The 53,743-nt window shown below is 60.7% G+C and carries 67 protein-coding genes (1 of these 67 cut by a window edge); 53 read left to right on the top strand and 14 right to left on the bottom strand.

Annotated elements, in window-relative coordinates:
- From Q7C33_RS16065 to rpoS, 8 genes are all read left to right on the top strand, one after another.
- A protein-coding gene (locus Q7C33_RS16065; protein ID WP_030139471.1) for an S-(hydroxymethyl)glutathione dehydrogenase/class III alcohol dehydrogenase crosses the window boundary here: on the top strand, nt 1-1,088 show its 3' portion. 25 nt of this gene lie to the left of the window's left edge; the window shows 1,088 of its 1,113 coding nt (coding positions 26-1,113); its start codon lies beyond the left edge, outside the window; its stop codon occupies nt 1,086-1,088.
- Nucleotides 1,089-1,174: 86 nt separating this feature from the next.
- The gene (gene fghA / locus Q7C33_RS16060) at nt 1,175-2,026 is read left to right on the top strand and encodes an S-formylglutathione hydrolase (RefSeq protein WP_407683814.1); all 852 of its coding nucleotides are present in this window, start codon (nt 1,175-1,177) and stop codon (nt 2,024-2,026) included.
- A gap of 43 nt (nt 2,027-2,069) precedes the next feature.
- Nucleotides 2,070-2,543 (top strand): 2-C-methyl-D-erythritol 2,4-cyclodiphosphate synthase, encoded by a 474-nt coding sequence (ispF, locus tag Q7C33_RS16055; protein ID WP_003184863.1) that lies wholly within the window; start codon nt 2,070-2,072, stop codon nt 2,541-2,543.
- Nucleotides 2,540-3,598, top strand: coding sequence for a tRNA pseudouridine(13) synthase TruD (truD, locus tag Q7C33_RS16050; protein ID WP_030139468.1), 1,059 nt, complete (start codon nt 2,540-2,542; stop codon nt 3,596-3,598). Before ispF ends, truD begins: the two co-directional genes overlap by 4 nt.
- Nucleotides 3,586-4,335: a 5'/3'-nucleotidase SurE gene (gene surE / locus Q7C33_RS16045; RefSeq protein ID WP_030139467.1), complete on the top strand. Its 750-nt coding sequence runs from the start codon at nt 3,586-3,588 to the stop codon at nt 4,333-4,335. The genes truD and surE overlap by 13 nt, the downstream gene beginning before the upstream one ends.
- A 41-nt stretch (nt 4,336-4,376) precedes the next feature.
- Complete coding sequence (locus tag Q7C33_RS16040) at nt 4,377-5,012, top strand: protein-L-isoaspartate(D-aspartate) O-methyltransferase (RefSeq protein WP_175361775.1); 636 nt, start codon at nt 4,377-4,379, stop codon at nt 5,010-5,012.
- Between the two features lie 226 nt (nt 5,013-5,238).
- The gene (locus Q7C33_RS16035; protein WP_407683767.1) at nt 5,239-6,084 is read left to right on the top strand and encodes a peptidoglycan DD-metalloendopeptidase family protein; all 846 of its coding nucleotides are present in this window, start codon (nt 5,239-5,241) and stop codon (nt 6,082-6,084) included.
- A 106-nt stretch (nt 6,085-6,190) separates the two neighbouring features.
- Nucleotides 6,191-7,198: an RNA polymerase sigma factor RpoS gene (gene rpoS / locus Q7C33_RS16030; RefSeq protein ID WP_003198289.1), complete on the top strand. Its 1,008-nt coding sequence runs from the start codon at nt 6,191-6,193 to the stop codon at nt 7,196-7,198.
- A gap of 488 nt (nt 7,199-7,686) precedes the next feature.
- On the opposite strand, the gene fdxA is transcribed toward rpoS, so the two are convergent.
- From fdxA to Q7C33_RS16005, 5 genes are all read right to left on the bottom strand, one after another.
- Nucleotides 7,687-8,010: a ferredoxin FdxA gene (gene fdxA / locus Q7C33_RS16025; protein WP_407683766.1), complete on the bottom strand. Its 324-nt coding sequence runs from the start codon at nt 8,008-8,010 to the stop codon at nt 7,687-7,689.
- Nucleotides 8,011-8,152: 142 nt separating this feature from the next.
- Nucleotides 8,153-10,720: a DNA mismatch repair protein MutS gene (gene mutS, locus Q7C33_RS16020; protein WP_407683765.1), complete on the bottom strand. Its 2,568-nt coding sequence runs from the start codon at nt 10,718-10,720 to the stop codon at nt 8,153-8,155.
- A 258-nt stretch (nt 10,721-10,978) separates the two neighbouring features.
- A complete protein-coding gene (locus Q7C33_RS16015) occupies nt 10,979-11,146 on the bottom strand; it encodes a hypothetical protein (RefSeq protein ID WP_186611217.1) in 168 nt (55 codons plus the stop codon).
- On the bottom strand, nt 11,143-11,397 hold the full coding sequence (locus Q7C33_RS16010) for a hypothetical protein (RefSeq protein WP_407683764.1): 255 nt from the start codon (nt 11,395-11,397) through the stop codon (nt 11,143-11,145). Before Q7C33_RS16010 ends, Q7C33_RS16015 begins: the two co-directional genes overlap by 4 nt.
- Nucleotides 11,398-11,649: 252 nt before the next feature.
- Nucleotides 11,650-12,003, bottom strand: coding sequence for a DUF6124 family protein (locus Q7C33_RS16005; protein WP_407683763.1), 354 nt, complete (start codon nt 12,001-12,003; stop codon nt 11,650-11,652).
- A gap of 550 nt (nt 12,004-12,553) precedes the next feature.
- Between Q7C33_RS16005 and Q7C33_RS16000 the strand changes: the two genes are divergently transcribed.
- The 16 genes from Q7C33_RS16000 (at nt 12,554) to Q7C33_RS15925 (ending at nt 22,236) form a co-directional block, all read left to right on the top strand.
- Nucleotides 12,554-13,288 carry a LexA family transcriptional regulator gene (locus tag Q7C33_RS16000; RefSeq protein ID WP_217862091.1) on the top strand — a complete coding sequence of 245 codons (735 nt, stop codon included), beginning with the start codon at nt 12,554-12,556 and terminating at the stop codon, nt 13,286-13,288.
- A gap of 459 nt (nt 13,289-13,747) precedes the next feature.
- The gene (locus Q7C33_RS15995; protein WP_217862089.1) at nt 13,748-13,906 is read left to right on the top strand and encodes a Com family DNA-binding transcriptional regulator; all 159 of its coding nucleotides are present in this window, start codon (nt 13,748-13,750) and stop codon (nt 13,904-13,906) included.
- A 38-nt stretch (nt 13,907-13,944) separates the two neighbouring features.
- Entirely contained in the window at nt 13,945-14,526 is a 582-nt protein-coding gene (locus tag Q7C33_RS15990; protein WP_217860230.1) for a DUF642 domain-containing protein, read from the top strand.
- A gap of 64 nt (nt 14,527-14,590) precedes the next feature.
- Nucleotides 14,591-14,941 carry a phage holin family protein gene (locus tag Q7C33_RS15985; RefSeq protein ID WP_030139459.1) on the top strand — a complete coding sequence of 117 codons (351 nt, stop codon included), beginning with the start codon at nt 14,591-14,593 and terminating at the stop codon, nt 14,939-14,941.
- A gap of 46 nt (nt 14,942-14,987) precedes the next feature.
- Nucleotides 14,988-15,500 carry a hypothetical protein gene (locus Q7C33_RS15980; protein ID WP_030139458.1) on the top strand — a complete coding sequence of 171 codons (513 nt, stop codon included), beginning with the start codon at nt 14,988-14,990 and terminating at the stop codon, nt 15,498-15,500.
- A 3-nt stretch (nt 15,501-15,503) separates the two neighbouring features.
- Nucleotides 15,504-16,115: a phage baseplate assembly protein V gene (locus Q7C33_RS15975; protein WP_030139457.1), complete on the top strand. Its 612-nt coding sequence runs from the start codon at nt 15,504-15,506 to the stop codon at nt 16,113-16,115.
- A gap of 10 nt (nt 16,116-16,125) precedes the next feature.
- A complete protein-coding gene (locus Q7C33_RS15970; RefSeq protein ID WP_030139456.1) occupies nt 16,126-16,458 on the top strand; it encodes a phage baseplate protein in 333 nt (110 codons plus the stop codon).
- Nucleotides 16,455-17,450 (top strand): baseplate J/gp47 family protein, encoded by a 996-nt coding sequence (locus tag Q7C33_RS15965; RefSeq protein ID WP_030139455.1) that lies wholly within the window; start codon nt 16,455-16,457, stop codon nt 17,448-17,450. Before Q7C33_RS15970 ends, Q7C33_RS15965 begins: the two co-directional genes overlap by 4 nt.
- Complete coding sequence (locus tag Q7C33_RS15960) at nt 17,447-18,091, top strand: phage tail protein I (protein WP_407683762.1); 645 nt, start codon at nt 17,447-17,449, stop codon at nt 18,089-18,091. Before Q7C33_RS15965 ends, Q7C33_RS15960 begins: the two co-directional genes overlap by 4 nt.
- Nucleotides 18,088-18,618: a hypothetical protein gene (locus tag Q7C33_RS15955; RefSeq protein ID WP_198796358.1), complete on the top strand. Its 531-nt coding sequence runs from the start codon at nt 18,088-18,090 to the stop codon at nt 18,616-18,618. The genes Q7C33_RS15960 and Q7C33_RS15955 overlap by 4 nt, the downstream gene beginning before the upstream one ends.
- A gap of 24 nt (nt 18,619-18,642) precedes the next feature.
- Entirely contained in the window at nt 18,643-19,263 is a 621-nt protein-coding gene (locus Q7C33_RS15950) for a hypothetical protein (protein ID WP_198796359.1), read from the top strand.
- A gap of 9 nt (nt 19,264-19,272) precedes the next feature.
- Nucleotides 19,273-19,530, top strand: a complete 258-nt coding sequence (locus tag Q7C33_RS15945; RefSeq protein WP_198796360.1) for a tail fiber assembly protein — start codon at nt 19,273-19,275, stop codon at nt 19,528-19,530.
- A gap of 85 nt (nt 19,531-19,615) precedes the next feature.
- A complete protein-coding gene (locus Q7C33_RS15940) occupies nt 19,616-19,843 on the top strand; it encodes a hypothetical protein (RefSeq protein ID WP_198796361.1) in 228 nt (75 codons plus the stop codon).
- Nucleotides 19,844-19,845: 2 nt separating this feature from the next.
- Nucleotides 19,846-21,012, top strand: a complete 1,167-nt coding sequence (locus Q7C33_RS15935) for a tail protein (RefSeq protein ID WP_039594427.1) — start codon at nt 19,846-19,848, stop codon at nt 21,010-21,012.
- On the top strand, nt 21,012-21,518 hold the full coding sequence (locus tag Q7C33_RS15930; RefSeq protein ID WP_030139449.1) for a phage major tail tube protein: 507 nt from the start codon (nt 21,012-21,014) through the stop codon (nt 21,516-21,518). The genes Q7C33_RS15935 and Q7C33_RS15930 overlap by 1 nt, the downstream gene beginning before the upstream one ends.
- 151 nt (nt 21,519-21,669) lie before the next feature.
- A complete protein-coding gene (locus tag Q7C33_RS15925; RefSeq protein WP_217860224.1) occupies nt 21,670-22,236 on the top strand; it encodes a phage tail assembly protein in 567 nt (188 codons plus the stop codon).
- Between the two features lie 22 nt (nt 22,237-22,258).
- Here Q7C33_RS15925 and Q7C33_RS15920 read toward each other — a convergent pair whose 3' ends face one another.
- The gene (locus Q7C33_RS15920; RefSeq protein WP_334598833.1) at nt 22,259-22,450 is read right to left on the bottom strand and encodes a hypothetical protein; all 192 of its coding nucleotides are present in this window, start codon (nt 22,448-22,450) and stop codon (nt 22,259-22,261) included.
- Between Q7C33_RS15920 and Q7C33_RS15915 the strand changes: the two genes are divergently transcribed.
- From Q7C33_RS15915 to recX, 23 genes are all read left to right on the top strand, one after another.
- On the top strand, nt 22,443-24,416 hold the full coding sequence (locus tag Q7C33_RS15915) for a phage tail tape measure protein (protein WP_407683761.1): 1,974 nt from the start codon (nt 22,443-22,445) through the stop codon (nt 24,414-24,416). The two genes, Q7C33_RS15920 and Q7C33_RS15915, sit on opposite strands and share 8 nt — an antisense overlap.
- The gene (locus tag Q7C33_RS15910) at nt 24,416-24,799 is read left to right on the top strand and encodes a phage tail protein (protein ID WP_030139446.1); all 384 of its coding nucleotides are present in this window, start codon (nt 24,416-24,418) and stop codon (nt 24,797-24,799) included. Before Q7C33_RS15915 ends, Q7C33_RS15910 begins: the two co-directional genes overlap by 1 nt.
- Nucleotides 24,792-25,004 (top strand): tail protein X, encoded by a 213-nt coding sequence (locus Q7C33_RS15905; protein WP_198796364.1) that lies wholly within the window; start codon nt 24,792-24,794, stop codon nt 25,002-25,004. The genes Q7C33_RS15910 and Q7C33_RS15905 overlap by 8 nt, the downstream gene beginning before the upstream one ends.
- A gap of 9 nt (nt 25,005-25,013) precedes the next feature.
- The gene (locus Q7C33_RS15900) at nt 25,014-26,030 is read left to right on the top strand and encodes a phage late control D family protein (protein WP_407683760.1); all 1,017 of its coding nucleotides are present in this window, start codon (nt 25,014-25,016) and stop codon (nt 26,028-26,030) included.
- 282 nt (nt 26,031-26,312) lie between these two features.
- Nucleotides 26,313-26,897: a phage tail terminator protein gene (locus tag Q7C33_RS15895; RefSeq protein ID WP_407683759.1), complete on the top strand. Its 585-nt coding sequence runs from the start codon at nt 26,313-26,315 to the stop codon at nt 26,895-26,897.
- Entirely contained in the window at nt 26,894-27,076 is a 183-nt protein-coding gene (locus Q7C33_RS15890; protein WP_003198311.1) for a DUF2635 domain-containing protein, read from the top strand. Before Q7C33_RS15895 ends, Q7C33_RS15890 begins: the two co-directional genes overlap by 4 nt.
- Nucleotides 27,076-28,572 carry a phage tail sheath subtilisin-like domain-containing protein gene (locus tag Q7C33_RS15885; RefSeq protein WP_407683758.1) on the top strand — a complete coding sequence of 499 codons (1,497 nt, stop codon included), beginning with the start codon at nt 27,076-27,078 and terminating at the stop codon, nt 28,570-28,572. The genes Q7C33_RS15890 and Q7C33_RS15885 overlap by 1 nt, the downstream gene beginning before the upstream one ends.
- 66 nt (nt 28,573-28,638) lie before the next feature.
- Entirely contained in the window at nt 28,639-28,986 is a 348-nt protein-coding gene (locus Q7C33_RS15880) for a phage tail tube protein (RefSeq protein ID WP_003198314.1), read from the top strand.
- Nucleotides 28,983-29,279 (top strand): phage tail assembly protein, encoded by a 297-nt coding sequence (locus tag Q7C33_RS15875; protein WP_045155211.1) that lies wholly within the window; start codon nt 28,983-28,985, stop codon nt 29,277-29,279. The genes Q7C33_RS15880 and Q7C33_RS15875 overlap by 4 nt, the downstream gene beginning before the upstream one ends.
- 130 nt (nt 29,280-29,409) lie before the next feature.
- Nucleotides 29,410-30,888, top strand: a complete 1,479-nt coding sequence (locus Q7C33_RS15870; RefSeq protein ID WP_407683757.1) for a phage tail protein — start codon at nt 29,410-29,412, stop codon at nt 30,886-30,888.
- Nucleotides 30,875-32,113: a DNA circularization protein gene (locus Q7C33_RS15865; RefSeq protein WP_217860218.1), complete on the top strand. Its 1,239-nt coding sequence runs from the start codon at nt 30,875-30,877 to the stop codon at nt 32,111-32,113. The genes Q7C33_RS15870 and Q7C33_RS15865 overlap by 14 nt, the downstream gene beginning before the upstream one ends.
- Before the next feature lie 3 nt (nt 32,114-32,116).
- Complete coding sequence (locus Q7C33_RS15860; protein ID WP_407683756.1) at nt 32,117-33,157, top strand: phage baseplate assembly protein; 1,041 nt, start codon at nt 32,117-32,119, stop codon at nt 33,155-33,157.
- A 312-nt stretch (nt 33,158-33,469) separates the two neighbouring features.
- The gene (locus tag Q7C33_RS15855; RefSeq protein ID WP_198796371.1) at nt 33,470-33,979 is read left to right on the top strand and encodes a phage baseplate assembly protein V; all 510 of its coding nucleotides are present in this window, start codon (nt 33,470-33,472) and stop codon (nt 33,977-33,979) included.
- Nucleotides 33,979-34,377, top strand: coding sequence for a phage GP46 family protein (locus Q7C33_RS15850; protein ID WP_198796372.1), 399 nt, complete (start codon nt 33,979-33,981; stop codon nt 34,375-34,377). The genes Q7C33_RS15855 and Q7C33_RS15850 overlap by 1 nt, the downstream gene beginning before the upstream one ends.
- Nucleotides 34,367-35,407, top strand: coding sequence for a baseplate J/gp47 family protein (locus tag Q7C33_RS15845; RefSeq protein ID WP_407683755.1), 1,041 nt, complete (start codon nt 34,367-34,369; stop codon nt 35,405-35,407). The genes Q7C33_RS15850 and Q7C33_RS15845 overlap by 11 nt, the downstream gene beginning before the upstream one ends.
- Nucleotides 35,395-35,994, top strand: a complete 600-nt coding sequence (locus Q7C33_RS15840; protein WP_407683754.1) for a YmfQ family protein — start codon at nt 35,395-35,397, stop codon at nt 35,992-35,994. Before Q7C33_RS15845 ends, Q7C33_RS15840 begins: the two co-directional genes overlap by 13 nt.
- A gap of 11 nt (nt 35,995-36,005) precedes the next feature.
- A complete protein-coding gene (locus tag Q7C33_RS15835; protein ID WP_236010292.1) occupies nt 36,006-37,088 on the top strand; it encodes a hypothetical protein in 1,083 nt (360 codons plus the stop codon).
- Nucleotides 37,089-37,102: 14 nt separating this feature from the next.
- Nucleotides 37,103-37,285 (top strand): hypothetical protein, encoded by a 183-nt coding sequence (locus Q7C33_RS15830; RefSeq protein ID WP_198796375.1) that lies wholly within the window; start codon nt 37,103-37,105, stop codon nt 37,283-37,285.
- A gap of 46 nt (nt 37,286-37,331) precedes the next feature.
- Nucleotides 37,332-37,895 (top strand): glycoside hydrolase family 19 protein, encoded by a 564-nt coding sequence (locus tag Q7C33_RS15825; protein WP_198796376.1) that lies wholly within the window; start codon nt 37,332-37,334, stop codon nt 37,893-37,895.
- Nucleotides 37,877-38,413, top strand: coding sequence for a lysis system i-spanin subunit Rz (locus Q7C33_RS15820; RefSeq protein WP_198796377.1), 537 nt, complete (start codon nt 37,877-37,879; stop codon nt 38,411-38,413). Before Q7C33_RS15825 ends, Q7C33_RS15820 begins: the two co-directional genes overlap by 19 nt.
- A 71-nt stretch (nt 38,414-38,484) precedes the next feature.
- Nucleotides 38,485-38,985 carry a CinA family protein gene (locus tag Q7C33_RS15815; protein ID WP_407683753.1) on the top strand — a complete coding sequence of 167 codons (501 nt, stop codon included), beginning with the start codon at nt 38,485-38,487 and terminating at the stop codon, nt 38,983-38,985.
- Nucleotides 38,986-39,068: 83 nt separating this feature from the next.
- The gene (gene recA / locus Q7C33_RS15810) at nt 39,069-40,121 is read left to right on the top strand and encodes a recombinase RecA (protein WP_003198351.1); all 1,053 of its coding nucleotides are present in this window, start codon (nt 39,069-39,071) and stop codon (nt 40,119-40,121) included.
- Nucleotides 40,122-40,129: 8 nt separating this feature from the next.
- The gene (recX, locus tag Q7C33_RS15805) at nt 40,130-40,597 is read left to right on the top strand and encodes a recombination regulator RecX (RefSeq protein WP_030139440.1); all 468 of its coding nucleotides are present in this window, start codon (nt 40,130-40,132) and stop codon (nt 40,595-40,597) included.
- A 48-nt stretch (nt 40,598-40,645) separates the two neighbouring features.
- Here recX and Q7C33_RS15800 read toward each other — a convergent pair whose 3' ends face one another.
- The gene (locus Q7C33_RS15800; RefSeq protein WP_030139439.1) at nt 40,646-41,764 is read right to left on the bottom strand and encodes a TIGR00730 family Rossman fold protein; all 1,119 of its coding nucleotides are present in this window, start codon (nt 41,762-41,764) and stop codon (nt 40,646-40,648) included.
- A gap of 468 nt (nt 41,765-42,232) precedes the next feature.
- Between Q7C33_RS15800 and Q7C33_RS15795 the strand changes: the two genes are divergently transcribed.
- Nucleotides 42,233-42,427 carry a hypothetical protein gene (locus Q7C33_RS15795; protein ID WP_030139438.1) on the top strand — a complete coding sequence of 65 codons (195 nt, stop codon included), beginning with the start codon at nt 42,233-42,235 and terminating at the stop codon, nt 42,425-42,427.
- Here the strand turns inward: Q7C33_RS15795 and Q7C33_RS15790 are convergent, their stop codons facing one another.
- Nucleotides 42,428-42,850 (bottom strand): quorum-sensing-regulated virulence factor family protein, encoded by a 423-nt coding sequence (locus tag Q7C33_RS15790; protein ID WP_030139437.1) that lies wholly within the window; start codon nt 42,848-42,850, stop codon nt 42,428-42,430. It abuts the gene before it with no gap.
- Between the two features lie 183 nt (nt 42,851-43,033).
- Here Q7C33_RS15790 and Q7C33_RS15785 point away from each other — a divergent pair, with 183 nt between their 5' ends.
- From Q7C33_RS15785 to Q7C33_RS15775, 3 genes are all read left to right on the top strand, one after another.
- Nucleotides 43,034-43,777: a tRNA-uridine aminocarboxypropyltransferase gene (locus Q7C33_RS15785; protein WP_030139436.1), complete on the top strand. Its 744-nt coding sequence runs from the start codon at nt 43,034-43,036 to the stop codon at nt 43,775-43,777.
- A gap of 214 nt (nt 43,778-43,991) precedes the next feature.
- The gene (gene erdR / locus Q7C33_RS15780) at nt 43,992-44,645 is read left to right on the top strand and encodes a response regulator transcription factor ErdR (RefSeq protein ID WP_030139435.1); all 654 of its coding nucleotides are present in this window, start codon (nt 43,992-43,994) and stop codon (nt 44,643-44,645) included.
- A gap of 71 nt (nt 44,646-44,716) precedes the next feature.
- A complete protein-coding gene (locus tag Q7C33_RS15775; RefSeq protein WP_030139434.1) occupies nt 44,717-45,079 on the top strand; it encodes a diacylglycerol kinase in 363 nt (120 codons plus the stop codon).
- A gap of 4 nt (nt 45,080-45,083) precedes the next feature.
- Here Q7C33_RS15775 and Q7C33_RS15770 read toward each other — a convergent pair whose 3' ends face one another.
- Nucleotides 45,084-46,010: a LysR family transcriptional regulator gene (locus tag Q7C33_RS15770; RefSeq protein ID WP_039594356.1), complete on the bottom strand. Its 927-nt coding sequence runs from the start codon at nt 46,008-46,010 to the stop codon at nt 45,084-45,086.
- 122 nt (nt 46,011-46,132) lie between these two features.
- On the opposite strand from Q7C33_RS15770, the gene fpr reads away from it, so the two are divergent.
- Nucleotides 46,133-46,912 carry a ferredoxin-NADP reductase gene (gene fpr, locus Q7C33_RS15765; protein WP_003184787.1) on the top strand — a complete coding sequence of 260 codons (780 nt, stop codon included), beginning with the start codon at nt 46,133-46,135 and terminating at the stop codon, nt 46,910-46,912.
- Nucleotides 46,913-47,097: 185 nt separating this feature from the next.
- Here the strand turns inward: fpr and tsaA are convergent, their stop codons facing one another.
- The 5 genes from tsaA to rimO form a co-directional block, all read right to left on the bottom strand.
- Nucleotides 47,098-47,796: a tRNA (N6-threonylcarbamoyladenosine(37)-N6)-methyltransferase TrmO gene (gene tsaA, locus Q7C33_RS15760; protein ID WP_407683752.1), complete on the bottom strand. Its 699-nt coding sequence runs from the start codon at nt 47,794-47,796 to the stop codon at nt 47,098-47,100.
- A 234-nt stretch (nt 47,797-48,030) separates the two neighbouring features.
- Nucleotides 48,031-48,492, bottom strand: a complete 462-nt coding sequence (locus Q7C33_RS15755; protein WP_030139431.1) for a DUF1456 family protein — start codon at nt 48,490-48,492, stop codon at nt 48,031-48,033.
- Nucleotides 48,493-48,549: 57 nt separating this feature from the next.
- Nucleotides 48,550-49,260 (bottom strand): rRNA pseudouridine synthase, encoded by a 711-nt coding sequence (locus tag Q7C33_RS15750; protein ID WP_030139430.1) that lies wholly within the window; start codon nt 49,258-49,260, stop codon nt 48,550-48,552.
- Between the two features lie 82 nt (nt 49,261-49,342).
- Entirely contained in the window at nt 49,343-49,816 is a 474-nt protein-coding gene (locus Q7C33_RS15745) for a GNAT family N-acetyltransferase (protein WP_030139429.1), read from the bottom strand.
- 251 nt (nt 49,817-50,067) lie between these two features.
- A complete protein-coding gene (gene rimO, locus Q7C33_RS15740; protein WP_407683751.1) occupies nt 50,068-51,408 on the bottom strand; it encodes a 30S ribosomal protein S12 methylthiotransferase RimO in 1,341 nt (446 codons plus the stop codon).
- Between the two features lie 334 nt (nt 51,409-51,742).
- On the opposite strand from rimO, the gene Q7C33_RS15735 reads away from it, so the two are divergent.
- On the top strand, nt 51,743-53,584 hold the full coding sequence (locus Q7C33_RS15735) for a potassium transporter Kup (protein WP_407683813.1): 1,842 nt from the start codon (nt 51,743-51,745) through the stop codon (nt 53,582-53,584).
- Nucleotides 53,585-53,743: the final 159 nt, after the last annotated feature.

The following is a 53,743-nucleotide window of genomic DNA, read 5'->3' as shown; positions in this document are numbered from 1 at the left end:
CCTTCGAGGCCAAGAAACCCCTGGAAATCGTCGAGGTCGACGTGGCCATGCCCAAGGCGGGCGAAGTGCTGTTGCGCGTGGTGGCTTCCGGTGTCTGCCACACCGATGCCTACACCCTGTCGGGCGCCGACCCGGAAGGGATTTTTCCGTCGATCCTCGGCCACGAAGGCGGCGCCATTGTCGAGGCCATCGGCGAAGGCGTGACGTCGGTGGCGGTGGGCGACCATGTGATTCCGCTGTACACGCCGGAGTGCGGCCAGTGCAAATTCTGCAAGTCGGGCAAGACCAACCTCTGCCAGGCTATTCGCGCCACCCAGGGCAAAGGCTTGATGCCGGACGGTACGTCGCGCTTTTCCTACAAGGGCGAGACGATTTTCCACTACATGGGCACCTCGACGTTCTCTGAGTACACCGTGCTGCCGGAAATCTCCGTTGCGAAGATTCCAAAAGAAGCGCCGCTGGAAAAGGTCTGCCTGCTGGGTTGTGGCGTCACCACGGGTATCGGCGCTGTGCTGAACACCGCCAAGGTCAAGCCGGGTGACACTGTGGCGATCTTCGGCCTGGGCGGCATCGGCCTTTCGGCCGTGATTGGCGCCGTGAAGGCCAAGGCCGCGCGCATCATCGCCATCGACATCAACCCGGCCAAATTCGAAATCGCCAAACAACTGGGCGCCACTGATTGCGTCAACCCGAAAGACTTCGACCGTCCGATCCAGGAAGTCATCGTCGACATGACGGACGGCGGCGTGGATTTTTCCTTCGAATGCATCGGCAATGTCCAGTTGATGCGTGCCGCGCTGGAGTGCTGCCACAAGGGCTGGGGCGAGTCGGTGATCATCGGCGTGGCCGGGGCCGGCCAGGAGATTGCCACCCGTCCATTCCAACTGGTGACCGGGCGCGTCTGGCGTGGTTCGGCGTTTGGCGGCGTGCGCGGTCGCACTGAGTTGCCGAGCTATGTGGACATGGCCGAAAAGGGCGAGATTCCGCTGGACACTTTCATCACCCACACCATGGGCCTGGAAGACATCAACAAGGCGTTCGACCTGATGCACGAAGGCAAGAGCATCCGTACCGTCATTCATTTTTAAGGAGCAGCCGCAAGCTTCAAGCCATAAGCCGCAAGTCGGTTCACCTCCCTCTTGCAGCTTAAAGCTTGCCGCTTGCAACTGATGTATTGCCCATGAGTCTGGAAAACATCTCTTGCCAGAAAAGCTTCGGCGGCTGGCATAAGCGTTACCGGCACCGTTCCGAAGTGCTCGGTTGTGACATGGTGTTTGCCGTGTACCTGCCGCCGCAAGCCGAGCAGGGCGGCAAGCTTCCGGTGCTGTATTGGCTGTCCGGGCTGACCTGCACCGACGAGAACTTCATGCAAAAGGCCGGTGCCCAGCGCATGGCCGCCGAGCTGGGGCTGATCATCGTCGCGCCCGACACCAGCCCCCGTGGCGCCGACGTGCCGGGCGATCCGGACGGTGCGTGGGACTTCGGCCTGGGGGCGGGGTTCTATCTGAACGCCACGCAGGATCCTTGGGCGCGGCACTATCGGATGCATGACTACGTCGTGCAGGAATTGCCGACACTGGTCGAAGCGCATTTCCCGGCTTCGGATAAACGTGGCATCAGCGGTCATTCCATGGGCGGTCATGGCGCACTTGTGTGCGCCTTGCGCAACCCTGGGCGTTACCGTTCGGTGTCGGCCTTTTCGCCGATCAACAATCCGATGGACTGCCCATGGGGGCAGAAAGCGTTTTCTCGCTACCTTGGGGAAGATCGCTCGAAATGGCGCGAGTGGGATGCGTGCGCGTTGATCGCCGAGGCGGGCGAAAAGCTGCCGCTGCTGGTGGACCAGGGGGATCGCGATGACTTCCTCGCCAGCCAACTCAAGCCCGAGGCCTTGCAGCAAGCGGCGAAAGCGGCCGGCCATCCATTGGAACTGCGCCTGCAACCGGGCTATGACCACAGCTATTTCTTCATCGCCAGTTTCATCGGTGAACACTTGCAACATCATGCACGCGCTCTAAACGCCTAATGCAGGTAGAATCACGCCCTGACAAAAATCGGGGCGTTTTTTTATGCGTATTGGCCACGGCTACGATGTTCACCGTTTCGCTGAAGGCGACTTCATTACTCTGGGCGGCGTGCGGATCGCACACGGCTTCGGGCTGCTCGCGCATTCTGACGGTGATGTCCTGCTGCACGCCTTGAGCGACGCACTGCTCGGCGCGGCTGCCTTGGGCGATATCGGCAAGCACTTCCCCGACACCGACCCGCAATTCAAGGGTGCCGACAGCCGCGTGCTGCTGCGCCATGTGGTTTCGTTGATCCACGCCAAGGGCTGGAAAGTCGGCAACGTCGATAACACCATTGTTGCCCAAGCCCCCAAAATGGCTCCGCACATCGAAGCGATGCGCCAGTTGATTGCCGAGGATCTCCAAGTTGAGCTGGACCAAGTGAACGTGAAAGCCACCACTACCGAGAAGCTTGGCTTTGTCGGTCGCGAAGAAGGTATTGCCGTCCATTCCGTTGCCTTGTTGCTGCGCCCATGACCGAATTGGAACTGTTGGGGCCACGGGCCCATGGTGAGTCGTTGGGCAGCGCGGTACTCAAGGCCAGCGCTGAGGATTTCCAGGTCGATGAAGTGCTCGACATCCCGTTGACCGGCGATGGCGAGCATCTTTGGATCTGGGTGGAAAAACGTGGCTTGAACACCGAAGAGGCTGCCCGGCGTATCGCCAAGGCCGCCGGCGTGCCACTGCGTACCGTCAGCTACGCCGGGCTCAAGGATCGTCAGGCCCTGACCCGTCAGTGGTTCAGCGTGCAATTGCCCGGCAAGGCTGATCCGGATTTGTCGGCGGCAGAGAACGACACCTTGAAAATCCTCAAGACCGCTCGCCACCGGCGCAAGCTGCAGCGCGGCGCGCACTCGGCCAACGGCTTTACCTTGCGCCTGACCCAGTTCAAGGGCGACAAGGACGCCATCGACGCGCGTCTGCAGCAGATTGTGCAAGAGGGGATCCCCAATTATTTCGGCGCCCAGCGCTTTGGCCACGATGGCGGAAACGTGGTCGATGCCCGCGCCTGGGCTGCACGCAAGGCTTTGCCGGAACAGCGCAACGTACGTTCGCGGCTGTTGTCGACGGCGCGCAGTTTCCTGTTCAACAAAGTGCTGGCGGCCCGGGTGGCCGACGGTACCTGGCAACAAGCCCGGGTAGGCGACTTGCTGGCATTCACCGACAGCCGTAGCTTCTTTCCGGCCGGGGAGGCCGAATGCAGCGATCCGCGCCTGGCGATTCTCGACCTGCATCCCACTGGACCGCAGTGGGGCGAGGGACCTTCGCCCGCCGCCGGAGATATTTTCGAGCTGGAACAGGCGATTGCCCAAGGCGAGGCTGACCTTCGAGATTGGTTGATAAACGCGGGAATGAGTCACGAACGTCGCATCCTGCGACTGCCCATTGGCGGGCTGTCGTGGCATTATCCCGAGCCTGACATTCTGCAACTGGAATTCGTCCTGCCGGCCGGATGCTTCGCCACTGTCTTGGTGCGCGAACTCGTCGATCTGGTGCCGGTGGGGCAGACGGACAGCCCATGCGTATTCTGATTTCTAACGACGACGGGGTGACAGCGCCCGGTCTTGCCGCGCTTTATGCTGCGCTGGCGGATTTTGCCGAGTGCGTGGTGATCGCCCCGGACCAGGACAAAAGCGGCGCCAGCAGCTCGCTGACGCTCGACCGTCCGCTGCACCCGTGCTATCTGGACAACGGCTTCATCAGTCTCAACGGTACGCCAACCGATTGCGTACACCTTGGCCTGAACGGCCTGTTGGAGCGCGAGCCGGACATGGTGGTCTCAGGTATAAACCTGGGGGCCAACCTGGGCGACGATGTGCTGTATTCAGGCACGGTCGCCGCAGCCTTGGAAGGTCGTTTCCTGAACCAGACGTCCTTTGCCTTTTCGTTTGTTTCACGGCAGGTCGACAACTTGCCCACCGCCGCCTACTTTGCCCGCAAACTGGTAGAGGCCCACGGTGAACTGGACCTGCCGCCGCGCACGGTACTGAACGTGAACATTCCGAACTTGCCGCTCGATCACATTCGTGGCATCCAGCTCACTCGCCTGGGCCACCGTGCCCGCGCCGCCAAGCCGATGCATGTCGTCGACCCGCGCGGCAAGGCTGGCTACTGGATCGCCGCGGCCGGCGACGCCGAAGATGGCGGGCCCGGCACGGACTTCCATGCCGTGATGCAAGGCTATGTCTCGATCACGCCCTTGCAGCTCGATCGAACCTTCAACGAAGCCTTCAGGCATCTTGATGGCTGGCTGGAGGGGCTGCACTGATGGCGCGTGAACAAGACGATATGCTGCGCCGAGGCATCGGCATGACCTCCCAGCGCACGCGGGAGCGATTGATCCAGCGGCTTTACGAAGAAGGCCTGTCCAACGCCCAGGTCCTGGAAGTCATCCGACGCACGCCACGGCATTTGTTCGTCGATGAGGCCCTGGCCCATCGCGCTTACGAAGACACCGCATTGCCGATTGGCCACAACCAGACCATTTCCCAGCCTTATATGGTCGCTCGCATGAGCGAGTTGCTGCTGGAGGCGGGGCCGCTGGACAAAGTGCTGGAGATCGGCACGGGCTCGGGCTACCAGACCGCAGTGTTGTCGCAGTTGGTCGAGCGGGTGTTCTCCGTGGAGCGGATCAAGGTGCTGCAGGATCGCGCCAAGGAACGCCTGGTGGAATTGAACCTGCGCAACGTGGTATTTCGCTGGGGCGATGGGTGGGAAGGTTGGCCGGCCCTGGCGCCTTATAACGGCATCATCGTGACGGCCGTCGCTACCGACGTTCCCCAGGCCTTGCTGGATCAGCTCGCTCCCGGTGGGCGACTGGTCATTCCGGTGGGCTCGGGCGAAGTCCAGCAATTGATGTTGATCGTGCGCGAAGAACACGGCTTCTCGCGACACGTCCTTGGGGCGGTGCGTTTCGTGCCGCTGCTCAATGGGCCGTTGGCCTGAGCATTTATAACCGGGCGCTGAATTCCACGGCCCGTGCTGTGTCTTACAGCTGCACGGATCAGTCCAGCGCCGAATTGCCAAACGGCGTTCAACAGCGTCGAGCAAACGTGTGCGGCGGTGCCTCGAGCTTCCTTTATAGAAGCACGGTATCGGCCAGCCACGGGGCAACATGTCTGCCTGGACAGGCAGTTTTCAATATCTTCAGCCACCACAAAGGGAGCGGCGGGTGAGTCTCACAGTCATTGCGCAGCGTATGGGTATCACGAGCTTTAAGCGCCTGGTGACTGGCCTTTTCTTGAGTACCTTGCTGGTCGGTTGTTCCAGTACGCCTTCGGGTAACGTCCGGGTGGTCGATCGCAACAACGCGACACCGCAACGGCCTACAGTCACGACCGGCCAGTATGTAGTCCGTCGCGGCGATACGTTGTTTTCCATCGCTTTTCGCTACGGCTGGGACTACAAAGCCCTCGCGGCTCGGAACAACATTCCTGCGCCTTATACGATTCACCCAGGTCAGACAATTCGCTTTGACGGTCGCAGCGGTTCAACGCCAACGGCGGTCGTCACGCAGTCGGGTTCGACCCCTTCGTCCTCGAGCAAAACCACCGTTATTCGTCGTCCGGCCACTGCTGGAACGGCGACTGTACCGTCCGTCGCGAACAAACCGGCACCCGCTCCGATGCCTCCGGCAGGCCCCGCCCCGACTGGCTGGGGATGGCCTTCTAGTGGCGTTCTCATTGGAAAATTCTCTTCAAACGGTAGTTTGAATAAAGGAATTGATATCGCCGGGGATTTGGGACAGCCTGTTTTTGCCGCGTCTGATGGCACGGTTGTGTACGCCGGGAGTGGTTTGAGGGGCTACGGCGAACTCGTGATCATCAAACACAGCGATACCTACGTCAGTGCCTACGGTCACAACCGCAGGCTGTTGGTTCGGGAGGGGCAGCAGGTCAAGGTCGGGCAGACAATTGCCGAAATGGGATCGACGGGTACAGACCGGGTGAAACTGCATTTTGAGATTCGCCGACAAGGTAAGCCTGTAGATCCGCTGCAATTCCTGCCACGTCGTTGATTTGCATGTCAGCCTGTTCCGTCACGTAGAGGGAACAGGCTCCAGCGTTGCCAAGGATAAAGGCGTCGCTCGAGCTTGAGGTCGAACTCACCAAAGGACTATAACAATGGCTCTCAGTAAAGAAGTGCCGGAGTTTGACATCGACGATGAGGTTCTCCTGATGGAGACCGGCATCGCTATGGATTCGATGTCGAATGATGAAGGGGCGACTCCACCTTCCGTTCGTGCCAAATCCAAACACTCCGCTTCACTTAAACAACATAAGTACATCGATTACACCCGGGCGCTGGACGCCACTCAGCTGTACCTCAACGAAATCGGTTTCTCGCCGCTGCTCTCCCCCGAGGAAGAAGTTCATTTTGCGCGGTTGTCGCAAAGTGGCGACCCGGCCGGTCGAAAACGCATGATTGAAAGCAACCTGCGCCTGGTGGTGAAAATCGCCCGACGCTACGTCAACCGTGGGCTTTCGCTGCTGGACCTGATCGAAGAGGGCAACCTGGGACTGATTCGCGCGGTCGAGAAATTCGACCCCGAGCGCGGCTTCCGTTTCTCGACCTATGCGACCTGGTGGATCCGCCAGACCATCGAACGGGCGATCATGAACCAGACCCGAACCATCCGGCTGCCGATCCATGTGGTCAAGGAGCTGAATGTCTACCTGCGGGCTGCCCGTGAACTGACCCAGAAGCTCGACCACGAACCTTCGCCCGAAGAGATCGCCAACCTGTTGGAAAAACCGGTGGGCGAGGTCAAGCGCATGCTGGGGCTGAACGAGCGAGTTTCCTCGGTGGACGTTTCCCTGGGGCCGGACTCGGATAAGACCTTGCTGGATACCCTTACCGACGATCGCCCGACTGACCCGTGCGAGTTGCTCCAGGATGACGATCTGTCCCAGAGCATCGACCAGTGGCTTTCGGAGCTGACCGACAAGCAACGGGAAGTGGTGATTCGCCGCTTCGGCTTGCGCGGGCATGAAAGCAGCACGCTGGAGGATGTCGGGCTGGAGATTGGGTTGACCCGTGAGCGGGTCAGGCAGATCCAGGTTGAAGGCCTCAAGCGTCTTCGGGAGATTCTGGAGAAGAATGGCCTGTCGAGCGAGTCGTTGTTTCAGTAACACTCAGCAAGCGCAGGAGAGAAAGCCCCGACCGGTTCGGGGCTTTTGCGTTTCTGGGCAAGTGTGATCTTTCGGTCGTACCCATTTTGTAGTTTCAGTTTGTAAGCCTTTGCCTAGTGTTGCGTAAGCGATCGGTTTCCCGTCGCCGGGATAGACCGCTATAAACGCTGTGATATTTTTATATCTAACTGATTTATAAAGAAAATTATCATATGAAGTTAGTGTGACAAAGTCAGCCACCTGTATCAGCCGCGTTGCACTCGCCTCGGAAAACACTAATATCAGTCCTGTGTCGACGGACAGACACACCCGTCAAGGACGATGGGAACGGAAGGACATCGCAGGACGCGATTCATCAGGACGATGAAAAGGATTAAAGGGATTAGGGAAAAAATGTGGGCGGGTCAAACCGCCCCTTTTTTATGCCTGCGATTTGGATCCAGGCAGCAAAAAGGCCCGCGAGGGGCCTTTTGGTGACGCCGGAAAGATTAGCGCTCGAGGTCCGCGATCTTGCCAGTCTTGCCATCCCACTCTTCGGCGTCCGGCAGGGCGTCTTTCTTCTCGGTGATGTTCGGCCAGATCTCCGCCAGTTCAGCGTTTAGCTCGATGAAGATCTCCATGCCGGCCGGCACTTCGTCTTCCGAGAAAATGGCAGTCGCCGGGCATTCCGGTTCACACAGCGCGCAGTCGATGCACTCGTCCGGGTGAATGACCAGGAAATTCGGCCCTTCGTAAAAGCAGTCCACCGGACACACTTCTACGCAGTCGGTGTACTTGCACTTGATGCAGTTGTCGGTGACGACGAAGGTCATTTCTAATTTCTCCTCAGGCGGCTGCGGCGAAGCCCCTTCACGGTGGGGTCGCGGGGTTTGGGAGCGATAGTCTGCAAACCCAGGCTAATAGGCAGCAGCATCCCAAACCGCGCGCGATTCTAACAGCTTGAAAGCCTGTGTGTTAGATCCGTGTCTTCAATGTATAAAGCAATTCGAGTGCACGGCGTGGTGTCAGGTCATCCAGATCGAGCTTGGCCAGTTCATCGAGCACCGGATGCGGCAGGCTGGCGAACAGGTCGCTTTGCTGCGGCGCGGCCGGTTTGCCTTTGGTCGGGCGCGGTGCTTCGTGGGGCAGGCTGGTGGTTTCCAGGCGGCTCAGGTGCTCGCGGGCACGGGTGATGACGTCGCTTGGCACACCGGCCAGCTGCGCCACCGCCAGTCCGTAGCTCTGGCTCGCCGGGCCGGGCAGCACGTGGTGCAGGAACACAATGCGTTCGTTGTGCTCGGTGGCGTTGAGGTGAACGTTGGCCACCAGCGGTTGGCTCTCCGGCAGCACCGTCAATTCGAAGTAGTGCGTGGCGAACAGCGTGTAGGCCCGCAACTGGGCGAGACGTTCTGCCGCAGCCCAAGCCAGGGACAAGCCGTCGAAGGTGCTGGTGCCGCGACCGACTTCGTCCATCAGCACCAGGCTGCGCTCGGTGGCGTTGTGCAGGATGTTCGCGGTTTCACTCATTTCCACCATGAACGTCGAACGACCACCGGCCAAGTCATCACTGGAGCCGATCCGGGTGAAGATGCGGTCTACCAACGACAATTCGCAGCTGGCCGCGGGCACAAAGCTGCCGATGTGGGCCAGCAGCACGATCAACGCGGTCTGGCGCATGTAGGTGGATTTACCGCCCATGTTCGGACCGGTGATCACCAGCATGCGCGTATTGTCGTCCAGGCTCAGGTCGTTGGCCACGAACGGCGTTGTCAAGACTTGCTCGACCACCGGGTGACGACCCTGGCTGATGCGCATGCACGGCTCGCTGACGAAGCGCGGGCAATTGAGGTCCAGGTTGAGCGCGCGTTCGGCCAGGTTGCTCAGCACGTCCAGTTCCGCCAGGGCGGCGGCGGTGTCCTGCAACGGCGGCAGTTGGCTGATCAGGTCTTCAAGTAGTGCTTCGTAGAGCATCTTTTCCCGGGCCAGGGCGCGGCTCTTGGCCGACAGCGCCTTGTCTTCGAACGCCTTGAGCTCCGGCGTGATGAAACGCTCGGCACCCTTGAGGGTCTGGCGGCGAATGTAGTCGGCTGGGGCCTGTTCGGCCTGCTTGCTCGGCAGTTCGATGAAGTAACCGTGGATGCGGTTGTAGCCGACCTTGAGGTTGGCCAGGCCGGTACGGGCTTTTTCCCGGGCTTCGAGGTCGATCAGGAACTGGCCGGCGTTCTCGCTCAGCGATTGCAACTCGTCGAGCTCGGCGTCGTAGCCGGTTTTCAGCACGCCACCGTCACGGATCACCGCGGGCGGGTTGTCGATAATGGCTTTTTCCAGCAGCGCGGCCAGCTCCGGGTAGGTGCTGGTGGTGCGCGCCAGTTGTTGCAGGTGCGGCGCTTCGAGCTCGGTCATTGCGACTTGCAGTTCGGGCAACGCACCGAGGGCATCGCGCAGGCGCGCCAGGTCACGAGGACGGGCGTTGCGCAGGCCGATGCGCGCCAAGATTCGCTCGATGTCGCCGATTTCCTTGAGCTGCGGTTGCAATTGTTCGAAGCGATAACGGTCCAGCAGGCAGGTAATGGAGGACTGGCGCGCTGTCAGTACTGTCAGGTCCCGCAGCGGACGGTTCAACCAGCGGGTCAGCAGGCGGCTGCCCATGGCGGTCTGGCAGCGATCGACCACTGATTGCAAGGTGTTGTCGCGGCCGCCGGCCAGGTTGGTGTCCAGCTCCAGGTTGCGTCGGCTTGCGCCGTCCAGCACCACCGTGTCATCCAGGCGTTCGTGACGCAGGCTGCGCAAGTGGGGCAGGGCGGTGCGCTGGGTTTCCTTGGCGTAGGCCAGCAGGCAACCGGCCGCGCCGATGGCCAGGGTCAGGTTCTCGCAACCAAAACCCTTCAGATCCTGGGTGGAAAACTGCTGGCAAAGACTTTTCAGCGCCGAGTCGCGCTCGAAATCCCACGGCGCCCGACGACGTACGCCACGGCGTTTTTCCGCCGGCAGGTCCTTGGGCCAATCATCAGGAATCAACAGCTCCACCGGGTTGACCCGCTCCAGCTCCGCCAGCAGGTTTTCCCAGCCCTTGATTTCCAGCACCGAGAAATTGCCGCTGGTGATGTCCAGCACGGCCAGGCCAAACAGCCGCTCGTCGCCCAAGACCGCGGCAATGAGGTTGTCCCGGCGCTCGTCCAGCAAGGCTTCGTCACTGACCGTACCCGGGGTGATGATCCGCACGACTTGGCGTTCCACTGGGCCTTTGCTGGTGGCCGGGTCGCCGACTTGTTCGCAGATCACCACGGACTCGCCAAGCTTGACCAGTTTCGCCAGGTAACCTTCCGCTGCGTGGTAAGGAATCCCACACATCGGAATCGCCATGCCCGCCGACTGCCCACGCGCCGTCAGGGTGATGTCCAACAGCTTGGCGGCCTTCTTTGCATCCTCGTAGAAGATTTCGTAGAAGTCGCCCATGCGGTAGAACATCAGCTGATCGGGGTGCTGGTTCTTCAACCGCCAATACTGTTGCATCATGGGGGTGTGGGAGGACAGGTCGTTCACGGCTGTATTCATGGGTGTCAGGCAAAGCTCGTTGAAGGGTGTAGGCAAAAGGAGGGGCATTGGCCCGGCTTTTCCGCGATGGGCGCAAGGTTAACATGGGCGGTCTGGTGCTACCCAGGGATGAGTGCTTCGATGTTGGTGAAGCTGGGCTTCTGCCTTCCGATATCGCTTCTACATGCGGCGCAGAAATATGCTTGAGGTATGAAACCAGGCAACAAAAAGCCCGACACATGGTCGGGCTTCGTTTCAGTCTTGGCATCAGGCTCGTTTCGCCTCGGCCTGCATCATGACTAGGTTTTGCTGCTTGGTAGCCTCCGTCAAAACCTCGCTATAGACACGCTTCTTTTGGTCCGATTTCGCGTTACGAATAAAATCGGCGAAGGTGCTCTTGGTTCCTTTGGACAAGCCAAGCTTGATCGAAATCATACGTGCCCTCCTGATGGTGCTCCGAGCATGGCCTCTAGGTCCGCCCGCGTGTGTTGCTCAGGGATATGGTAGTCAATCTTATCGACACCAGCCTTGTAAAGTCGTCCCGAATTGTCGATATGTTTGAGCAACAGATCTACATGGACATCACCTTGATACTCTAGCTTAAGCGCGAAGTGCAATGCGTCTTCATAAACGGTTCGATCTGCTAAAGCCACGTCCTGATTGCGAGTGTTGGCATCCTCCGTCATTAATCAAATCCTTTTTAATATTCCTGTGTTTGACCCGGACTCAAGCGACCTATTAGTGTCCAGAGCTGTCCATGATGGAAGTCGGTGAAGCGGTGGCGAGGGAGCCTGCTTCTGCTTGAGTGCGGAGTGCACACAAAAAAGGAGGGCTCCCAAGCCCAGCGGAGCGAACTCCCCCAACAAGCTCTTCGTTTTCTTAAGTGAACACTATGGCTATACATACGGCCATTTTTGTTTCTGCTTAACGGGACCTGTTTACCTCACCTCAACGACATCCAACGCCCGATTCGCCAATAACTGGCTCAGCTCGATCATCTGTTGAACCCCCAGCAAGATATTCCGTCGCGAGCCCTTCAGGTCGAATGCCAGGTCACTGACCATGGCGTTGGCCGAGGCTAGGGTTTCGCTGAGGTTGGCGAGCAGGCATTCGGCGTCGATGTTGGGAGCGATGACATAGAGTGTATCGAGTGATTCTGAGGTTTCTTTGTCGGTTTTCGGCTTGAGGTAGTAGTCCAGGGCGCGGGTGGCCGCGTCGTCGAGTTTCTTGGCGTTGGCCGATTGGGTGCGGGAGACGTGTTCGTTAGGGGGATTCGGTGTGTGCTTCGGCATTCTATGGATCCTTGAGGTTGAGCCACCACTCACTCGCGACTAAACGAGGGGGCGGCAGCTGTACGCAGGTTAGTCGACCGGGGATCCAAGGAACCGGCGCGCCCGAGGGCGCCCTGCGCACAGCTACCATCAAATGCAGGAGTAGGGATACCTGACTGAAGGGAGCAATGAGCACCTTGGAATACCGAGCGACTAAACCCGATCACTGATAGGCAGTGACGAGATCAAAAGTACCGATGGGATCCAAGGCGCACAAGCCGGCGGATTCTGGCGTAGTTGTAGGCAGAGGCGCAAGTTGACGTAGCCTTGTGTTGCGCATCTGAAGGACGGCTATGAAGCTTTTCCCAAAGGTTTGTAGGACGAATTCCGTGGCGAGGGAGCTTGCTCCCGCTTGAGTGCGAAGCGCTCATAAAAAAAGGGTCTGCTGCGCAGCCCAGCGGGAGCAAGCTCCCTCGCCACAAATGCATCTAACCAAGCTTCGTGAGGTGTATTAACGATTTATGCAAATCAGCATTTGTCTTCCGCGAAAAGAACAAGCATTATGCGCGTTATGCAAAAACGCAACGTTTCTACCGTATTAAGAGCATTGCTCGATCAGCACGGGATCTCCCCCACGGAGCTTCACCGGCGTACCGGCGTGCCTCAGTCCACCCTCTCGCGGATCCTCAGCGGCAAGATCGTCGACCCTTCGGATAAACACATCTCGAAGATCGCCGAATATTTCGCAGTGAGCACCGACCAGTTGCGCGGGCGCGCCGATGTTGCGCCCGCCGGCAACAGCCGCCGCGACGAGCCGCATTCTGAACTCAAGGACATAAGCCTTTGGGACGACGACACGCCCGTCGAGGAAGACGAGGTGTCCGTTCCTTTTCTGCGTGAGGTTGAATTGGCTGCTGGATCAGGAAGATTCGTCATCGAGGAAAGCGAGCGCTCCAGCCTGCGTTTCGGCAAGCGCAGCCTGCGCCACAACGGCGTGCAGTTCGACCAGGCCAAATGCGTGACGGTGCGCGGCAACAGCATGTTGCCAGTGCTGCGCGACGGCGCCACGGTTGGGGTGAATGCCGGTAAATGCGGGATCGGCGACATCGTCGACGGTGACCTCTACGCCATCAATCACAACGGCCAACTGCGGGTGAAGCAGCTTTACCGCCTGCCCACCGGCATTCGCCTGCGCAGCTTCAACCGCGATGAGCATCCGGACGAGGACTACACCTTCCAGGAAATGCAGGACGAGCAGATCGTCATCCTCGGTCACGTCTTCTGGTGGGGCATGTACGCCCGCTAACCTTCCGCTGTCAGATAAAACCCGCCGTCGTGCGGGTTTTTTTTCGCCTCCTGAAAACCCGAAACCACCGTGCCCACAAGGCTTTCATGCATTTTCGCATTTGTTGCGCACAAATAAATGCATTTGCGCATTGACTGTATATGCATCCATGCATACTCTGTGTCCAAGCCGCTCGACAAAGCGGCTGGCAACAAAGCTCTTTAGTTCCACCAACAGGCAGCGATGAACCGGCCTTAACGGTTCAGAGGGTTGGCAACTGACCCGGGTGTGCAGCGTAAAGCACCAGAAGCAGTTATCCGGCGGGCAGGGACCGCGGCCGGAGGAACAATTTGAATGGATCCGTACCGCGCCAGTCGCGCCGAAAGATCAAGCGCATTACTGAAAAGCCTGGGCGACCGGGCTTTTTGGAATGCCTGTGCCGCGAGGTGCTTCAAACCGCCGCCAATGGGAGGGCTTTCGATGCTGAAGGATTTCAGATGCGGTCACTGCAAAAGACTTCTGGCCCGCGTGGGCGAGAACACCGAACTCCAGATCAAGTGTTCCCGGTGCGGGACGTTGAATCATGTGAAGGCCGTTGAGCCTCGAGTGAACGCCGTCGAGCGAGATGAGCGCTGTTGATCAACCGCGCGATCAATCGATAACTCAAGAGGTGAATCATGAATCGTTTCAAGAAATATACCGCGCCGCTGTTGCTGTCCATTGCGCTGCTCGGTGTCGGGAGCAACGCCAGCGCCGCCAACCTTCTGGTCAACGGTAGCTTCGAACAGCCGGGCTGCAGCGCAAGTTGCATATTGAATACTCCGGCGAAAGCCAACTTCATTACGGGTTGGACGACGTTTCTGTCTGGAGCCGAGTACTTCAATATGCCGGCCTCGATCGGCGGTTCTGTGGCGGCGGATGGTGTCGTAATTGTCGACTTGGCTAACTATGTCTATAGCAACGGCGGTGGCATTCAGCAGAACTTCGCCACCGCAGTCGGCGCCAAGTACCGCTTGACCTTCAGCGCGGGTAATTCGCGCTACGCCAGCCGCTCCGGCGACGGCACCATCCAGGTCAAGGTGGCGGGGCAGAGTGTCACCTTCAACACGCCATCAGCGAAAGGTACCGCCGTGGAGTGGAGCACCATCACGTATGACTTCACGGCCACTTCGGCTCAAACGACTTTGGCCTTCTCCAACGAACAGAATCCTTACGTCAACTTCGCTTTCATCGACAACGTCATCGTTGAGCGACTGTAGAGCGTCGCCCGTCTCCAATGCCCCCCGCCCCAAACGCTCATCACTCACCCCCAGGAAGCCTGACATGACAAACGAGCAACAAGCGTTGCTGGACATGCCGATCTGGCTGGTCATCGTGCTCGCCCTGGTGGGCGGGGTGACTGGCGAGATGTGGCGTGCCGATAAAGAGGGCGCCCGTGGTTGGTCGCTGCTGCGTCGCCTGGCGCTGCGTTCCGGTGCCTGCATGATCTGTGGCGTCTCGGCGATCATGCTGTTGTACGCCATGGGCCTGTCGATCTGGGCTGCGGGCGCCTTCGGTTGCCTGACGGCCATGGCCGGCGCGGATGTGGCCATCGGGCTTTACGAACGCTGGGCCGCCAAGCGGATGGGCGTGAGTGAACTGCCGCCGCGCGATTCCCGTTCCGACCCACATTGATCCCTTGCTGGTGATCTTCGTGCCGCCATGAATAAAGGAGGCCTTGATGCCTGCCGTCCTCGAAAAACCATCGCAACTGTTCTTCGCCATTGCCCAGACGCTGCGCGCCATTTATCCCGCCTTGAAAGTCGGCAGTCCCCAGGAGTTCGACGGCACCGACGATCAACCCTGGGTGCTGATCGCCATTGAGCGCGATGCCCCCGGCCAGCGTGCCAACGACGGGCGTATCGCCCATGTCCTGACGGTTTCCCTGCAAGTGGTCATGGCCGTTCCAGGATGGGACGCCTGCGACTTGGCCGCAGAGCTGAAGCATCTGGTCATGGATAACCGCTGGGGGCTGTCCGGCGATCAATGCGATCTGCCGACGGAGCTCGATAGCCTCCCGTCCACGTTCATCCACCCGGCGCGGCAATACACCGCCTGGACCCTTTCCTTCAGCCAGACCCTGTACCTCGGGCCGACGCTGTTGGATGACCCGCTCGGTATTGCGAAGTTTGCCCGCACCTGGGAAGTTTCGAACATCGACGACCCGGACCAATACACCGCACTCGAGGGATGAGCCATGTTTGATGCGCTGTTACGGATGCATCTGGGGCCGATCATCGAACGTCTGGCGCAGATGGAAACCGAATTGGAAGACTTGCATCGACGTGCGGAGAGTTTCTGCCGCATCGGCATTTGCCAGGAAGTCGACGCGGCCAGCAATACCTGCAAAGTCAGCCATGGCGGGCTGCTGACGCCGGCGATCCGCTTCTTCAACCCGAGCGCCGGCGCCCAGAGCGAGTCGCGGATTCCGTCCGTGGGCGAGCAATGCCTGTTGCTGAACCATGGCGGCGGCGACGGCGGTGGCCAAGCGGTCGCCTTGTTCGGCCTTAACGGCGGTCAGTTTCCGCCCGTCTCGACCCAGGCTTCGCTGACGCGTCGCCTCTATCAGGACGGCACGGAAAACGGCTACGACCACGCCAGCCATGTCCTGCACTGGCAGAACGGCCCGGCGGCGTTCAGCGGTTCCCGCGAATCCCTCCGGTTGAGCATTGGCCCATCAAGCCTGGTGATGACGCCGCAAACCATCGAACTAAAACTGGGCGCCGTCGGCATTCGCCTCGATGCCGCCGGTGTGCACCTGAGCGGCCCGGTGGTGGATCACCAGGGGCGCGTCATCAGTACCGCATAAAGGATTTCCCATGATTGGAATCGATCGCAACACCGGCGCGACGGTCGACGACTGGCTGCAATTTGTGCAGCGCGCCACCCGCGCACTTACGACGCCGTTAGGCACTCGCCAGAAGCGTCCGTTGTATGGCTGCGCATTGACCGAGTTGCTCGGGCAGAACCTCGGCGACGACCTGCTGATCCTCGCCCAGAGCCACGCGGCCCAAGCGTTCTACAACCCCCATAACGGCATCGATGATTTCGAGCCGCAGGTCATCGTCGCCAATCGACAAGGCGCCGGCTTGCTGTTGCGTTTCGCCGGCACCTGGAAAAACCGCAAGCAGACGTTCGAGGTGGTGACATGAGCATGCTGATTCCTGGCCAGAACCAACTGGCCGAACCGGCCATCGTCACCGTCGACGCGTTCGAGGATTTGCTCGCCGAGTTCAAGACCTTCGTGGTCGAGTACGTCGCCGCACGCTCTCCCGCCAGCGCCGCCAAGCTGGTGGACAGCCTCGAGAACGAAAGCGAACTGCTGACCCTGGCCCTCGAGGCGTTCTGCGTCCGGCTGCAAACCCACGAACGCAAATACAACGCCCGCATCAAGCAGATGTTGGCGTGGTGGGCCACCGGCACCAACCTCGACGCTCGCCTCGCGGACATGGGGCTCGAACGCCAGTTGCTCGACCCGGGCGACCCGGCCGCGTTCCCGCCCATCGCCCCGGTCTACGAGAGCGATGACGATGCGCGGCTGCGCTATTACCTGGCGCCCCACGCTCCGGCGGCGGGTTCGCGCATGCAATATCGGCGGGAGATTTTCACCCTGGGGCAACGTCCCGTGGTGAAAGTCGAGAACGCCTCGGCGGGTGTGGTGACGGTCACGTACACCTTCGACCCGGACAGCTACGCCGGGCAGATCAAGGACGGCAACGGACGCCGCACCGCGCCCGGCGAAGTCACGGTCACGGTGTTGTCCCGCGACGGCGATGGAACGCCATCCGAAACGTTGCTCGACCGCGTCCGCGAGCATTTCGCCCGGCCGGATGTACGGCCGGAGACCGACCGGGTCATCGTCCAACCCGCGCAGATCAAGAACTACAAGATCCGCGTCGTGGCAAAAATCAATCCCGGGCCGGACTCGGGCCTGACCCAGGTTGCCGCCCAGCAGCAACTGCAGGAATACGCCGAGGCTTGCCATCGCCTGGAAGGTCGCGTGGACCCGAGCTGGATCGACTACACGCTGCACAGCGCCGGCGCGGTTCAGCTGCAGATTCTCGAACCGCTTGCGCCGATTGTGACGAGTGCTTCCCAGGCCCCGTACTGCACGGGCGTCGAGGTTGAGGTGGACACGTTATGAGTGACGACACACCTCGCCCGGGCCTGCTGCCGGTCAACAGCTCACCGTTGGAACGGGCGCTGGATCTTGGGTTTGCCCAATTGCTGGAGCGCATCGATCCGCCGTTTCCGGAGTTGATGAATCCGCAGGAAACGCCTTTGGCGTTCCTGCCGTATCTGGCGGCGGATAGAGGGGTCGGCGAATGGGACGCGGAGGCCAATGAACCGGAAAAACGCTTGACCGTTTCGTTGTCCTGGCAGATCCAGCGGCGGGCCGGCACGCGTCAGGCGCTGAATCATGCCGTCGAGTCTATGGGTTTCACGCCTCAGGTCACTGCCTGGTATGAGCAACAGCCTCTTGCTCATCCCTACACCTTTGATGTGCAAGCGGTCATCGGCCGCAACTGGTCGAGCGGCGATCACAATCGCTTGATACGGCGAATCGATGCCGCCAAGAGCGAACGCGACCAGGCCACCATCACCTTTGTACATCACACGAAGGGCAGTTTGATGCTGGCGGCAGCCGGAGACGCGGCCATTAGCGAAGGGGAGCTGTTTCTAGACGGAGCGTTGCCATCCATTGACCTAGATATACGGCTTATCAGCACCGGCTTTTTCCAACCCTACACCATCAACGATTACGACCTCAGGGCGCAGCCATGACAGAAGACATTACGCGCTTGGTTCGCTTCACTTCCGCCGGCCTGGCCGAAGTGTTACAGGCGAAAAACCAAGGCTTGAAAGGTGAGATCACTCACATCGGGGCCGGCACCGCCCGCTACGATCCCAATGGATCGGAAACGGCGCTTCGTAATGAAAGACAACGTGTGCCAATCGTGGATTACGAAGACTTGGATCCAGGGCAACTGCGAATGGCTGCTCTGTTTGAAGGGCCGGATGAATATGAAATTGGCGAGTTCGGTTTCTATCTTTCCACGGGCACGCTGTTGGCGGTGTATTCGGTGGCTGGAAAGCTGCTGACCTACAAAGCCGCTGCCGCGCGAGTATTGCAAAAGTTCACGCTGGATATTTCACCGTTGCCTGCGCAAAGCGTCACGGTGGTGGTCGGGTCCGACAACCTGAACATTCTATTAAGTGAAGAAATCGCCACATTGGCTACCGCCAATATCGACAACATGGCGCGGCACGTTGGTCTGATGTTTCGAGTGATGGCGCTCGAAGCTAAATAATCAAATAGCACAAGGAGTCTGAATGTGAGTCTGGAAACCACTATCGCGTCGCTGGTATCAGCGGCCAACAACTTGACCACGACGGTCAATGGAAAAATTGGCACTATCAATACGACCATGGCCACGGCGTTGACGCAGTTCAACGAATGGCGAAGCCAGAAGGATGTAGAAGGGGATCCAAGCGCCCTGGGCACGATTCGTCGCAACGTTTTGCAGGGACACGTCTACGGGACTGGCGGCGTCTATGGTGCAACGGCGCAAGGTGATTTCGTCTCCACCAACCTGGGCGCCAGCGCCAACGTGTACATGCATTTCAAAGTGCCGCTTAACATCAATGTTCATTCGGAGATGTTCTGGTTCAACATCAAGGGGTACAGCTACGGCACAGCCAAAATAATCGACGAAACGTTGGTGGGGTATTGCTATCAGCCCACTCGAGTTCTGCAAAACGCTTCGACGTTTGGAAACATGACCCCTTCTGTCTATGTCGATACAAACGGCAATATTGTCATGCGCATTCTCATTCCAAACATTTATTACACCACCGTGCGCATTGACACCATGCGTGTGGGCAATGGTCGGTTGTTCAACCTTGGGGATTTGGTCACCAGGTTGTCGCTGGCCGAAACCGTTGTTTTCAGCTAAGGAACGAACATGTCTGATCTGTCCAACAATGACATACCCGAAATTCCACTTGCCGTACCATCGCCTGAAATCGAGTGGGCCGCCATTCGCACGCGCCGTAATCAACTGTTGCGAGACACGGATTTCACTCAATTACCAGACTTCCCCGCAACAGGAACCCAGCTTGCCGAGATCAAGGCTTATCGCCAGGCCTTGCGAGACATCCCCGAAACGGACGCGGAGCCGTCCAGGCTGCTCTGGCCCGTGTTGCCAGATTTCGTCAAGTAAACCACGACCGCGAGAGCGGTTTTTTTTCGCCCGCATTGAGCCCCTCTATGGGGCTTTTGTGTTTTCGCATCTGGGGGGACCGTAGATGCCCATTCGTAAGCAATACACCGTGCTACTGCCATTTCCTACCGGCGGCGGCCATTGGTCGAGCGTCGGCCAGACATTGGGCCTGTTGGATGTCGAGGCCAGCGCTCTGCGCAGTGCCGGTCGCCTCGAACTGACCAGCGTCCTGAATACGCAGGAGCCGGCTGCTGACACGCAAGCTACCCCAATCACCAAGGCCCTAAAGGCCACCACCAAAAAGGCTGAATAACCATGGCTGAGGTTTTGAACTTCGAGCACAACGGCATCACCGTCAATGCCACTGAATCCCCGGAGGCCATGGGTGGCCTGGGTGACAACGTCATCGGGCTGGTCGGCACCGCGCCGAATGCCAACCCGCTGATTCCGAAAAACACTCCGTTCCGCATCAACAGTTTCACCACCCAGGCCCAGTTGGACCCGACCGGTGCCGAGGCGGGGACGTTGTTCCACGCGGTCTACCAGATTCTCAAAGTGGTCAAGGTGCCGGTCTATGTGGTCATCGTCGAAGAAGGCGCGACTCTGGCCGACACGCAGAACAATGTGATCGGCGGCATCGAGGCACAGACCGGGCGCAAGTTGGGCCTGGCCGCATTGAGTGGCGTGGCGGAAGACCTGACCATCATCGGCGCGCCGGGCTTCACCGGCACCAAGGCCGTGGCCGGAGAGTTCGCGTCGTTCGGCAAGCGCATCAAGGCCCGTGTGGTGCTGGATGGCAAGGACGCCTCGGTCGCTGATCAAGTGACCTATAGCCAGGAACTGGGCGGCGCCGACCTCGGTTTCGACCGTTGCCTGGTGGTGCACAACATGCCGGCGGTGTATTCCAAGGCCGCGAAGAAAAACGTCTTTCTGGCCCCGTCGAGCCTAGCCATTGCCGCGCTCGCCAAGGTCAAGCAGTGGGAGAGCCCGGGCAACCAGGTGACCTTCGCCGAAGACGTTTCGCGCACCGTCGAATACAACATCCTCGACACCTCCACCGAAGGCGATCTGCTCAACCGCTACGGCGTCAGCTACTACGCCCGCACCATCCTCGGCGGCTTCTCGCTGCTGGGCAACCGCTCCATCACCGGCAAGTTCATCAGCTACGTCGGCCTGGAAGATGCCATCAGCCGCAAGCTGGTGAAGGCCGGCCAGAAAGCCATGGCCAAGAACCTGACCAAGTCGTTCATGGACCAGGAGGTCAAGCGCATCAACGACTGGCTGCAAACCCTGGTCGCCGACGAAACCATCCCTGGCGGCAGCGTGTACCTGCATCCGGAACTTAACAGCGTCGAGAAGTACAAGAACGGCACCTGGTACGTGGTCATCGACTACGGCCGCTACGCGCCGAACGAACACATGATTTATCAACTCAATGCCCGCGATGAAATCATCGAGCAGTTCCTGGAGGACGTTCTCTAATGTTTACCAACCGCGTAAGACAGGCCATCGCGGCCACCCTGCAAGGCCTGCCACTGTCGGCGACCGTGGAAGAATTCACGCCGCCGAAGATCGAATTCGAAATGGAAGAGATGCGTGGCGGCCGCTTCATCGGCGAGGAAATGGCCAAGGGCGGCAAGGTGCTGACGGCCAAGCTGGTGCTGCAAGGCGTCGGGCCGGAAATCATGTTGGCCCTGGGCGTGAGCGTCGGCGACGACATTCTGCTGAACGTGCGTGAAGCGGGCCAGGATCAGGACGGCAACACCTGGTTCACCTACCACACGGTGGGCGGCAAGTTGAAATCCCTCGACGAAGCCGCGTTGAAGATGAACGAGAAGCCCACCACGACCCTCGAGCTGTCCTGCCGCACCTACAACCGCCTGGAAAACGGCGTCCCGGTGATCGACATCGACGTGCGCACCCAGAAGTTCGTGCTCAACGGCGTCGACATTCTTGGCGATGCCCGTCGTGCGGTGTTGCTGCCTTAAGCATTTGCCAGCCGGCTAGATGCAATCCCTGTGGGAGCGAGCTTGCTCGCGATAGCGGAGTGTCAGACACCTCGATGCTGAACGCACCGCCGTCATCGCGAGCAAGCTCGCTCCCACAGGTTGTGCTTTGATTCACCAAGGAATTGATTTCATGTCCTGGATGCCTCCTACCCATGAGCTGCTATCGCCGATCACCGGTGACGACGGCTCGCAGATCGAGCGGTTGCAACTCAAGCCGCTGTACTACGCCGCGCAAAAGGACGCCCTGGCCCGCGCTGGCGATGACGAAGACGAGCAGTTCTTCGAATTGGCCAAGCTGGCCACCGGCCTGTCGGCCAAGGAGCTGGACCAGCTCAAACGCCCGGACTACGTGAGCATTGCGCAATACGTGCACGAAATGTCCACGCGCCCAGTTTCGTATTTTCTGAATGACACGCAGGCCGATCCCGACGAGGTGCCGCTGCTGCAACCGCTCGAGGTGGCGGGCCGCAGCCTGACCTCGCTGACCTTGGAAATGCCTGTGCTGCGTGCCACCAAGGCGATGAAAAAACTGAAGACGGCCAAGGAACGCGCCGAGTTCATCACCGCCCATTGCACTGGCCTGATGATCCCCGACCTCGATCACCTGACTGTGCCCGACTGGACCCAGCTGCAGGTACGCATCGACGATTTTTTAAACAAACCGGCGGACTTCTTTCGGAGCGCGACATCGAAGTGATCCTCGATGTGGTGCCGCTCATTTACTCGGTAAGTGAAGCGGAAATCCTGGAGTGGGACGCCGGCAAGGCCTTGCGCCGATACGACATCGCGATCACTCGCCTTGGCGTGAAACAGGAGTAGAACAGGATGGCAGACAACACGTTTTCGCTGTCCGGCGCGGCGAGCATTGGCGGCGTATTGGAAACGTCGGGGCTGAACCTGGCATTGACCACGGCCAGTCTCGACATCCGCCTGCTGGTGTCGGAACAGGTCAAGTTGCGAGAAACGCTGACATTGCTGAACGTTGCCCTGTCACAGCAGCAATCGCTGCTCAAGGCAAATGGTTCGGCGGCGGCGTCCAGCAGCGAGCCGAAATCCAAGCTAAAGGCCGAGGTTGAACAAAGCGCACCGCCTGATCGACGCAAGTCTTCCATAGCCTTGGAGTTGGCGATGGTTGAGCTCAATCTGGTGGCGAAACTGAGCAAGGATCAGCTCTCCGGCATGGCGATCGCCAACCTGAAGATGGCCAGCGAAAAACAGGTGGCACCCAGCGGGGCGACAGCGGTGCAGCTGGCGCAGGTCGAATTGGCAGCGGCGAAAGCAGGTATCGGGAGTGGCCTCGACCCAGCCAAGAAACAGGACGAGTTGCTGAATTTTACTCGCGACAGCGCGGTCATGGCGTCGGCGTTCGGTCTTGATGTCAAGGCTGCCAGCGAGATGTTGTTGGCCTGGCGCACGGCGATGGAGCTGGACCGGGGACAAAGCCTGAGCCTGGCGGATGCGACCAACCACTTGGGTAACAGTGGCCTGAATGTCAAAGCGGCCGACATTGGCTCGGTCATGCAACGTGGTGGCGAGGCTGGTAGCGGCGCGGGAATGACCCCGGAGCAGGTGGCGGCCCTCGCGGCGGCGTTCCTGAACAGCGGCGTGGACAAGGCTGGCGCCGGTGAGGCTTTGAAAGTGTTCACCACGGTGTTGGCCAAGGGGAATGCAGCCTCACCGCAGCAGCGTCAGGCCTGGACCGAGCTGGACCCCAGGTTCAATCCGGCGATGGTGGCCGACGGTCTGCGTACGGACGCATCGGGAACCATCACCCTGGTGCTTGAAGCACTGAAGAAAAAACCTGCCGACGAGCAGCAGTCGCTGACCAAGGTTCTGTTTGGCGATAACACCGCGATTCTTGAGCTGCTGAAAAAACCGCAAGACACCCAAAAGGCCTTTGCGCTGGTGTCCGAACGGACCACCGACGGAGCGTTGCCAAAGTACGACGGCTCCGTTGCCAAAACCGCCGAAACGCTTGGCCAGACCTCACAAGGACGATGGAACGCTCATCAGGCGAATCAGACGCGTCTGTCCTCGGCGGTTGGCAATGCGCTGATGCCGGTGGACGACGGTTTGACGGCCTCCCTCGACACGGTGACGGGCGGTTTGAGTTCGCTGGCAGAAGCGTCGCCGAAGGCCGCAGCGGGCGTTGCGCTTGCCGTTGCGGCCGTCGCATCTCTAGTGGCGCTGCTTGGCAACGCTGTGTTGTCGGAGGGGCTTTCGAGAGTGGGTAAAAAGGTCCTGGACCAGACCGCCGCTCGCCTGCCAGAAAGCGTGGGGGATGTAATCGCCGACGCTGATGACGGTACCCGCAAGGGCAAGGGCGGCAAAAAAGGAGCGCCCCGCGTGACCAGGACCAGGCCCGCCGGTACGGCGAGCCGTTTGTTGGGAGCCGTGGCCAAGGCCCAACCCCTGGTCAGCAAAGCAGCGGCACCGCTAATGGTGGTCAGTGCCGGATACGATGCCTACAAAGGATTGCGCGACGGCGATGACAAGGCCGTTGGAGGTGCCGTCGGCCAGATGACCGGAACGGTCGTTGGGGCGGCGATCGGGTCGTTCCTTCTGCCTGGAATCGGCACCGCAATCGGCGGTTTTGTTGGCGGCATGGCCGGTTCGTGGCTGGGTGAGCAACTGGCGTCTCCTTCCGATCGGCTCGAGGCTCCGGAGGCGGTGACGAAAGAATTGACCAGCGCCCAGGCCAACCAACAGCAGAACACCATGACCGCAAATATCTACATCAACGGCCAAGACCAAGCCAGCGCAAGTCAGCTGGCGAACCTGGTCGTGCAGCAGCTCTCGGGCCAATTCGGCTTGATGACCATGCCCAACTCACTCGCCATGCGCAGTGACGCGGCCCTGACCGACGGAGGTACGTGATGCGTCAACAAATGGCCCTCGGCAGTTTCATCTTTGGCCTGTCGAGAAATTTTGCGTACCACCAACTGGTGCACACCTCGGACGGTGGCTGGAAAAACATCGACATCCTCACCGGCAAACCCAAGTCCAGCCAGGTCGGCCAAGGCCTGCAAGGGCTGACGATCACCGGCAAATCGATGTACGCAACCGCCATGGATCGCCTCGATGAGTTGCGGGCGCTGCAAGCCCTGCGCATCCCTTTGCCGTTGGTCGATGGCATTGGCCGCAACTGGGGCCGGTGGCGAATCAATGATGTCACCGAAACCCAGACCGAGATCATTGATGACGGTACGGCGATGGTGGTCGGCTGGGTGGTTGTTTTGACGGAGTTCGCCAATGCGTAGGGTTCGAAGTATCGCCGGTGACTCGGTGAATCTGTTGCTGTACCGCGAGCTTGGGCGGTGTGATGACGCCGTTGAAGAAGCGCTCTGGCTGCTCAATCCAGGGTTGGCGGAATGGAGCCCGGTATTGCCCGCGGGCGTATGGGTGGTCCTGCCGGAAGTGGACCTCAAGCCGGTGGCATCGCTTCCGGTTTCGGCCTGGGATTAAGGAGGCGACATGTCATTGGGTTTCACGCCTGCGGTGGAAATTTATGGCGCAAACGCTGCGCTGCTCAACGAACGCCTGCTCAAATGGGAGCATGTCGATGCGGCGGGGATCGAGTCCGATCAGCTGACGCTCACCATCAGCCTGGACGGTCTGGAAGGGTTGCCCAGCCTGGGCGGCAAGATTGGCCTGCGGGTCGGTTATCTGGAGTCGGGTCTGGTGGACAAAGGCGAGTTCGTCATCACTCGGCGCACACCGTTCCTGTTTCCCCTGCAACTCGTGCTGGCGGCCATGGCGGCGCCGTTCAGTGCCGCGGACCAGACCGGGTTCAAGCAACGCCGATCCGTCAGCCATGGCCCGACGACCCTGGGAGCGCTGTTTCGTCAGCTGACTTCCCGGCACGGGTTTTCCCCCCGGGTGGCGCCGGACCTGTCGTTGATCAAAATCGAGCACATCGACCAGACCAACGAAACCGACATGGGGTTTCTGACGCGCCTGGCTCACCGTTATGACGCGGTCGCCAAACCCGTCAACGAGCTGTATGTGCTGGCCCGGCGCGGCCAGGCGAAGTCGCTGTCGGGCAAGGTTCTGCCCGAGATGAAACTGTCGGTGACGACCAACAATCGCCCAGGCGACCACGCCTTCATTTCGGCGAAGTTTGATGAAACCGCCCGAGCCAAGTACCAGGGCTGCAAGACCCGTTGGTGGGATGCGGCGGCCGGCAAGCTGCAGGTCGAGGAGAGCGGCATCGCGCCGTTCAAGACCCTGCGCCAGCGCTTCCAGAGCGCCGACGACGCCCGCGCCGCCGCTGAAGGAGAGGTGCGCCGGATGGAGCGCGAAGCGCTCAAGGTGGACATCGAGTGCCCTGGCAACCCTGGGCTGTCCGCCGAGGGCATCGTATTGCTGGATCCCTCCTGGCCGGATTTCATGCGCGGTCGCTGGTCGATCGACAAGGTCACCGCCAGTGGCGACCGGGAAAAAAGCTATCGCTGCTTGATTCATGCAACCCGCCTGGATGCCAAGGCCTGACCCCACCACCCCCCTGTGGGAGCGGGCTTGCTCGCGAAGACGCCAGCACATCCAACATCAATGCTGCCTGACCCACCGCTTTCGCGAGCAAGCTCGCTCCCACAGTTTTGTTCAGCATTGCACATATCCCTGCGCCCAACCGAGTCCTCCTGTGGGAGCGAGCCTGCTCGCGATGGCGGTGTGACATTCAACATCTCTGCCGCCTGACCCACCGCAATCGCGAGCAAGCTCGCTCCCACAGGTCTTCCTCGACTGCATCTTCTCTACAACTGGAATTCCTCCATGAAGATCACCCCGATCCTCACGCAGTTGCGTGAGCAATGCCCCACGCTCGGCCTCCGCGTGGCCGCAGGCTTCGATCTTGCCACGCTGCAAGCCGAGGCCCCGCTGCAACCCCCCTGCGCCTATGTCCTGCCCACCGCCGACATCGCCAGCAAGAACGCGGCACAGAACGTCACGCTGCAAGCGGTACGCGACCGTTTCGATGTGGTGCTGGTGCTAGACGCCACTGACGCGACAAAAGCGCTGGATCTGTTGCACGACCTGCGGGCCGAACTGTGGCGTGCACTGGTGGGTTTCAAGCCGGGCGCCGAGTACAGCGGCATCGAATACGACGGCAGCGAACTGGTTTCCATCAACAGCAGCCGCGTCTCGCACCGGCTGCGTTTTTCCGCCGAGTTCCAGCTGGGCCGCAATCTGGCGAGCCAGCCTGCCGAAAGCTGGCACGAGCGTGAACTGGACGGCTTGTCGTCCTTTACCGGGGCCACCGTGCGGGTCGATGCCATCGACCCGGCGGACCCCAATCTGAAACATCCCGGCCCCGACGGGCGCGTGGAACTGACTTTCTCTGGAGACGTAACCCCATGAGCAAACGCATCACCGTGCTGCCGGCCCCGGGCCGTGCCGTACCGGACCCGGAAGCGGGCGACCTGTTGCCCCTCGAGGGCCGTGAAGTGCCCGACAACGCCTGGTGGCGTCGACGTCTGGCCGATGGCGATATCACTACCAAAGCCGTGAAAGCGGCAAAACCACAGGGAGCCAAATAATGGCGATCGGATTCAGCAACATTCCTGCGGACATTCGTGTTCCGCTGTTCTACGCCGAAATGGACAACTCGGCCGCCAATAGCGCGTCGTCGGCCATGCGCCGGTTGATCGTCGCCCAGGTCAACGACAACGTTGCGCCGGCCGAGGTCGGCAAGCTGGTGCTGGTTTCCAGCGTCGCGCTGGCCAAGAGCATCGGCGGGCAGGGCTCGATGCTCGCCTCGATGTACGAGACCTGGCGCAAGACCGACCCGCTCGGTGAGATCTGGTGCCTGCCGCTGCACAATATCGAGGGTTCCATCGCCAAGGGCGTGCTGACCTTCACCGGCGCCGCGACTGAAAGCGGCCTGCTCAACCTGTACGTCGGCGGTGTGCGCGTCCAGGCCGCCATCGTCAACGGCGCCACGGCAGCCCAGGCCGCCACTGCGCTGGCATTGAAAATCAACGCTGCCGCCGACCTGCCGGTGACCGCTGCGGCCGCCGAAGGTGTTGTGACCCTCAGCGCCAAATGGACCGGCGACAGCGGCAATGACATCAGCCTGCAATTCAATCGCCGGGGCAAGAGCAATGGCGAAGACACCCCGGCGGGGCTGACCACCGCCATCACCGCGATGACCGGCGGCGCCGGTGTACCGGACCAGACCGCCGCCGTCGCGGCCCTGGGCGACGAGCCTTTTGAATTCATCGCCATGCCCTGGTCCGATGTAGCGAGCCTCAACACCTGGCAAGCGGTCATGGACGACAGCACCGGTCGCTGGTCCTGGGCCAAGCAGTTATTCGGCCATGTCTACAGTGCCAAGCGCGGCACCCTCGGCACCCTGGTCGCCGCCGGTCAGGCGCGCAACGACCAGCACATGACGATCCAGGCGCTGGAGCTGGGCGTACCGCAACCGTTCTGGGTCCAGGCCGCTGCGTTGGCTGCGCGCACGGCGGTGTTCATCTCCGCCGACGCCAGCCGTCCGACCCAGAGCGGCAGCCTGCCAGGCTTGGACCCGGCACCGGCCAGCGAACGCTTCACCCTGACCGAGCGCCAGTCGCTGCTCAACTACGGCATTGCCACGGCGTACTACGAAGGTGGCTATGTACGCATCCAGCGTTCCATCACCACGTATCAGAAGAACGCTTTCGGCCAGGCTGACAACTCCTACCTGGACAGTGAAACCCTGCACCAGTCGGCGTTCATCGTTCGCCGCCTGCAAAGCGTGATCACCAGCAAGTACGGTCGCCACAAACTGGCCTCGGACGGCACCCGTTTCGGCGCCGGCCAGCCCATCGTGACCCCGAGCACGATCCGCGGCGAGCTGATCGCCCAGTATGCCAAGCTCGAACTGGAAGGCCATGTGGAGAACGCCGAGCTGTTCGCCGAGCACCTGGTGGTCGAGCGCGACAGCCAGGATCCGAGCCGGGTCAACGTGCTGTTCCCGCCGGACTACATCAACGGCCTGCGGGTGTTCGCGCTGCTCAACCAATTCCGCCTGCAATACGACGCCGCTGCCTGACAGTGATGCTCAATTGCTTGATTCAGCCCACCTCGCGTGGGCTTTTTATTTGAAGGGAGAAACACCATGGGTCAACTGATTGCGGGCACCTGCTACGTCAAAGTGGACGGCGCTCAACTGACCATCAACGGCGGCTGCGAAGCGCCACTGATGTTCACCAAACGCGAAACCGTCGTACCGGGTTTCTACAAGGAAACCGACATTGCCCCGTCCTTCAAGGTGACGGCGCTGCACACCGCGGACTTCCCGCTCAAGCAACTGGTGGCCGGCACGGACATGACCGTCACCTGCGAATTCAACAACGGCAAGGTCTACGTGCTGGCCGGCGCCTACCTGGTGGAGGAGCCGGTTTCCAAGGGCGACGACGCCACCATCGAGCTGAAATTCGAAGGCATCAAGGGGACCTGGCAATGACTGACGTCGTGACCTTGCGCGTGGCCATCGAGGCCCACGGCGAGCCATTGAGCGAGCTTACCCTGCGCCGTCCGACGGTGCAGGAAGTCCGGGCGATCAAGGCGCTGCCGTACAAGATCGACAAGAGCGAGGAGGTGAGCCTGGACATGGACGTCGCGGCCAAATACATCGCGGTGTGCGCCGGCATCCCGCCGTCGTCGGTCAACCAGTTGGACCTGGCTGACCTCAATGCCTTGAGCTGGGCCGTCGCGAGTTTTTTCATGAGTGCGGCGTCGCAACCATCGGCGACCTGATCGCCGCCGCCTATGACCTGGCCTGGTTCTGGAAGGTTGACCCCGAACAGATGATGGCCAGGCCACTGGACGTGCTCCGTGAATCGTTGGAGCACGCGCAACGGATCAATGCGATGCAGCAGGTGCAGTGATGGCAGACACAGAAAAGGTAGAGAAAAAAGCGGTGCTGCTGACGGGCATCGACGAGCTGTCACCCAAGCTCGCGAGCCTTCGTGCAAAGGTCGCGGGTTTCAAGCAGAACCTTGATGCCACGGGGTTGGGCAGCCTGGATATCTCCGGTCTGCTGCCCAGCGGTGGCCTGGCCCAACCGTTCATGGACGGGCTCAAGTCGGCGCTGGCCTTCAAGGACGAAGCGGGCGCAGCGAGCGTGGCGGCCAATGCCGTCCAGGCGTCTGAAGCGCCTCGTGTAGCGGCACAGAATCTGGATGGATTGAAGACTTCCATCAGCAACGTGTCGGTGCAATTCGGTTCGGCGCTGGGGCCTGCGGTCAACGCGGTGGCGGTCGGTTTGCAGCCGATGATCAGCAGCGTGGCCCAGGTGCTGCAGGACAATCCGCAACTGGTCCAGGGCCTGGCGACGGGCGTTGTCGCGTTCAACGCGATGCAGACCGCGGTCAGCGGTGCGAGCCAGGCCATGGAAGTGGTCAGCCTGGCGATGAAAATGAACCCCATCAGCTTGATTGCCATGGGCATCGCCTTGGCGGCCGGGATGATCATCGCCCATTGGACGCCGATCTCGGCATTCTTTGCCGGGCTCTGGCAACGGCTCGCGCCGATCGTGTTGCCGATGGTCGAGTTCTTCAAGACGATGTTCGCCTACACCCCGATGGGGCAGGTGATCAGCAACTGGGGGCCGATCAGCAGCTTTTTCGGCGCGCTCTGGAATGTGATCGTGGCGGCGGCAACGCCGGTCATCGGTTTCATGCAGACGCTGTTCGCCTGGTCACCCTTGGGTTTGATCGTTGCCAACTGGACGCCCCTGACAGGGCTGTTCGCGGCGATCTGGGATCTGCTCAAAGCCTTGACCGTGCCAGTGATGGACGCCCTCAAAGGCCTGTTCGACTGGACGCCGCTGGGATTGATCATGGCTAACTGGGGCACGATCGGCGAGGTCTTCGCCGGCATCTGGGAAGGCATCCGCAACCAGGTGTCGATCATGCTGGCGGTGTTCAGCGGCCTGTTCGACTGGTCGCCCATCGAAGGCCTGACCAAGCAGTGGGGGCCGGTGGGCGAGTGGTTCAGCCAGTGGTGGAGCGAGCTGCAGACGGTGATCGCGCCGATCAAGGCGTTTTTCAACGGCGGCTTCGGCGAGATGATCACCTCGTTCACCGCCAAGGTCGAAGGATTGACCGAGGCGCAGCGCGTCACCAACGCCGAAGGCAAGGGTGAGCTGGCGCCTGGAGCGTTGCCGCAAACCTCCAGCAACCTGGTGCAACAGAGCGCCGCCAACAACCGCACGCAACTCGAAGGCGGCCTGACCGTGCGTTTCGAAAACGCGCCGGCCGGGCTGCGCGCCGATCCGCCCCAGACCAATCAACCGGCCCTGGCGGTGAGTTCGCGCATCGGCTATCGCTCACTTTCCACAGGAGGCTCCAATGAGCTGGCGTGATCGTTTGTTGCCGGCGTCGTTTCGTGGCGTCGGGTTCTGGGTCGACCAGGCGAAAACCCCGGTCGGCCACAAAGGCCAACTGCATGAATATCCACAGCGCGACCAGCCCTTTTTCGAGGGCCTTGGGCAGCAGGCGAAGATTCATGAGCTGACCGCGTTCATCGTTGGCCCCGATTGCCTGGAGCAGCGCGACAAACTGCTCAAGGCCTTGGAGCAGGGCAGCGGCGAACTGGTGCACCCGTGGCTGGGCCGCCTGCAAGTCAAGGTCGGCGAGTGCGACATGACCCAGACCCGCCAGGACGGCGGGCTGGTGACGTTCGCCCTGAAGTTCTACCCCGACCAACCGCTGCAATTTCCGTCGGCCACGATCAACAGCCAGAAACTGCTGCTGGTCTCGGCCGACAGCTTCCTCGGTTCGGCGGTGCGGCGCTTCGAAGACGCCATGACCTTGATCAAGGCTGCACGGATCGGCATCGCTGACCTGCGCAACAGCCTCAAGGACATCTACGGGGTGATTGAGCAGGAGCTCAAGCCGTTGATTGAGACCTATCGGCAACTCAGCGATCTGGTCAAGGCGGTGAAAGAGCTGCCCAAGGAAGTGGCGGCCGAATTCAAGGGACTGCTCGGTGACATCCGCGAACTGAAGGACTTCGCCCGTGACGGCTACCGCGGCGTGATTGCCAGCGTGTCGCAACAGGTGGAGGCCATTCGCAAGGCTGACGCGCCCAAGCTCACCACCGGCAAGGACACCACGGCGGCGGCCCAGGCCGTAGCCGATCTGGTCCAGGACACGCTGTTGGTGCAGGTCGCGCAATGGATTGCGGCGATGCCGGTGGCGGCGCCCGCAGTCAAGTTGGGCGCCACGCCGTCGGTGGCGCAACAGGCCGTGCAACCGGTCCAGCGCCGGGACGTGCCGGTCGCCGACGACGTGCTGGCCCTGCGCGACGCCCTCAACGATGCGATCTGGCAGGCTTCCCTCAAGGCTGATCCGCAGCACTACCAGGCGATGAACAATCTGCGTCAGCAAATGGCTGCGCACCTGACGGCGGTGGCGTCTTCGGGCGTGAGGTTGATCAACCTGTCATTCAAGCAAAGCCTGCCGGCGCTGGTGGTGGCGTACCAGCAATTCGCCGATGCCACACGGGTGACGGAAGTGACCCAGCGTAACGGCGTCGCCCATCCCGGTTTCCTGCCGCCCAACGATTTGAAAGTCTCGGGGGAGTAAGCCATGAACGAGCTCGACAATGCCGTCTCGCTGACCGTCGGCGGGCTGGATTACGGCGGCTGGAAAAGCGTGGAAATCACTTCGGACCTGGAGCGCCAGTTCCGCACCTTCAAACTCGACATCACGTGGCAGTGGCCGGGGCAGACCCAGGCGGTGCCGATCCGTCCGGGGGATGAATGCCAAGTGCGCATTGGTGCCGACCTGGTTCTCAGCGGCTATGTGTTCAAGGCACCGGTCAGCTACGACGGTCGGCAGATCAGCCTGAGCATCGAAGGCAGCTCCAAAACCCAGGACCTGGTGGACTGCGCGGCCATCAACCGCCCGACGCAATGGCGCGGACAAACGCTGCTGAGCATCGTCCAGGCCCTGGCGGCGCAATATGGCGTGGGTGTGGTCAGTGAGATCCCGGAAACCGCGCGGCTGAGCGAACACAGCATCGTGCCGGGGGAAACGGTCTTTCAGTCCATCGATCGTTTGTTGACGTTGTTCCGCGTGTTCTCCACCGACGATGCCCACGGGCGCGTGCTGTTGGCTAAACCCGGCAGCGGTGGGCGGGCGAGTGATGTGTTGGAGCTGGGCAAGAACATCCTGTCGGGCAGCGCACCGATGGACTACAGCCAGGTGTTCTCCGAATACCGGGTCATCGGCCAGCACAAGGGCAACGACCAGCAGAGCGGGGTGGCGGTCAGTGAAGTTTCCGGCACCGCCACCGACTTGAGCTTCAAGCGCAAGCGGGTGACGGTGATCAGCGAGAGCGCGCAATTGACCTTCGAACTGGCCCAGCAACGGGCCAATTGGGAGAGCGCCATCCGCAGCGGCAAGGCGTTGACCACCACCTACCGCGTGCAGGGCTGGCGCCAGGCCAATGGTGACTTGTGGCGGCATAACGCCTTAGTGCGAGTGATCGATCCGGTGCTGGGGTTCGACGGAGACATGCTGATATCCAAAGTGACGTACTCGCTGTCGGCACAAGGCTCCGTCACCACCCTGCAAGTCGCGCCGCCACATACCTTCGACGCCAACCCGGTGCCGCCCAAACCCTGAATCCGGCACCGGATATCTGTTCACTGCAATCCCTTGTGGGAGCGGGCTTGCTCGCGAAAGCGGTGGCTCAGCTTGCATCAATGCTGGAGGTGCCGCCGTCTTCGTCGGATCGCCGCCCGGAGCAAGCTCGCTCCCACAGTATTTCGAGATCGCCTCCAAGTTTCTGCCCACCACAAATCCCCTGTGGGAGCGAGCTTGCTCGCGATGGCGGTGTGTCAGTCAACATCAGTATCGAATGTCAGACCGCTATCGCAAGCAAGCTCGCTCCCACAATGTTCAGGGTCTGTTAACCCGATCCGAAGGAAAACCTCAATGAGCCTACTGACCCGCCTCCTGGCGCGCGGCACTGTCGTGCTCGCCCACTCGGCGACCAAGTTGCAGTCGCTGCAAATGCGCCTCACCGCCGGCGAAGTGAATGACGACATGGAGCACTTCGAACCCTACGGTTTCACCAGCAACCCGCTGGCCGGCGCCGAAGGTATCGCCACGTTTCTCGGGGGCGATCGCTCCCATGCCGTGGTGCTGGTGGTCGCCGACCGCCGTTTCCGCCTCCAGGCCTTGGCCCCGGGTGAGGTGGCGCTCTACACCGATGAAGGCGACAAGCTCCACTTCAAGCGCGGGCGAGTCATCGACATCCAGACCGCCACCCTGAACATCCGCGCCAGCAGCGCGGTGAACATCGACAGCCCGGTCATCAACCACACCGGCAAGATCGTCTCCCAGGGCGACCAGGTCGCCGGCGGCATCAGCCAGATCAAACACGTGCATGTCGGCGTACAGGCCGGCAACGGACAGACCGGCGCGCCGGCGGGTGGCCAATGATGTTCATCAGCCAGAACCTGCACGCCGCGCTGACCCGCTCGGTGCTGATCAGCCTGTTCACCTGGCGCCGCGCCGCCGCCGACGATGCCGTCGATGACGAGGAGCGTTTCGGCTGGTGGGGCGACACTTTTCCCACCGTCGCCGACGACCGCATCGGTTCGCGGCTGTGGCTGTTGCGGCGGGTCAAATTGACTCGCCAGACCCAACTCGACGCTGAGTTCTACGCCCGCGAAGCCCTGCAATGGCTGATCGACGACGGGCATTGCAGCGCTATCGACATCATCAGCGAACGCCTCGACGCCCAGCGCCTGAACCTGCGCACGGTCCTGACCCTGGCCGATGGCGAGCGCCTGGACATCAACCCCGACCACAGTTGGCAGGTGACCTATGCCGTTTGAAACCCCTTCGCTGCCGGTGCTGATCAAGCGCGCCCAAAGCGACCTGGCCAGCGATTCGCTGCGCCAGTCCGATGCCCAAGTACTGGCCCGCACCCTCGGCGGCGCCGCCTATGGCCTGTATGGCTACCTGGATTGGATCGCCGAGCAGATCCTGCCGGACAAGGCCGATGAATCCACCCTGGAACGCATCGCCGCCCTGCGCCTGAACCAGGCGCGCAAAGCGGCCCAGGTGGCCAGCGGCAACGTCAGCTTCACCGCCACGGCCGGTGCGGTGCTGGACGTCGATACGCTGCTGCAATCGACCGATGGTCGTACCTATAAGGTGACCACCGCCCGCACCACCAGCAATGGCCTGAATACCGTCGCCATTGCCGCGTTGGACGCCGGCAGTGTAGGCAATGCCAATGCCGGCCTGGTGCTGACGCCCGTGCAGCCTGTGTTAGGTATCGGCAGCAGCTTCACCGTGCTGGCGCCTGGCGTGACCGGAGGTGTCGCCCGGGAAAGCCTTGAGTCGCTGCGGGCGAGGGTGATCCGTTCCTATCGCATCATCCCCCATGGCGGTTCGGCCCAGGACTATGAGACCTGGGCCCTGGAATGCGCCGGTATTACCCGCGCGTGGTGTCGTGGCAGTTACCTGGGCCCGGGCACCGTCGGCCTGTTCGTGATGCGCGACGACGATCCGCAGCCGATCCCCAACGCCGAGCAATTGGATGAGGTGCGAGCGTATATCGAACCGTTGCGCCCGGTGACCGCCGAATTGCATGTGCTGGCACCGACGCAAGTACCGGTGAACTACCGGCTGCGCATCACGCCGGACACCAGCGCCGTGCGGGCCGCCATCGAGGCCCAACTGCGCGACCTGCATAACCGCGAAGCCGGCCTCGGCGAAACGCTGCTGCTGAGTCATATCGCCGAAGCCATCAGCAGCGCCACCGGCGAAACCGACCACAAACTCAGCGCACCGGTGGCCGATGTCGCCGCCGCGAGCAACCAGTTGCTGACGTTCGGAGGCTGCACATGGCTGGAATAAGAACCGCCGAACAGTACCAGGCCCAACTGCGCAGCCTGCTACCCAGCGGGCCGGCGTGGGATCCGGAGCGCGTGCCGGAACTGGATGAGGTGCTGCAAGGCATCGCCGAGGAACTGGCCCGCCTCGACGCCCGTGCCGCCGACCTGCTCAACGAGATGGATCCGGCGGGGGTGAGTGAGCTGGTGCCGGATTGGGAGCGGGTGATGAATTTGCCGGATCCGTGTCTCGGCTTGAAACCATTGTTCGGTGACCGTCGCATTGCCGTGCGCGAGCGATTGACGGCGGTCGGCGGGCAGAACGCAGCGTATTTCATCGAAATTGCCCATAGCCAGGGTTACCCCAACGCCACTGTCACTGAGTTCCGGGCTCCTCGCATGGGGCGCTCACGCTTCGGTGTAGCGCACTTCGGTAGCAAGGATGCGCAATTCATCTGGGTTCTGAACACCGGAGGGCGGCAAAGCCTGGGCCGACGTTTCGGTGCCAGCTACTGGGGCGAGCGTTTCGGCGTCAACCCGGGTAGTGCGCTGGAGTGCCTTATCCACCGCAACGCGCCAGCACACGCGCTGGTGTTTATCAATTACGACTGAAGGACAACACCATGGATTTTCCAAAAAGCGTACCGGGTATCGGCCTGGTCAACGGCAAGTTCGTCGATGAAGACGCTACAACCGGCACCCCGGGGTCATTGATCCCCGCCGTCTGGGGCAACAGCGTGACCACGGAGATACTCAATGTCATCACGGAAGCCGGGAATACACCGGACGCTGCGGATACTGCCCAGCTCAAGAAGTCGATTGTCGGTTTGATCGCCAGTCAGACCAAGCAGGCAACCGAGGCGGCTGCTGGGTTGATGAAGATCGCCACTCAAGCAAAAGTGACTGCTGCGACAGACGATGAAAGCGCGGTGACTCCCCTCAAGCTCGAACAGCGTTTGCTGACAGCATTGCCAGTCGCTGGAACCGCCACCAACCTCAAGATGTTCGTTCCGGCGGAGACCAAGGTGGCGACGTTGACCGCCGATGAAATCATCGTCAGCACCGCTACCGGCGGGCGGGCGTACCGATTGGCGAATTTCAACAAGGCGGTCAATCTCGCGTTGGCGGGGGCGGGCGGTACGGATAACGGAGCTGTCGTTGCAAACGGTTACGTGGCGCTCTACGCCATCTACAACCCGACTACCGCGACTTCGGCGCTGATGGCCGTCAATGCGACGGGAGGCGTGGTGCCTAGTATTTATGCCGGAGCCTCCAGGCCGGCGGGTTATACCGCTTCGGCTTTGGTGAGCGTTTTACCCACCAATGCCTCGGGTCAGTTTCGTATCGCTTATCAGTTGGGACGCCAGGTTACGTTTGAAAACAGGGTTCTCTATAGCACCACTGTCGGCAGCACGGCGATGACGGGCGTTAACATCGCCGGCTACGTGCCGCCCAATGCAACTCAAGTGTCGCTTTATCTCGCTGCCATGCAAACCCAGGTTGGTTTAGGTGTAGGTATTTCCGTGGCGCCGTTGGCGAGTGGCGCCTATATCGTCGGCACTGCATGGGCATCTGTATCGAATCAGGTATCCAGCACCAATATGTCTGTGCAGATGCCGCTCCTGGTTCAACAAACCATGTATGTCACGTTCGTAAACAACACCGCTGGTTCATTCAATATCGTTGCCGGCAGCTATCGTTTTTGAGAGAGATCACCACTATGTCCACGATCTATGTACAGTTTTCCGACGAGCTGGAAACCACCATCATTTCGGTCTTCGCTGGACCGCAAAATCCGGACGATTGGCCGAGGCAGGGAGAGGTTGCCAGCACTGATCCCCGTTATCTCGATTTCCGCAATCGTTGCCCCCTCGTGGGCGCATCGCGCGTTGGCGATGAGTGAAGGCCATGCGGGCGTCGATTTTGTTGACGTTGCACGAGGAGTTCCGATGACGCTGACAATTCAGGCACTCGAAACAATCATGCCGAACGCCCGCACCCAAGCGGGCGTTTTTATTCCCGCGTTGAACGCTGCCATGTCGCGCCATCGCATCGACACACCCAAACGCATGGCCGCATTCCTCGCCCAGGTCGGTCATGAGTCCGGACAATTGCGTTACGTGCGGGAGCTGGGCAGCGAGCAATACCTGAGCAAATACGACACCGGAACCCTGGCCGTTCGCCTGGGCAACTCGCCCCAGGCCGACGGTGACGGCCAGAAGTATCGTGGCCGGGGGTTGATACAGATTACCGGCCACGACAATTACCTTCGTTGCAGCCTGGGATTGTTTGGCGATGAGCGCCTGCTGGCCTTGCCCGAACTGCTGGAACAGCCGCAATGGGCCGCCGAGTCTGCTGCGTGGTTCTGGGAGCAGAATGGCTTGAACGAACTGGCCGACCGTGATCAGTTCAGCAACATCACGCGACGCATCAATGGTGGTTTGAACGGGTTGCAGGATCGTTTGCAACTCTGGGCAAGGGCGAGGGAGGTGTTATGCCAACCTTCGGCCTGATGCCTTTTTCCTTCCGCTCGCTTGGTATCGCGATGTTGCTGATGCTGTTGATCGGTGGTCCGGCGATGTTGGCCTGGCGGTTTCAGGATTGGCGGTACGGCAGGCAGTTGGCGCAGTTGGCGCAGTCACAATCCGAGACGCTGAACCAGATCTCCCAGGCCGCCGCGATGCAGCAAAAGGCTGAGCAGGACAAACGTCTCGCCTTGGAACAACGACTCTCCAACAGCGAACAAACCCACTACCGAGCCCTGAGCGATGCCCAACGTGACCAGGATCGCCTGCGCGATCGCCTTGCTACTGCCGATGTCCGGCTGTCAGTCCTCCTCGACGCCGACGATGTTTCCGCCGGTTGTGCAGTGCCTGCCGCCCCCGGCACCGGCGGCCTGGATCATGGCGCCCCACGCGCCCGACTTGACCCGGCGCATGCTCGACGAATTATCGCCATCACCGACGAGGGCGACCGTGGATTGATCGCCTTGCAGGCTTGCCAGGCCTATGTCAGGGCGCTGCGCCAGTGATCCGCCGAGCCTTGCAAGCTTCGAATGCTCGTGTACGGTAGGCGCCAATCGCGTCGAATCAGGAGAGCATCATGGACGACATTACCGAGCTGGCCGCTGAATTGGGCAGGGGCTTGCAACTGCTCAATGCCCACGTCACCACCGCCGAGTCCTGCACCGGTGGCGGGATTGCCGAGGCCATCACCCGGATACCGGGAAGCTCGGCCTGGTTCGAGGCCGGTTTTGTCACGTATTCCAATCGCCAGAAGACCCAGCAGTTGGGTGTGCCCGACGAGTTGTTCGAGAAAGTGGGCGCGGTCAGTCGCGAGGTGGTGGAGGCCATGGCTCGGGGCGCCCAGCAGAAAAGCCTGGCGCGTTTCGCCGTGGCGGTCAGCGGCGTAGCCGGGCCGGACGGGGGCTCGCCAAGCAAGCCGGTGGGCACCGTGTGGCTGGCCTGGGCCGTTGGCGAGACGGTGTTCAGCGTGCAGAAGTTCTTTCCGGGCAACCGCGACGAGGTCCGCCGACAAACGGTGAAGGCCGCGCTAGACGGGCTGTTACAACATGCCGCCGGAGAAATCTCAAATCAGGGGTAGGCGATCCCCGATCGCTGTGGAATAATACTGGCTACTTATACAGGTGTTGGCCGTCAGGCCTTATTGATTACGTGAGGACTTTAATGGACGACAACAAGAAGAAAGCCTTGGCTGCGGCCTTGGGTCAGATCGAACGTCAATTCGGCAAGGGTGCCGTAATGCGTATGGGCGATCAGGACCGTCAGGCTATTCCTTCCATCTCCACCGGCTCCCTGGGCCTGGACATCGCGCTTGGCATCGGCGGCTTGCCAAAAGGTCGTATTGTTGAAATCTACGGTCCTGAATCCTCCGGTAAAACCACGCTGACCCTGTCCGTGATCGCCCAGGCCCAAAAAGCCGGCGCGACCTGCGCCTTCGTCGACGCCGAACACGCCCTGGACCCAGAGTACGCCGGCAAGCTGGGCGTCAACGTCGACGACCTGCTGGTTTCCCAGCCGGACACCGGCGAGCAGGCCCTGGAAATCACCGACATGCTGGTGCGTTCCAACGCGGTAGACGTGATCATCGTCGACTCCGTGGCGGCACTGGTGCCAAAAGCCGAAATCGAAGGTGAAATGGGCGACATGCACGTGGGCCTCCAGGCTCGCCTGATGTCCCAGGCGCTGCGCAAGATCACCGGTAACATCAAGAACGCCAACTGCCTGGTGATCTTCATCAACCAGATCCGCATGAAGATCGGCGTGATGTTTGGCAGCCCTGAAACCACCACCGGTGGTAACGCGTTGAAGTTCTACGCCTCGGTTCGCCTGGACATCCGCCGCACTGGCGCGGTGAAAGAAGGTGATGAGGTTGTCGGCAGCGAAACCCGCGTCAAGGTCGTGAAGAACAAGGTGGCATCGCCGTTCCGTCAGGCTGAATTCCAGATCCTGTACGGCAAGGGTATCTACCTCAATGGCGAGATGATCGACCTGGGTGTGTTGCATGGTTTCGTCGAGAAATCCGGCGCCTGGTATGCCTACAACGGCACCAAGATCGGTCAGGGCAAGGCCAACTCGGCCAAGTTCCTGGCGGATAACCCGGAAGTGGCGGCAGCCCTCGAGAAGCAATTGCGCGACAAGCTGTTGAGCCCGGTCGCCGACGTCAAATCCGTGGCCAATCGCGAGACGGCTGACGACCTGGCTGACGCTGATATCTGATCGATCCGATGACCGCTGTACTCGATACCCTCGTCGCGGTGCGGCGAACCGCAATGGACCTGCTCGCAAGGCGCGAGCATGGCCGAGTCGAGCTGACGCGTAAGCTGCGTCAGCGCGGCGCTCCCGATGAGCTGATTGATACTGCCCTTGACCGTTTGACGGACGAAGGGCTGTTGTCGGAAGCGCGATACCTCGAAAGCTTTGTCTCTTATCGTGCTCGCTCCGGCTACGGTCCGATGCGGATTCGCGAAGAACTTGGGCAACGTGGTTTGCAACGCCCGGATATTGAACTTGCCTTGCGCGAAAGCGGTATCGATTGGCAGGAACAGCTAACGGACACTTGGCGTCGCAAATTCTCTGGCCATTTGCCGATCGATGCACGGGAGCGTGCCAAGCAAGGGCGCTTCCTGGCGTATCGAGGATACTCCATGGAAATGATCAACCGCTTGTTCAGCGGTCGAGGCATGGATGATTGATAAAAAACGGCCCGCTATTTCGATAGCGGGCCGTTTTTTTTATGGGCCTTAAGTGACCTTGATCGGTTCCCAGGTGAGCGGGTGGGCCTTGGTGGAAGGTTGAGCCCAGTTTTCCGGCAGGTTGATGTAGTCCACCAGCGCCCTTAAACGGCCGTGATCCCGGGCATTGAACGTAAATGCCAATCGCGTCAGATGGCTGAAAGGCGCTTCCTCGGGTTCTTCGCCGCTATAGGCATGCTGATGAAAGCAGTCGTTCAGGCACAGGTCGGCAAATTCGACCTGCATCTGTTGCAACGCCTGTTCATTGAGCTTGTGGTTCATGCGAATCACGAATTGATGCTTGAGCCAGCGGCTGGAATGGAAGTTGCGGTAGAACTGGTTGATTTCCTCCACCGCCTCCTCGGCGCTGTACACCAGGCGCATCAACTTCATGTCGGTTGGCAGGATGTAGCGGTTTTCCTCCAGCTGTTCGCGGATGAAATCCAGGGCGCTCTGCCAGAACTTGCCGCCGGGCGCGTCCAGCAGCACCACTGGCACTAATGGGCTCTTGCCGGTTTGTACCAGGGTCAAAACCTCTAGCGCTTCGTCCAGGGTGCCGAAGCCACCCGGGCAGAGCACCAGTGCGTCGGCTTCCTTGACGAAAAAAAGCTTGCGGGTGAAGAAGAAGTGGAAGGGCAGCAGGTTTTGCGTGCCTTCGACGGTCGGGTTGGCGTGCTGTTCGAAGGGCAGGGTGATGTTGAATCCCAGGCTGTGCTCCCGGCCCGCGCCTTCATGGGCTGCGGCCATGATGCCGCCGCCCGCGCCAGTGATCACCATCATGTCCGAGCGAGCCAGCGCCGCACCCAGTTCACGTGCCAGGCCATACAAAGGATGCTCGATGGGCGTTCGGGCCGAGCCAAAGACCGTGACCTTGCGGCGACCCTTGAATTGTTCAAGCGTGCGAAACGCGTGCTCCAGTTCCCGCAGGGCCTGAAGGGTGATCTTGGCATTCCAGCGGTTGTGATCTTCCTGGGCCATGCGCAGCACGGTCAGGATCATGTCGCGGTAGATGGGGAGGTTGGGGCTGTTGGGCGATACCAGGTTGAGTTGCTCTTCGACCTTGCGGGTGAGGTCGTGGCCATGGTTTTCAAAATGACGGCTGAGCAGATCATTCGGTTTGTACGGCATTCAGCTTCTCCTTCTGAACAGAACCCCCGGCCCTGACGAGAGATTCATCAAGGCCGCGACACCTCCTGTGCCGTTGTCAGTCCGGGCGCGTGCCCGGGCGTTAACCTGGCTCGACGCAATTTGCAGCAAGGCGGCCAAGCGATCCAATGGGTCCTGCTGTTTCCCTTGGATGAAAAAACAATCACGCGTCACGCATTGGCGAGGACAGCCTCTGTCTGCCCGATATCAGGTGATAGGTTGAATTTAGTCCGTTGCTGATCATGGCGCTCGAATATGAACGTTTGCAACTCCTCCCCAATTGTCCTGGGGGAATCGGAACTCACCTCGAATTTCGTACCGCTCGTCAGATCGCCGACTGGGTGCGTGCCGCTCTGATTTACTCAATAACAAGCGTGTCAAGCATTCGACGTCCAGGGCTGGGCGTCCGCGCGATGGAGTGAGGCATTGGATGGCAGGGAGGCGGGAGAGATGACCAGAGTGACTCTGGAACTCGACAGGCAGTTGTACCTGACGCTGTTGGAGGCGGCCCAAGCCAATCGGGTAAGCCTCGAGGAGGAGTGCTGCCGTCGATTGGAAGGCCGGGAGTGGCGCTCGCGCTATTTGCAAGCGCTGGTGGCGGAGCTGCGCGCCGACGAAGAGCAGCGGCGCGCGCGTACGGGCTGATTACTTCTTGGTCTTGGCTGCTTTCGGGCAATCCGATTCCTGGAAGCGTTCGGTGGCGACCGGGCGATTGGTCTTCACTTCAGTGAACTCGTAGCGCATGGTCGCGCCCTTGGCCATCAGCTTGCGGAAACCCGGATTGGTGCAGACCGTGGAACCCAATTGGAAGTAAACCGCCTTGGGGTCTGCGCGCATTTTCTGGGCATGGCTGCTTTGCACGCTGAGGTGGTTGATCAGCTCGGTGCCTTCAACGGTATAACCCTGGTCGAGAATGTCTTCGTTGATCGCCCGCGGCGTACCGACACTGCTTTCCTTGGCAACGTTCTGCAGCATCTTGTTCAGTTCGAGTTCTTTCAGCGACGCAGCCTGAGCGCTGATGGACGTCGCCAGCAGAACGGCAACGGTAGGGACGATAAGGCGCAGCATGAAACTCTCCTGGTTCAGTGACTGGTGGTTCGACCGGCCACGTGACTGTGCGTTCAGTGGCGGCGATTATAGGGGAGCCCAGGTGGACGGTACAGGCTTGCGCGCTCTGGTAGACTGCCGGCCTTCACTGTTCTGCCGAGTCCTGGTCGTGTCGAGTTCTCCTGTCTACGGGCATTGCCCGCGATGAATCATGCCCCTAACGCCGTAGCCCGCCTGCGCGACCAGCGTGTCGATGAAGGCATCAAGCCGCTCCAGGCCCGGGGCTGGCGCGCGCCCCGCTGTGGCGCTTGCCGGGTCATCGAGAGTCATTGCCTGTGCGCCTGGCGCCCTAGCGTCGAGACCCACTCCGGGGTCTGCCTGATCATGACCAACAAAGAAGTCTTCAAGCCGAGCAACACCGGTTGGCTGATTGCCGATGTGGTGCGTGACAACCATGCGTTCATCTGGTCGCGCACCGACGTCGATGAGCAACTGCTTGCATTGCTGAACGACCCGCAATGGCAGCCATACCTGGTTTTTCCAGGTGAGTATGTCGAACCGTCGCGGGTCACCCATACGGTCGAGGTCGGCCCGGGTAAGCGTCCATTGTTCATCCTGTTGGACGCCACCTGGACGGAGGCGCGGAAAATGTTCCGCAAGAGCCCTTATTTCGATCGATTACCGATCTTGAGCCTGCTGCCGGACAAACTGTCGCGTTATCGCCTGCGGCGCTCGACGCGCAGTGAACACCTGTGCACCGCCGAAGTGGCGGCCCTGTGCCTTGAACTGGCAGGGGACAGCGACGCCGCGTCGGCGCTGGATGCCTATTTCGATGTGTTCAGCCAACATTACCTGGGCGCCAAGCGCCAGCAGGAAGTGGACGTATCGACCCCGGCCCATGCCGAATTGCAGCCCTTTGTCCGTGCCGGCCAAGCGGTATTGGCCTAATAGTGGCCCATACTGGACACAGCGGCGGCCGTGCTGCTTGACCACCCCGGCTTCGCTGGGCATGCTTGGCGCCGACCAGGGTGCGGCCAGAGTTTGAAACGCTGTGATTGGCGTTGAACGTGCCCCTGTGGATGCCGCTGTCGGCGGCGTCTTGAGTTGTTTGGCGAGGCGCGAATGCATCGGGCCTGCCATTAAAAACAGGATCATTTGAAAAATGGCCACATACGAAATCCTGATTGCCGATGACCATCCGCTCTTTCGCAGCGCGTTGCATCAGGCAGTGACCCTGGGCCTCGGCTCGGACGTCCGGTTGACGGAGGTGGCCAGCATTGCGGAACTGGAAACCCGATTGGCCGAGAAGGCTGACTGGGACCTGGTGCTGCTGGACTTGAACATGCCCGGTGCATATGGCTTTTCCGGCCTGGTGCTGTTGCGTGGGCAGTACCCACAGATTCCCGTGGTGATGGTCTCGGCGCAGGAAGAGGCCTCGGTGATGGTGAAGGCCCGGGAGTTTGGCGCCAGTGGGTTCATCCCCAAATCCAGTTCCCTGGAAATGATCCAGCACGCGGTCAAGGCCGTCCTCGATGGCGACGTATCCTGGCCGCCGCAGGCATTCGAGGCGGTGAGTGTGTCCGAGGAAGCCAAGGCTGCCAGTGAGGGATTGGCCAGCCTGACACCGCAGCAGTTTCGGGTGTTGACCATGGTGTGCGAAGGCCTCCTCAACAAGCAGATCGCCTATGAGTTGAACGTCTCGGAGGCCACCATCAAGGCTCACGTCACGGCGATCTTTCGTAAGCTCAACGTGCGTACGCGAACTCAGGCGGCACTGCTGCTGCAACAACTTGAGTCAATTTCTCCGCAATCGTAGCCTGTGAATTCACGCTTTTTTGACCGCATTTGCATTAGCGTCCCCACTCCTTTCGACCAGTTGCCAATTCTATGTCTCCTTTTAAAGGCCAAACCGGCCTGAAACGCATCCTCAACGCTTCCGGCTATTCCCTGGACGGGCTGCGTGCAGCTTTTGTCGGTGAAGCCGCGTTCCGTCAACTGGTGCTGCTCAACGTTATCCTGATTCCGTTGTCATTCTTCCTGAATGTCAGCCGCGTCGAGCAGGCATTGCTGGTCGCGGTATGCCTGCTGGCCTTGATCGTGGAGTTGCTCAACTCGGCGGTAGAGGCGGCGATCGACCGCATTTCCCTCGAGCTGCACCCGCTGTCGAAAAACGCCAAGGACATGGGCAGCGCCGCCCAGCTTGTCGCCCTGACGATGATTGCCCTGGTCTGGGGCCTCGTGCTGCTCTGATGGCTCAGGCAATGGCCGGCAGGACGATCTCATCGCTGCGCTGCACCCCTGCGGTGAATGCCCGGCATAGATCGAGGAATTCACGCATGGCCGAAGTCTGGTATTTCTGCTTGTGCCAGATGAAATAAAATTGCCGCGCCAAGTCCATGTCCGGGGTTTCCACGGCCACGAGGCTGCCGCGGCGGAATGCGTCACGCAGTGCCAACCGTGAGATGCAGCCAATCCCCAGGCCGGACTCCACGGCACGCTTGATCGCTTCGGTGTGTTCCAGCTCCAGGCGAATGTTCAACGCGCTGCGGTGGTGACGCATGGCCTGGTCGAAGGTCAGTCGCGTACCGGAGCCCTGTTCACGCAGGATCCAGGCCTCATGGGTCAATTCCTCCATCGTCGCCTGCCCACGCTTGGCCAACGGGTGCTGGGGCGCGCAGAACACCACCAGTTCATCCTCGACCCAGCTCTGCACCTCGATGTCCGGATGACTGCAGTCGCCTTCGATTAGACCCAGATCAATTTCATAATGGGCGACCTGGTGCACGATATTGGCAGTGTTTTGCACATGCAGCTTCACCTGGCTTTCCGGATGGCGCTGCATGAAACCGCCGATCAGCAGCGTCGCCAGGTAATTGCCAATGGTCAGCGTGGCGCCGACCGCCAGCGAGCCGAAGCCGGACTTGCCGTTGAGCAGGTCTTCGATTTCCTTGGCCTGGTCGAGCAATGCCACGGCTTGGGGCAGCAACTGCTTGCCCAAGGCGTTGAGGCTCAGTCGCTTGCCGGCGCGATCGAACAATTGGCAGCTGGATTGGCGCTCCAATTCAGTGATGGAGGTACTGGCGGCCGACTGTGACAGATTGAGCAGGCCCGCGGCGCGGGACACGCTTTCCTGCTGGGCGACGGCGACGAAGACTTGAAGTTGACGTAGAGTAAATCGCATATCTATATAACCGATAACCCTTATCTTAATAATCCATTTAACAGATATTGTCGCCGCCATTAGAATGCGATGCAATTGCGCAGATTATCGGCGTAGGCATCATTTCCAGGAGTCCCCCGTACATGAGCAACATGAACCACGAGCGTGTCCTCAGTGTTCATCACTGGAACGACACTCTGTTCAGCTTCAAGTGCACCCGCGATCCGGGCCTGCGCTTCGAGAACGGTCAGTTCGTGATGATCGGCCTGCAGCAGCCCAACGGCCGCCCGCTTATGCGCGCTTACTCGATTGCCAGCCCGAACTGGGAAGAACATCTCGAATTCTTCAGCATCAAGGTGCCAGACGGTCCGCTGACTTCGCAGTTGCAGCACTTGAAGGAAGGCGACGAGATCATCATCAGCAAGAAGCCTACCGGTACGCTGGTGCTGGACGACCTCAAGCCTGGCAAGCATCTTTACCTGCTCAGCACCGGCACCGGCCTGGCGCCGTTCATGAGCGTCATCCAGGATCCGGAAACCTACGAGCGTTTCGAGAAGGTGATCCTGTGCCACGGCGTGCGTTACGTCAATGAAGTCGCCTACCGCGAGTTCATCACCGAGCACCTGCCACAGAACGAGTTCTTCGGTGAAGCGCTGCGTGACAAGCTGATCTACTACCCGACCGTGACCCGCGAGCCATTCGAGAACGAAGGCCGCCTGACCGACCTGATGCGCAGCGGCAAGCTGTTCCGCGACATCGGCCTGCCGCCGATCAATCCACAGGACGACCGCGCGATGCTGTGCGGCAGCCCAAGCATGCTCGACGAGACCAGCGAAGTGCTCAACAGCTTCGGCCTGACCGTTTCGCCGCGTATGCGCGAGCCGGGTGACTACCTGATCGAGCGGGCGTTTGTAGAGAAATAAACTTCGGCATTTGCGGTGGCTGACCGACCGCCATCGCGAGCAAGCTCGCTCCTACATGGGGCCTGTGTTCAAAAAACCTGTGGGAGCGAGCTTGCTCGCGATGGCAGCGACTCGATCCAGCAGATGCCCCAAAAAAAGCCCGCGCCGCCTGATGAAGGCCGCGCGGGCTTTTTCGTTTCCGGGTTTTATCCAACCGCAGGAATGACTTCCAACACCCGAATTACCCCCGCCTCCGGGTAATGCCAACGCACATCCAGATCCCAGAACTGAGCGCCATATTCCCGTTCCGCTGTAGGAACCTGGTACGCCGGGCGTGGGTCTTGGGCCAGGCATTGTTCAATCAGCTCCACCAAAGGCTCTTCCAGGCGCGTGGCATGCTCGCGCGCTTGAAGCAGGGCAGCTTCCGCCCATTGCACCGGAATCAACCCAGGTGCTGCGCTGGCCATGCTGTTGGTGGCCGAGTCGATGATGTCCGCATAGGGCACGTAGGGCTTGATGTCCAGCACCGGAGTGCCGTCCAGCAAGTCGATGCCTGAGATCCACAGGCGTCCGGCTTCGACCCGTTCCAGCTTCACCACCGACTGGCCGATGCCGTTGGGGCGGTGAGTCGCACGGGTGGCGAAAACCCCCATGGATTTGTTGCCCCCCAGGCGTGGCGGGCGGACTTTCAACCGAGGCTTGTCTTCCAGGGCCTGGTGGAACAGGAACAGCAACCAGACATGGCTGACCTGTTCGAGGCCCTGCACCGCCTCGCCCTGGTCGAACGGCGCCACCAGTTCCAGCACGCCGCGTGCGGCGGGGGCCAGTTGCGGTTGGCGGGGGATGGCGAATTTCTCCTTGAAGCAGGAGCGGACGAAGCCGATGGGGGAGACGCTGTAGGTCATGGGCTGGGATCGACGCAGGATTGAATGGGCATCATAGCGCGGGCGGCAGGGCTTGCCCTTTGTGGCGCGGGCTTTTGTGGCGAGGGAGCTTGCTCCCGCTGGACGCGTAGCGTCCCCTCGCGGTGTATCAGACAAAACCAGAGGGCCGCTTCATCGCAGCCCAGCGGGAGCAAGCTCCCTCGCCACGAAAGCTCTGCCACCAAGCAGTGCTTCAAGAATCGACAGGCCTCGGCATTAGCCGCGAACGCGCAGCGTCAGCCCCTTGAGAAAGTTGCGCAGCAATTGGTCGCCGCACGGGCGATAGTTGGTGTGGCCGAATTTGCGAAACAACGCGCTCAGTTCCGGCTTGGACACAGGGAATTCGGCGGCCTTGAGGATGGCGTGCATGTCGTCCTCCTTCAGCTCGAACGCCACGCGCAGTTTTTTCAAAATGATGTTGTTGGTTACCGGCACTTCGATCGGTTGCGGCGGACGGCTTTCGTCCTTGCCACGCTTGAAAATCACCAGGCCATCGAGAAAATGCGCCATGACCAGGTCCGGGCAGAACACGAAGCCTTCTTCCTCATCCTTCTTGAGATAGCCGGTGAGGTCCGCGAGGGACACTTCCAGCCCGCCCAGCTTGATGATCTCGATGACTTTCTTGTCGCTGATGTCGAGCATGTAGCGCACGCTGCGCAGTACGTCGTTGTGAATCATGTGTGCAATCCTGATGAATCGGCAGTGGGCGCCCCGGTTCGGTGCGGCGCCGGAAAATTAGAATTTCTCTTTGGCAGACAGGTAGCGCCACTGGCCCAAGGGCACCTTGCCGATGGACACGCCGCCGATGCGGATGCGGCGAATGGCGACGACCTTCAGGCCGACCGCCTGGCAAAACAGCGCGATGACACCGGGTTGCGGGTTCTTCATGGCGAAGCGCAGGCGGTTTTCGTTCTGCCAGCTGGCCTTGACCGCCGGCAACTCCTTGCCTTTGTAGGTCAGCCCGTGGTTCAAGCGATTGAGGCCGTGGGCGACCATCTCGCCTTCGACTTCCACTACATATTCCTGCTCGATCTTGGCGGCGTCGGCGGTGAGTTTGCGCAAGATCTTCCAATCCTGGGTGAACACCAGCAGCCCGCTGGCGTTGGCCTGCAGGTCGGCACTGGCGGTCAGGCGCAGGAAATGGCCCTTGAGTGGGCGCTTGCCGAAGCGATGCTCCTCGCTCAAGGTCTGTGGCCCGAGGGTTGCCATGGCGGTGTCGACATCCATGCCCGCCGGGACGTTCAGCAGCAGCGTCACGGGCTCCGGCGCGGTGGCCTTGGCCTCGGGATCGAGTGCGACCTTTTGGGTGGTCACCTTGAACTGCGGCTCGTCGATCACTTCGCCGTCGACGGTGACCCAGCCGCCCTCGATGAACAGCTCCGCTTCCCGACGGGAACAGCCGACGAGTTCGATGAGGCGTTTGGAGAGACGAATCGGGTCAGTCATGACGGGGCCGTAACAAAAAGAGGGTGGGCATTGTACCTGTGTGGCGCCGGTTAATCGCGGGTCCATTTGCCTCATGCCGTTTTTAGCCGCGTCCTGCCTTCAGGTCGGGTTGTTTGTAGCGCATGTGCAGCAGCGGGTAGGGCTGGTCCATTCCATCCCGTGCCGAACGGCCGACGACTTCGAAGCCTTGCTTGAGATAGAAACCCAGGGCCTGTGGGTTCTGTTCATTGACGTCCAACTGGTCGGCGTTCAAGTTTTCCATGGCGTAGCGCAGCAATTGTTTACCCAGGCCCTGGCCGCGATGTTCCGGGTCGATGAACAGCATTTCAATCTTGCCAGCCGCCACTCCCGCAAAACCGGTGATGCGTTGACGATTGTCGCGGGTGCAGATGAGCATCACCGCGTCCAGATAGCGGGTGAGCACGAGGTTTTTCAGCAGCTCGATGTAACTGTCTGGCAAGAAGTCATGGGTGGCCCGTACCGAGGCTTCCCAGACCCGGGTCAATTCCTGGTAGTCGCTCGGTTTCGGTGTGTGGATGACCGAATGCTGGCGCATGTCCGCCTGTTCCTTGTGATGGAGGTTTCCTGTCTGCATACGATAGCCGTAAAAAAGCCCTGCATCTTGTTACAGAGCAGGGCTTCATCAAGTTTTTTCGTGAGCCGGCGAGTGGCTTGCAAACAATCCGTGGCGAGGGAGCTTGCTCCCGCTCGATTGCGTAGCAATCGCAAAGATGGGGCTACTTCGTAGCCCAGCGGGAGCAAGCTCCCTCGCCACAAAAATCTACCCGGCTTGAGTCCAAGCCTGGATCAACCGATCTGCTCAGCCCACAAATCATACTCATCGGCGTCGGTGACCTTGCACCAGACCTTGTCGCCCGGCTTCAGGTTGCTGCCGTTGTCGATGAACACGTTGCCGTCGATTTCCGGAGCGTCGAAGAAGCAGCGGCCCACGGCGCCTTGTTCGTCGACTTCATCCACCAGCACTTCGATTTCACGGCCGATGCGCATCTGCAGGCGTGCCGAGCTGATGGCCTGCTGGTGCGCCATGAAGCGCTCCCAACGGTCTTGCTTGACGTCGTCCGGCACCACGTCCAGGTTCAGGTCATTGGCCGGTGCGCCTTCGACAGGGGAGTACTGGAAGCAGCCGACGCGGTCGAGCTGGGCTTCGGTCAGCCAGTCCAGCAGGTACTGGAAGTCTTCTTCGGTTTCGCCGGGGAAGCCGACGATGAAGGTCGAGCGGATGATCAGGTCCGGGCAGATTTCGCGCCAGTTCTTGATGCGGGCCAGGGTCTTGTCTTCGAAGGCCGGACGTTTCATGGCCTTGAGCACCTTCGGGCTGGCGTGCTGGAACGGGATGTCCAGGTACGGCAGTATCTTGCCGGCGGCCATCAGCGGGATCAGCTCATCGACGTGCGGGTACGGGTAGACGTAATGCAGGCGGACCCAGACGCCAAGTGTGCTCAGGGCTTCGCACAGCTCGGTCATGCGGGTTTTCACCGGCGCGCCGTTCCAGAAACCGGTACGGTACTTGACGTCGACGCCGTAGGCGCTGGTGTCCTGGGAAATCACCAGCAGTTCCTTGACGCCGGCCTTGACCAGGCGCTGTGCCTCGTCGAGCACATCACCCACCGGACGGCTCACCAGCTTGCCGCGCATCGACGGGATGATGCAGAAGCTGCAGCTGTGGTTGCAGCCTTCGGAAATCTTCAGGTAGGCGTAGTGACGCGGGGTCAGCTTGATGCCTTGCGGCGGCACCAGGTCGATCAGCGGATTGTGGTCCTGGCGCGGCGGCACGACTTCGTGCACGGCATTGACCACTTGTTCGTACTGCTGCGGCCCGGTCACCGACAACACGCTCGGGTGCACGTCGCGGATGTTGCCTTCTTCCACGCCCATGCAGCCGGTCACGATGACCTTGCCGTTTTCCTTGATGGCCTCGCCGATCACTTCAAGGGATTCGGCCTTGGCCGAGTCGATGAAGCCACAGGTGTTGACCACTACCACGTCAGCGTCCTGGTAAGTGGACACGACGTCATAACCTTCCATGCGCAGTTGGGTCAGGATGCGCTCGGAGTCGACCAGAGCCTTCGGGCAACCCAGGGATACGAAGCCAACCTTCGGGTTGGCTGGCGCGGGAGTGGTGGACATGTCTAACCTCGGTGTAGGGGGATCGTCTCTTGCCGAGACAGGGCGCCTGACGCGCCTCTGATCAAAAAGTGCGCAATTCTATCCGTGGTCGACGCACTTGACCAGCTTTATACCGGGAAATGCGACGAGTGCTGCGCTATGCTTCGCGCCTTTGCCTTCTGGCTATTGCTACAGTCAACAAAACGTCTGTAATAAAGCGTAAAACGGCGCATGCTGCGTCAAAAAGCGTGCAGCTTCTCTAATAGAAGAAAGGTCAGGAAATCGGGAGTGTTGGATGGGTCATGCAAGTAGTCAGGCGGTGGGTGCCGAGCATTCGGCAACGAAACCGCTGAGCATGCTGGTCGCGGCGGTCGGGGTGGTTTATGGCGACATCGGCACGAGCCCGTTGTACACCCTGAAGGAAGTGTTTTCCGGTGGTTACGGCGTACCGGTCAACCACGACGGGGTGCTGGGGATTCTCTCGCTGATTTTCTGGTCGCTGATCTGGGTCGTTTCGATCAAGTACATGATGTTTGTCCTGCGCGCCGACAACCAGGGCGAGGGCGGCATCATGGCGCTCACCGCCCTGGCGCGGCGGGCGGCGGCGGGCAGGGCGCGGTTGCGCATGTTGCTGGTGGTCTGCGGCCTGATCGGTGCGGCGCTGTTCTACGGCGACAGCATGATCACACCGGCGATCTCGGTGCTTTCGGCGATCGAAGGGCTTGGCCTGGCGTTTGACGGTATCGATCATTGGGTGGTGCCGCTGTCCTTGGTGGTGCTGGTTGCCCTGTTCCTGATCCAGCGCCACGGCACTGCGCGCATCGGCATCCTGTTCGGCCCGATCATGGTGACTTGGTTCCTGGTGCTGGGCGCCCTGGGTGTGTATGGCATCAGTCAGCACCCGGAAGTGTTGCAGGCGGTGAATCCGGCCTGGGCCGTCCGGTTCTTCGTTGTGCATCCGGGCATGGGCGTGTCGATCCTCGGTGCAGTGGTGTTGGCGTTGACCGGCGCCGAAGCGCTCTACGCCGACATGGGGCACTTTGGTCGCAAGCCGATTGCCCGCGCCTGGTTCCTCCTGGTGTTGCCGGGCTTGATGCTCAACTATTTCGGCCAGGGCGCCTTGCTGCTCGGCGATCCGGAAGCGGCCCGCAACCCGTTCTATCTGTTGGCGCCGAGCTGGGCTTTGCTGCCGCTGGTAGGCCTGTCGACGCTGGCCACGGTGATTGCCTCCCAGGCAGTGATTTCCGGCGCGTTCTCGCTGACGCGCCAGGCCATCCAACTCGGTTACATCCCGCGCATGTACATCCAGCACACCTCCAGCGCCGAACAGGGCCAGATCTACATCGGTGCGGTGAACTGGGCGCTGATGGTCGGCGTGGTGCTGCTGGTGCTCGGTTTCGAGTCGTCCGGTGCGCTGGCTTCGGCCTATGGCGTGGCGGTGACCGGGACGATGCTGATGACCACGATTCTGGTTTCGGCCGTGATACTGCTGTTGTGGAAGTGGCCGCCGTTGCTGGCGGTCCCGGTTCTGGTTGGTTTCCTGGTGGTGGACGGGCTGTATTTCGCCGCCAACGTACCGAAAATCATCCAGGGCGGCGCATTCCCTGTCATTGCCGGGATTGCCCTGTTCGTGCTGATGACCACTTGGAAGCGCGGCAAGCAGTTGCTGGTGGACCGTCTCGACGAAGGTGCGTTGCCGCTGCCGATCTTCATCAGCAGCATCCGCGTCCAGCCGCCCCATCGGGTCAAGGGCACTGCGGTATTTCTGACCGCGCGTTCGGACGCCGTGCCTCATGCGCTGCTGCACAATTTGTTGCACAACCAAGTGCTGCATGAGCAGGTCGTGCTGTTGACGGTGGTGTACGAAGACATCCCCCGCGTGCCGCCGCAGCGCCGTTTCGAGGTCGATGCCTACGGCGATGGATTCTTCCGGGTGATCCTGCATTTCGGTTTCACCGACGAACCGGACGTGCCCGAGGCGCTCAAGCTCTGCCACTTGGATGACTTGGATTTCAGTCCGATGCGCACGACATATTTCCTCAGCCGCGAGACCGTCATCGCCTCCAAGCTCGAAGGCATGGCGCGTTGGCGCGAGTCGCTGTTCGCCTTCATGCTGAAGAATGCCAACGGTAACTTGCGGTTCTTCAACCTGCCGTTGAACCGGGTGATCGAGTTGGGGACGCAAGTCGAGATGTAGCATCAGAAAAACAAAAGCCCTCGTTGCCTTGCGGCGGCGGGGGCTTTTTTGTAGGCGACACAAATGCTGATGCCAAACCAAAACCCCTGTGGGAGCGGGCTTGCTCGCGAAGGCGGCGTGCCAGTTAGCGATTATGTCGACTGACACGCCGCCTTCGCG

This window comes from Pseudomonas sp. BP11-1-1 (assembly GCF_052112105.1).
In the GTDB taxonomy this organism is placed as follows: domain Bacteria; phylum Pseudomonadota; class Gammaproteobacteria; order Pseudomonadales; family Pseudomonadaceae; genus Aquipseudomonas; species Aquipseudomonas alvandae.
Note: the sequence above shows the minus strand (reverse complement) of the source record. Positions and strands in the feature narration are given on the sequence as shown.

Coding starts and splice junctions, on each gene's coding strand:
- ispF (WP_003184863.1), top strand. CDS start 2,070: ATGCGTATTGGCCACGGCTACGATGTTCACCGTTTCGCTGAAGGCGAC.
- truD (WP_030139468.1), top strand. CDS start 2,540: ATGACCGAATTGGAACTGTTGGGGCCACGGGCCCATGGTGAGTCGTTG.
- surE (WP_030139467.1), top strand. CDS start 3,586: ATGCGTATTCTGATTTCTAACGACGACGGGGTGACAGCGCCCGGTCTT.
- Q7C33_RS16040 (WP_175361775.1), top strand. CDS start 4,377: ATGACCTCCCAGCGCACGCGGGAGCGATTGATCCAGCGGCTTTACGAA.
- rpoS (WP_003198289.1), top strand. CDS start 6,191: ATGGCTCTCAGTAAAGAAGTGCCGGAGTTTGACATCGACGATGAGGTT.
- fdxA (WP_407683766.1), bottom strand. CDS start 8,010: ATGACCTTCGTCGTCACCGACAACTGCATCAAGTGCAAGTACACCGAC.
- Q7C33_RS16015 (WP_186611217.1), bottom strand. CDS start 11,146: ATGATTTCGATCAAGCTTGGCTTGTCCAAAGGAACCAAGAGCACCTTC.
- Q7C33_RS16010 (WP_407683764.1), bottom strand. CDS start 11,397: ATGACGGAGGATGCCAACACTCGCAATCAGGACGTGGCTTTAGCAGAT.
- Q7C33_RS16005 (WP_407683763.1), bottom strand. CDS start 12,003: ATGCCGAAGCACACACCGAATCCCCCTAACGAACACGTCTCCCGCACC.
- Q7C33_RS16000 (WP_217862091.1), top strand. CDS start 12,554: ATGCAAAAACGCAACGTTTCTACCGTATTAAGAGCATTGCTCGATCAG.
- Q7C33_RS15995 (WP_217862089.1), top strand. CDS start 13,748: ATGCTGAAGGATTTCAGATGCGGTCACTGCAAAAGACTTCTGGCCCGC.
- Q7C33_RS15990 (WP_217860230.1), top strand. CDS start 13,945: ATGAATCGTTTCAAGAAATATACCGCGCCGCTGTTGCTGTCCATTGCG.
- Q7C33_RS15985 (WP_030139459.1), top strand. CDS start 14,591: ATGACAAACGAGCAACAAGCGTTGCTGGACATGCCGATCTGGCTGGTC.
- Q7C33_RS15980 (WP_030139458.1), top strand. CDS start 14,988: ATGCCTGCCGTCCTCGAAAAACCATCGCAACTGTTCTTCGCCATTGCC.
- Q7C33_RS15975 (WP_030139457.1), top strand. CDS start 15,504: ATGTTTGATGCGCTGTTACGGATGCATCTGGGGCCGATCATCGAACGT.
- Q7C33_RS15970 (WP_030139456.1), top strand. CDS start 16,126: ATGATTGGAATCGATCGCAACACCGGCGCGACGGTCGACGACTGGCTG.
- Q7C33_RS15965 (WP_030139455.1), top strand. CDS start 16,455: ATGAGCATGCTGATTCCTGGCCAGAACCAACTGGCCGAACCGGCCATC.
- Q7C33_RS15960 (WP_407683762.1), top strand. CDS start 17,447: ATGAGTGACGACACACCTCGCCCGGGCCTGCTGCCGGTCAACAGCTCA.
- Q7C33_RS15955 (WP_198796358.1), top strand. CDS start 18,088: ATGACAGAAGACATTACGCGCTTGGTTCGCTTCACTTCCGCCGGCCTG.
- Q7C33_RS15945 (WP_198796360.1), top strand. CDS start 19,273: ATGTCTGATCTGTCCAACAATGACATACCCGAAATTCCACTTGCCGTA.
- Q7C33_RS15940 (WP_198796361.1), top strand. CDS start 19,616: ATGCCCATTCGTAAGCAATACACCGTGCTACTGCCATTTCCTACCGGC.
- Q7C33_RS15935 (WP_039594427.1), top strand. CDS start 19,846: ATGGCTGAGGTTTTGAACTTCGAGCACAACGGCATCACCGTCAATGCC.
- Q7C33_RS15930 (WP_030139449.1), top strand. CDS start 21,012: ATGTTTACCAACCGCGTAAGACAGGCCATCGCGGCCACCCTGCAAGGC.
- Q7C33_RS15925 (WP_217860224.1), top strand. CDS start 21,670: ATGTCCTGGATGCCTCCTACCCATGAGCTGCTATCGCCGATCACCGGT.
- Q7C33_RS15910 (WP_030139446.1), top strand. CDS start 24,416: ATGCGTCAACAAATGGCCCTCGGCAGTTTCATCTTTGGCCTGTCGAGA.
- Q7C33_RS15905 (WP_198796364.1), top strand. CDS start 24,792: ATGCGTAGGGTTCGAAGTATCGCCGGTGACTCGGTGAATCTGTTGCTG.
- Q7C33_RS15900 (WP_407683760.1), top strand. CDS start 25,014: ATGTCATTGGGTTTCACGCCTGCGGTGGAAATTTATGGCGCAAACGCT.
- Q7C33_RS15895 (WP_407683759.1), top strand. CDS start 26,313: ATGAAGATCACCCCGATCCTCACGCAGTTGCGTGAGCAATGCCCCACG.
- Q7C33_RS15890 (WP_003198311.1), top strand. CDS start 26,894: ATGAGCAAACGCATCACCGTGCTGCCGGCCCCGGGCCGTGCCGTACCG.
- Q7C33_RS15885 (WP_407683758.1), top strand. CDS start 27,076: ATGGCGATCGGATTCAGCAACATTCCTGCGGACATTCGTGTTCCGCTG.
- Q7C33_RS15880 (WP_003198314.1), top strand. CDS start 28,639: ATGGGTCAACTGATTGCGGGCACCTGCTACGTCAAAGTGGACGGCGCT.
- Q7C33_RS15875 (WP_045155211.1), top strand. CDS start 28,983: ATGACTGACGTCGTGACCTTGCGCGTGGCCATCGAGGCCCACGGCGAG.
- Q7C33_RS15870 (WP_407683757.1), top strand. CDS start 29,410: ATGGCAGACACAGAAAAGGTAGAGAAAAAAGCGGTGCTGCTGACGGGC.
- Q7C33_RS15865 (WP_217860218.1), top strand. CDS start 30,875: ATGAGCTGGCGTGATCGTTTGTTGCCGGCGTCGTTTCGTGGCGTCGGG.
- Q7C33_RS15860 (WP_407683756.1), top strand. CDS start 32,117: ATGAACGAGCTCGACAATGCCGTCTCGCTGACCGTCGGCGGGCTGGAT.
- Q7C33_RS15855 (WP_198796371.1), top strand. CDS start 33,470: ATGAGCCTACTGACCCGCCTCCTGGCGCGCGGCACTGTCGTGCTCGCC.
- Q7C33_RS15850 (WP_198796372.1), top strand. CDS start 33,979: ATGTTCATCAGCCAGAACCTGCACGCCGCGCTGACCCGCTCGGTGCTG.
- Q7C33_RS15845 (WP_407683755.1), top strand. CDS start 34,367: ATGCCGTTTGAAACCCCTTCGCTGCCGGTGCTGATCAAGCGCGCCCAA.
- Q7C33_RS15840 (WP_407683754.1), top strand. CDS start 35,395: ATGGCTGGAATAAGAACCGCCGAACAGTACCAGGCCCAACTGCGCAGC.
- Q7C33_RS15835 (WP_236010292.1), top strand. CDS start 36,006: ATGGATTTTCCAAAAAGCGTACCGGGTATCGGCCTGGTCAACGGCAAG.
- Q7C33_RS15830 (WP_198796375.1), top strand. CDS start 37,103: ATGTCCACGATCTATGTACAGTTTTCCGACGAGCTGGAAACCACCATC.
- Q7C33_RS15825 (WP_198796376.1), top strand. CDS start 37,332: ATGACGCTGACAATTCAGGCACTCGAAACAATCATGCCGAACGCCCGC.
- Q7C33_RS15820 (WP_198796377.1), top strand. CDS start 37,877: ATGCCAACCTTCGGCCTGATGCCTTTTTCCTTCCGCTCGCTTGGTATC.
- Q7C33_RS15815 (WP_407683753.1), top strand. CDS start 38,485: ATGGACGACATTACCGAGCTGGCCGCTGAATTGGGCAGGGGCTTGCAA.
- recA (WP_003198351.1), top strand. CDS start 39,069: ATGGACGACAACAAGAAGAAAGCCTTGGCTGCGGCCTTGGGTCAGATC.
- recX (WP_030139440.1), top strand. CDS start 40,130: ATGACCGCTGTACTCGATACCCTCGTCGCGGTGCGGCGAACCGCAATG.
- Q7C33_RS15800 (WP_030139439.1), bottom strand. CDS start 41,764: ATGCCGTACAAACCGAATGATCTGCTCAGCCGTCATTTTGAAAACCAT.
- Q7C33_RS15795 (WP_030139438.1), top strand. CDS start 42,233: ATGACCAGAGTGACTCTGGAACTCGACAGGCAGTTGTACCTGACGCTG.
- Q7C33_RS15790 (WP_030139437.1), bottom strand. CDS start 42,850: ATGCTGCGCCTTATCGTCCCTACCGTTGCCGTTCTGCTGGCGACGTCC.
- Q7C33_RS15785 (WP_030139436.1), top strand. CDS start 43,034: ATGAATCATGCCCCTAACGCCGTAGCCCGCCTGCGCGACCAGCGTGTC.
- erdR (WP_030139435.1), top strand. CDS start 43,992: ATGGCCACATACGAAATCCTGATTGCCGATGACCATCCGCTCTTTCGC.
- Q7C33_RS15775 (WP_030139434.1), top strand. CDS start 44,717: ATGTCTCCTTTTAAAGGCCAAACCGGCCTGAAACGCATCCTCAACGCT.
- Q7C33_RS15770 (WP_039594356.1), bottom strand. CDS start 46,010: ATGCGATTTACTCTACGTCAACTTCAAGTCTTCGTCGCCGTCGCCCAG.
- fpr (WP_003184787.1), top strand. CDS start 46,133: ATGAGCAACATGAACCACGAGCGTGTCCTCAGTGTTCATCACTGGAAC.
- tsaA (WP_407683752.1), bottom strand. CDS start 47,796: ATGACCTACAGCGTCTCCCCCATCGGCTTCGTCCGCTCCTGCTTCAAG.
- Q7C33_RS15755 (WP_030139431.1), bottom strand. CDS start 48,492: ATGATTCACAACGACGTACTGCGCAGCGTGCGCTACATGCTCGACATC.
- Q7C33_RS15750 (WP_030139430.1), bottom strand. CDS start 49,260: ATGACTGACCCGATTCGTCTCTCCAAACGCCTCATCGAACTCGTCGGC.
- Q7C33_RS15745 (WP_030139429.1), bottom strand. CDS start 49,816: ATGCGCCAGCATTCGGTCATCCACACACCGAAACCGAGCGACTACCAG.
- rimO (WP_407683751.1), bottom strand. CDS start 51,408: ATGTCCACCACTCCCGCGCCAGCCAACCCGAAGGTTGGCTTCGTATCC.
- Q7C33_RS15735 (WP_407683813.1), top strand. CDS start 51,743: ATGCTGGTCGCGGCGGTCGGGGTGGTTTATGGCGACATCGGCACGAGC.